The 57,671-nt window shown below is 32.3% G+C and carries 53 protein-coding genes (1 of these 53 running past the window's edge); 24 read left to right on the top strand and 29 right to left on the bottom strand.

Features of this window, described 5'->3' with window-relative positions; all coding sequences use genetic code 11:
• From AC2D8I_RS07665 to AC2D8I_RS07620, 10 genes are all read left to right on the top strand, one after another.
• Positions 1-566, top strand: the 3' portion of a protein-coding gene (locus AC2D8I_RS07665; RefSeq protein WP_484705409.1) for a TIGR04282 family arsenosugar biosynthesis glycosyltransferase. 46 nt of this gene lie to the left of the window's left edge; only the last 566 of its 612 coding nucleotides appear in the window; the start codon falls outside the window, past its left edge; the stop codon is at positions 564-566.
• 185 nt (positions 567-751) lie between these two features.
• Entirely contained in the window at positions 752-1,564 is an 813-nt protein-coding gene (locus AC2D8I_RS07660) for a purine-nucleoside phosphorylase (protein ID WP_484705408.1), read from the top strand.
• 179 nt (positions 1,565-1,743) lie between these two features.
• Complete coding sequence (gene arsM, locus AC2D8I_RS07655; protein ID WP_484705407.1) at positions 1,744-2,712, top strand: arsenosugar biosynthesis arsenite methyltransferase ArsM; 969 nt, start codon at positions 1,744-1,746, stop codon at positions 2,710-2,712.
• A gap of 81 nt (positions 2,713-2,793) precedes the next feature.
• Positions 2,794-3,627, top strand: a complete 834-nt coding sequence (locus AC2D8I_RS07650; RefSeq protein ID WP_484705406.1) for a phosphate ABC transporter substrate-binding protein — start codon at positions 2,794-2,796, stop codon at positions 3,625-3,627.
• Complete coding sequence (gene pstC / locus AC2D8I_RS07645; RefSeq protein WP_484705405.1) at positions 3,608-4,471, top strand: phosphate ABC transporter permease subunit PstC; 864 nt, start codon at positions 3,608-3,610, stop codon at positions 4,469-4,471. The genes AC2D8I_RS07650 and pstC overlap by 20 nt, the downstream gene beginning before the upstream one ends.
• A 1-nt stretch (position 4,472) precedes the next feature.
• The gene (gene pstA / locus AC2D8I_RS07640) at positions 4,473-5,318 is read left to right on the top strand and encodes a phosphate ABC transporter permease PstA (protein WP_484705404.1); all 846 of its coding nucleotides are present in this window, start codon (positions 4,473-4,475) and stop codon (positions 5,316-5,318) included.
• The gene (locus tag AC2D8I_RS07635; RefSeq protein WP_484705403.1) at positions 5,318-6,127 is read left to right on the top strand and encodes a phosphate ABC transporter ATP-binding protein; all 810 of its coding nucleotides are present in this window, start codon (positions 5,318-5,320) and stop codon (positions 6,125-6,127) included. Before pstA ends, AC2D8I_RS07635 begins: the two co-directional genes overlap by 1 nt.
• Positions 6,128-6,144: 17 nt before the next feature.
• Positions 6,145-7,026 (top strand): sterol desaturase family protein, encoded by an 882-nt coding sequence (locus tag AC2D8I_RS07630; protein WP_484705402.1) that lies wholly within the window; start codon positions 6,145-6,147, stop codon positions 7,024-7,026.
• Positions 7,027-7,029: 3 nt separating this feature from the next.
• A complete protein-coding gene (locus AC2D8I_RS07625) occupies positions 7,030-7,881 on the top strand; it encodes a DUF547 domain-containing protein (protein ID WP_484705401.1) in 852 nt (283 codons plus the stop codon).
• Between the two features lie 40 nt (positions 7,882-7,921).
• Positions 7,922-8,620, top strand: coding sequence for a TIGR04283 family arsenosugar biosynthesis glycosyltransferase (locus AC2D8I_RS07620; RefSeq protein ID WP_484705400.1), 699 nt, complete (start codon positions 7,922-7,924; stop codon positions 8,618-8,620).
• A gap of 97 nt (positions 8,621-8,717) precedes the next feature.
• Here the strand turns inward: AC2D8I_RS07620 and AC2D8I_RS07615 are convergent, their stop codons facing one another.
• The 15 genes from AC2D8I_RS07615 to AC2D8I_RS07545 all read right to left on the bottom strand — a co-directional run bounded on the left by AC2D8I_RS07615 (position 8,718) and on the right by AC2D8I_RS07545 (position 22,109).
• Entirely contained in the window at positions 8,718-10,169 is a 1,452-nt protein-coding gene (locus AC2D8I_RS07615) for a nicotinate phosphoribosyltransferase (protein ID WP_484705399.1), read from the bottom strand.
• Between the two features lie 189 nt (positions 10,170-10,358).
• The gene (locus AC2D8I_RS07610) at positions 10,359-10,907 is read right to left on the bottom strand and encodes a prolyl hydroxylase family protein (protein ID WP_484705398.1); all 549 of its coding nucleotides are present in this window, start codon (positions 10,905-10,907) and stop codon (positions 10,359-10,361) included.
• A 92-nt stretch (positions 10,908-10,999) separates the two neighbouring features.
• Positions 11,000-11,551, bottom strand: a complete 552-nt coding sequence (locus tag AC2D8I_RS07605; protein WP_484705397.1) for an RNA 2'-phosphotransferase — start codon at positions 11,549-11,551, stop codon at positions 11,000-11,002.
• A gap of 1 nt (position 11,552) precedes the next feature.
• Positions 11,553-12,419, bottom strand: coding sequence for an MBL fold metallo-hydrolase (locus AC2D8I_RS07600; RefSeq protein WP_484705396.1), 867 nt, complete (start codon positions 12,417-12,419; stop codon positions 11,553-11,555).
• A 117-nt stretch (positions 12,420-12,536) separates the two neighbouring features.
• Entirely contained in the window at positions 12,537-13,070 is a 534-nt protein-coding gene (locus AC2D8I_RS07595) for an O-acetyl-ADP-ribose deacetylase (protein WP_484705395.1), read from the bottom strand.
• Positions 13,067-14,035, bottom strand: a complete 969-nt coding sequence (locus AC2D8I_RS07590; RefSeq protein ID WP_484705394.1) for an ADP-ribosylglycohydrolase family protein — start codon at positions 14,033-14,035, stop codon at positions 13,067-13,069. The genes AC2D8I_RS07595 and AC2D8I_RS07590 overlap by 4 nt, the downstream gene beginning before the upstream one ends.
• Positions 14,032-14,667 carry a DUF4291 domain-containing protein gene (locus tag AC2D8I_RS07585; protein ID WP_484705393.1) on the bottom strand — a complete coding sequence of 212 codons (636 nt, stop codon included), beginning with the start codon at positions 14,665-14,667 and terminating at the stop codon, positions 14,032-14,034. Before AC2D8I_RS07585 ends, AC2D8I_RS07590 begins: the two co-directional genes overlap by 4 nt.
• A 467-nt stretch (positions 14,668-15,134) precedes the next feature.
• Positions 15,135-15,683, bottom strand: coding sequence for a riboflavin biosynthesis intermediates N-glycosidase (gene ybiA, locus AC2D8I_RS07580; RefSeq protein WP_484705392.1), 549 nt, complete (start codon positions 15,681-15,683; stop codon positions 15,135-15,137).
• Positions 15,670-16,521 carry a ribose-phosphate diphosphokinase gene (gene prs / locus AC2D8I_RS07575; protein ID WP_484705391.1) on the bottom strand — a complete coding sequence of 284 codons (852 nt, stop codon included), beginning with the start codon at positions 16,519-16,521 and terminating at the stop codon, positions 15,670-15,672. Before prs ends, ybiA begins: the two co-directional genes overlap by 14 nt.
• 63 nt (positions 16,522-16,584) lie before the next feature.
• Entirely contained in the window at positions 16,585-17,277 is a 693-nt protein-coding gene (locus tag AC2D8I_RS07570; protein ID WP_484705390.1) for an NUDIX hydrolase, read from the bottom strand.
• A gap of 57 nt (positions 17,278-17,334) precedes the next feature.
• The gene (locus AC2D8I_RS07565) at positions 17,335-18,567 is read right to left on the bottom strand and encodes a POTRA domain-containing protein (protein WP_484705389.1); all 1,233 of its coding nucleotides are present in this window, start codon (positions 18,565-18,567) and stop codon (positions 17,335-17,337) included.
• Positions 18,568-18,596: 29 nt separating this feature from the next.
• Complete coding sequence (locus AC2D8I_RS07560) at positions 18,597-19,334, bottom strand: hypothetical protein (protein WP_484705388.1); 738 nt, start codon at positions 19,332-19,334, stop codon at positions 18,597-18,599.
• Positions 19,335-20,333, bottom strand: a complete 999-nt coding sequence (locus tag AC2D8I_RS07555) for a glycoside hydrolase family 113 (protein WP_484705387.1) — start codon at positions 20,331-20,333, stop codon at positions 19,335-19,337.
• Positions 20,334-20,373: 40 nt separating this feature from the next.
• Positions 20,374-21,282, bottom strand: coding sequence for a hypothetical protein (locus AC2D8I_RS07550; protein ID WP_484705386.1), 909 nt, complete (start codon positions 21,280-21,282; stop codon positions 20,374-20,376).
• A 110-nt stretch (positions 21,283-21,392) separates the two neighbouring features.
• Positions 21,393-22,109, bottom strand: coding sequence for a DUF547 domain-containing protein (locus AC2D8I_RS07545; protein WP_484705385.1), 717 nt, complete (start codon positions 22,107-22,109; stop codon positions 21,393-21,395).
• A 209-nt stretch (positions 22,110-22,318) separates the two neighbouring features.
• On the opposite strand from AC2D8I_RS07545, the gene AC2D8I_RS07540 reads away from it, so the two are divergent.
• The 6 genes from AC2D8I_RS07540 (at position 22,319) to AC2D8I_RS07515 (ending at position 29,756) form a co-directional block, all read left to right on the top strand.
• Positions 22,319-23,617, top strand: coding sequence for an NAD(P)/FAD-dependent oxidoreductase (locus AC2D8I_RS07540; RefSeq protein WP_484705384.1), 1,299 nt, complete (start codon positions 22,319-22,321; stop codon positions 23,615-23,617).
• 14 nt (positions 23,618-23,631) lie between these two features.
• Positions 23,632-25,221, top strand: a complete 1,590-nt coding sequence (locus AC2D8I_RS07535) for a 4Fe-4S binding protein (RefSeq protein ID WP_484705383.1) — start codon at positions 23,632-23,634, stop codon at positions 25,219-25,221.
• Positions 25,222-25,364: 143 nt separating this feature from the next.
• Entirely contained in the window at positions 25,365-26,129 is a 765-nt protein-coding gene (locus AC2D8I_RS07530) for a toxin-antitoxin system YwqK family antitoxin (RefSeq protein ID WP_484705382.1), read from the top strand.
• Positions 26,126-26,818 carry a glycosyltransferase family 2 protein gene (locus tag AC2D8I_RS07525; RefSeq protein WP_484705381.1) on the top strand — a complete coding sequence of 231 codons (693 nt, stop codon included), beginning with the start codon at positions 26,126-26,128 and terminating at the stop codon, positions 26,816-26,818. Before AC2D8I_RS07530 ends, AC2D8I_RS07525 begins: the two co-directional genes overlap by 4 nt.
• A 53-nt stretch (positions 26,819-26,871) precedes the next feature.
• Complete coding sequence (locus AC2D8I_RS07520) at positions 26,872-28,305, top strand: cellulose synthase family protein (protein WP_484705380.1); 1,434 nt, start codon at positions 26,872-26,874, stop codon at positions 28,303-28,305.
• Between the two features lie 74 nt (positions 28,306-28,379).
• A complete protein-coding gene (locus tag AC2D8I_RS07515) occupies positions 28,380-29,756 on the top strand; it encodes an MptA/MptB family glycosyltransferase (RefSeq protein WP_484705379.1) in 1,377 nt (458 codons plus the stop codon).
• Here the strand turns inward: AC2D8I_RS07515 and AC2D8I_RS07510 are convergent.
• From AC2D8I_RS07510 to AC2D8I_RS07485, 6 genes are all read right to left on the bottom strand, one after another.
• Entirely contained in the window at positions 29,724-30,077 is a 354-nt protein-coding gene (locus tag AC2D8I_RS07510) for a hypothetical protein (RefSeq protein WP_484705378.1), read from the bottom strand. The genes AC2D8I_RS07515 and AC2D8I_RS07510 overlap by 33 nt on opposite strands.
• A gap of 249 nt (positions 30,078-30,326) precedes the next feature.
• Complete coding sequence (locus tag AC2D8I_RS07505) at positions 30,327-31,160, bottom strand: pseudouridine synthase (RefSeq protein ID WP_484705377.1); 834 nt, start codon at positions 31,158-31,160, stop codon at positions 30,327-30,329.
• Positions 31,161-31,279: 119 nt separating this feature from the next.
• Complete coding sequence (locus AC2D8I_RS07500; protein WP_484705376.1) at positions 31,280-32,230, bottom strand: carbon-nitrogen hydrolase family protein; 951 nt, start codon at positions 32,228-32,230, stop codon at positions 31,280-31,282.
• A complete protein-coding gene (locus AC2D8I_RS07495; protein WP_484705375.1) occupies positions 32,231-33,136 on the bottom strand; it encodes a geranylgeranylglycerol-phosphate geranylgeranyltransferase in 906 nt (301 codons plus the stop codon).
• Between the two features lie 7 nt (positions 33,137-33,143).
• Complete coding sequence (locus AC2D8I_RS07490; protein ID WP_484705374.1) at positions 33,144-34,073, bottom strand: mevalonate kinase family protein; 930 nt, start codon at positions 34,071-34,073, stop codon at positions 33,144-33,146.
• A gap of 54 nt (positions 34,074-34,127) precedes the next feature.
• Positions 34,128-35,240, bottom strand: coding sequence for a diphosphomevalonate decarboxylase (locus AC2D8I_RS07485; protein ID WP_484705373.1), 1,113 nt, complete (start codon positions 35,238-35,240; stop codon positions 34,128-34,130).
• A gap of 238 nt (positions 35,241-35,478) precedes the next feature.
• Here AC2D8I_RS07485 and AC2D8I_RS07480 point away from each other — a divergent pair, with 238 nt between their 5' ends.
• Positions 35,479-36,042, top strand: coding sequence for a TetR/AcrR family transcriptional regulator (locus AC2D8I_RS07480; protein WP_484705372.1), 564 nt, complete (start codon positions 35,479-35,481; stop codon positions 36,040-36,042).
• Here AC2D8I_RS07480 and AC2D8I_RS07475 read toward each other — a convergent pair.
• The 3 genes from AC2D8I_RS07475 to AC2D8I_RS07465 are packed head-to-tail and all read right to left on the bottom strand — an operon-like array spanning position 36,039 to position 38,469.
• A complete protein-coding gene (locus tag AC2D8I_RS07475; RefSeq protein ID WP_484705371.1) occupies positions 36,039-36,572 on the bottom strand; it encodes a DUF1697 domain-containing protein in 534 nt (177 codons plus the stop codon). The genes AC2D8I_RS07480 and AC2D8I_RS07475 overlap by 4 nt on opposite strands.
• Entirely contained in the window at positions 36,569-37,783 is a 1,215-nt protein-coding gene (locus AC2D8I_RS07470) for a BaiN/RdsA family NAD(P)/FAD-dependent oxidoreductase (RefSeq protein WP_484705370.1), read from the bottom strand. The genes AC2D8I_RS07475 and AC2D8I_RS07470 overlap by 4 nt, the downstream gene beginning before the upstream one ends.
• Positions 37,780-38,469 (bottom strand): glycerophosphodiester phosphodiesterase, encoded by a 690-nt coding sequence (locus AC2D8I_RS07465; RefSeq protein ID WP_484705369.1) that lies wholly within the window; start codon positions 38,467-38,469, stop codon positions 37,780-37,782. The genes AC2D8I_RS07470 and AC2D8I_RS07465 overlap by 4 nt, the downstream gene beginning before the upstream one ends.
• 102 nt (positions 38,470-38,571) lie before the next feature.
• Here AC2D8I_RS07465 and AC2D8I_RS07460 point away from each other — a divergent pair, with 102 nt between their 5' ends.
• The gene (locus AC2D8I_RS07460) at positions 38,572-39,342 is read left to right on the top strand and encodes a hypothetical protein (protein WP_484705368.1); all 771 of its coding nucleotides are present in this window, start codon (positions 38,572-38,574) and stop codon (positions 39,340-39,342) included.
• A 99-nt stretch (positions 39,343-39,441) separates the two neighbouring features.
• On the opposite strand, the gene AC2D8I_RS07455 is transcribed toward AC2D8I_RS07460, so the two are convergent.
• From AC2D8I_RS07455 to AC2D8I_RS07440, 4 genes are all read right to left on the bottom strand, one after another.
• Positions 39,442-43,113, bottom strand: a complete 3,672-nt coding sequence (locus tag AC2D8I_RS07455) for a metallophosphoesterase (RefSeq protein WP_484705367.1) — start codon at positions 43,111-43,113, stop codon at positions 39,442-39,444.
• A 104-nt stretch (positions 43,114-43,217) separates the two neighbouring features.
• Positions 43,218-43,709, bottom strand: a complete 492-nt coding sequence (locus tag AC2D8I_RS07450; RefSeq protein WP_484705366.1) for a peptide-methionine (S)-S-oxide reductase — start codon at positions 43,707-43,709, stop codon at positions 43,218-43,220.
• 5 nt (positions 43,710-43,714) lie between these two features.
• Positions 43,715-44,287, bottom strand: coding sequence for a uracil-DNA glycosylase family protein (locus AC2D8I_RS07445; protein ID WP_484705365.1), 573 nt, complete (start codon positions 44,285-44,287; stop codon positions 43,715-43,717).
• A 142-nt stretch (positions 44,288-44,429) separates the two neighbouring features.
• Entirely contained in the window at positions 44,430-44,921 is a 492-nt protein-coding gene (locus tag AC2D8I_RS07440) for a peroxiredoxin family protein (protein ID WP_484705364.1), read from the bottom strand.
• A gap of 212 nt (positions 44,922-45,133) precedes the next feature.
• Here AC2D8I_RS07440 and AC2D8I_RS07435 point away from each other — a divergent pair, with 212 nt between their 5' ends.
• Entirely contained in the window at positions 45,134-46,342 is a 1,209-nt protein-coding gene (locus AC2D8I_RS07435; protein WP_484705363.1) for a Pycsar system effector family protein, read from the top strand.
• Here the strand turns inward: AC2D8I_RS07435 and AC2D8I_RS07430 are convergent.
• The gene (locus tag AC2D8I_RS07430) at positions 46,332-48,716 is read right to left on the bottom strand and encodes a GAF domain-containing protein (RefSeq protein ID WP_484705362.1); all 2,385 of its coding nucleotides are present in this window, start codon (positions 48,714-48,716) and stop codon (positions 46,332-46,334) included. The genes AC2D8I_RS07435 and AC2D8I_RS07430 overlap by 11 nt on opposite strands.
• 278 nt (positions 48,717-48,994) lie before the next feature.
• On the opposite strand from AC2D8I_RS07430, the gene AC2D8I_RS07425 reads away from it, so the two are divergent.
• The 5 genes from AC2D8I_RS07425 to AC2D8I_RS07405 all read left to right on the top strand — a co-directional run bounded on the left by AC2D8I_RS07425 (position 48,995) and on the right by AC2D8I_RS07405 (position 57,217).
• A complete protein-coding gene (locus AC2D8I_RS07425; RefSeq protein WP_484705361.1) occupies positions 48,995-50,269 on the top strand; it encodes a hypothetical protein in 1,275 nt (424 codons plus the stop codon).
• 6 nt (positions 50,270-50,275) lie between these two features.
• Positions 50,276-51,595, top strand: coding sequence for a hypothetical protein (locus AC2D8I_RS07420; RefSeq protein ID WP_484705360.1), 1,320 nt, complete (start codon positions 50,276-50,278; stop codon positions 51,593-51,595).
• Positions 51,596-52,118: 523 nt separating this feature from the next.
• Complete coding sequence (locus AC2D8I_RS07415) at positions 52,119-54,533, top strand: DUF5916 domain-containing protein (RefSeq protein ID WP_484705359.1); 2,415 nt, start codon at positions 52,119-52,121, stop codon at positions 54,531-54,533.
• A complete protein-coding gene (locus tag AC2D8I_RS07410) occupies positions 54,526-56,721 on the top strand; it encodes a peptidase domain-containing ABC transporter (RefSeq protein ID WP_484705358.1) in 2,196 nt (731 codons plus the stop codon). The genes AC2D8I_RS07415 and AC2D8I_RS07410 overlap by 8 nt, the downstream gene beginning before the upstream one ends.
• Positions 56,722-56,800: 79 nt before the next feature.
• Positions 56,801-57,217, top strand: a complete 417-nt coding sequence (locus AC2D8I_RS07405; RefSeq protein WP_484705357.1) for a hypothetical protein — start codon at positions 56,801-56,803, stop codon at positions 57,215-57,217.
• Positions 57,218-57,671 lie beyond the last annotated feature (454 nt).

Here is a 57,671-nt window from a genome sequence, read left to right as displayed (position 1 = left end):
TAGGCAAAGTAAAATCGCGACTAGCAAAAGGCATAGGAACTGTTGGCGCCTTAGAGGTTTATATAAAATTACTAGAACACACAGAAAGCGTTCTTAAACAAATAAATGCTGACAAAGCCGTTTACTACTCTGTTAAAATTAGAGAAAATGACATCTGGGATACAACTCTTTTTCAAAAACATCAACAATTTGGGACCGACCTTGGTAAGCGTATGCTAAATGCGTTTCAAAAAGGTTTTGATGAACACTACGAAAAAATAATTATTGTAGGTAGCGATTTATATGACTTACAGCCTAAACATATTAACCAAGCTATAGAAGCACTAGAAAAAAACGATGTCGTTATTGGTCCTGCGGAAGATGGGGGCTATTATCTTTTAGGAATGAAAACGCTATACACTTCCGTTTTTGAAAACAAAAATTGGGGTACAGAAACAGTTTATAAAGAAACGATCAACAATTTATCTGGAAAAAAAATTTCCGTTTTAGAAACACTTAATGACATAGATCATGTCGAAGATTTAGAACCGTATTCCATTTTTAAACAATACCTAAAAAACAAATAAAATAACAACTAAACTCTGGTGTTTTATACCCGAATTTATATTCAAAATACAGAAATAAAATCCCCTTAAAAAAAGAAATATTTTCTTTATTTAAATTTAATTTCTGATGTATATTTAATCGAAATTAAACGCAACCATCCAAGCGTAGCAAAAAACAATTATAAAGACAAATAATCCGAATCCATATGTTAAAAAATATAACTGAATCTGCCCATTTTTTAAAGACTAAAGGCTTTGAAAGTCCTGAAATTGGAATTATTTTAGGAACAGGTTTAGGGCAACTAACCAATGAAGTAGAAATTATAACAGAAGTTAGTTATAATGACATTCCTCACTTTCCTACCGCAACTGTAGAGTTTCATAAAGGGCGTTTAATTTATGGTGTTCTTGCAGGTAAAAAAGTAATTGTAATGCAAGGACGCTTTCATATGTATGAAGGCTATTCTCTACAAGAAGTAACCTACCCTGTTAGAGTTATGGAAAAGTTAGGCATTAACACTTTACTTGTCTCCAATGCCGCGGGAGCTATAAATCTTAACTTTAAAAAAGGTGAATTAATGCTTATTGAAGACCATATAAATCTTCAAGGAAGCTCTCCTTTAGCTTTTAAAGGTGTTGAAGCTTTAGGTGAACGCTTTATAGACATGAGTGCACCTTATGATCTAGAAATTAATTCTAAATTCGAAAACATTGCTAAAGCAAAGCATATTAAATTACACAAAGGAGTATATGCCAGTGTAGTTGGCCCTCAGTTAGAAACTAGAGCAGAATATAGAATGCTTAAAATAATGGGAGCAGATGCTGTAGGAATGAGTACCGTTCCAGAAATAATTGTTGCCAAACATTTAAATTTAAAAGCTAGTGCCGTATCTGTTTTAACCGATGAGTGTGATCCTGATCATTTAAAACCAGTAGATATCGACGAAATTATAGCAATGGCCTCAAAAGCAGAACCCAATATGATTGCTCTATTTAAGGAATTAATAACACAATTGTAAACTTCTCAAGCACAATATCTTCTAAAAAAACCATTTAACTCGCTATTTTTCAACCAAATAAAACACTGTTGTAAAATAAAATCAAAACAATTGAAAGGTTTTACAACTAAAGAACACTAAGTAAAATGAAATTCCTTTGCAACAAGATACCGTAAAGGGAAAATGATAAAATTTAAATTATGAGTTATCTAGACGCCACACACGACGTATATAAAGAAGCAGCTTTAACACCAGATGTAGGCTTATGCTGCACAACAAATCCTATATGGGAATTACCTGGTTTAAAGATTCCTAGAATCATGCAAGAAATGAATTATGGCTGCGGAAGTACTGTACATGCTCGCGATTTAACCAACAACCCAAAAATGCTTTATGTAGGCGTTGGTGGCGGTATGGAATTATTACAATTCTCGTATTTTAATCGTGTAAAAAATGGCGTTGTAGGGATAGATGTTGTCGATGAAATGTTAGAAGCTTCTCGTAAAAACTTTATTGAAGCAGAAGCATTAAACCCTTGGTTTAAAAGTGAATTTGTAGACTTAAAAAAAGGAGATGCTATGAATCTCCCTGTTGAAGATAATAGTATTGATGTTGCAGCGCAAAACTGTTTATTTAATATTTTTAAAGCTGAAGATTTAAAGAAAGCTATCGCAGAAATGTATCGTGTTTTAAAACCACATGGACGCTTAGTAATGAGTGACCCAACTTGTGAGCAGCCTTTAAATGACGACTTAAGAAACGACGATAGATTAAGGGCATTATGTTTAAGTGGAAGTTTACCAATCGCCGAATACGTAAAAGCATTAACAGATGCTGGCTTTGGAACTATTGAGATTAGAGCTCGTAAACCTTATCGTATTTTAGATCCTAAAAACTATCCTACCGATGAGCTAATTTATATAGAATCTATTGAAGTAGCCGCAATTAAAGATCCTATGCCTGAAGATGGCCCCTGTATTTTCACAGGAAAAGCAGCTATTTATTATGGTGATGAAGATTATTTTGATGATAAGAAAGGACATGTTCTACTTAAAAATCAACCCCTTGCCATTTGCGATAAAACAGCAAAAGATTTAGCCGATCTAAGTAGAGATGATATTTACTTTTCAGAATCTACATACCATTATGATGGTGGTGGTTGTTGCTAATTCAAAGACATTATAAACACACAAAATAGAGCCTAAAAAAGCTCTATTTTGTGTTATACCTATATTTTTTTCAAGAAAACAATGAGAAATTTCATTTTTTTAAGCCTTCTTATAAGCCTTTATAGTTGCTCTAAACCAAAGGATTCAACTATTAACATTTCAGGTTCTACGACTGTTTTACCAATTATATCAACAGCATCTGAAATATACAAACAACAACATCCAACAGCTAAAATAATTGTTAATGCTGGTGGATCTGGTGTTGGAGTGAATCAAGTAGGAAGTAAAAGAATAGAAATCGGAATGATTTCCAGAGCTATAACTCCTAAAGAAATAGAACTATATCCAAATACTACATTTAAAACACATGCCATTGGAAAAGACGCTGTTGTTCCTGTAGTTTCATCTGAAATATACGATGCAGGAATCACTTCACTTACTTTAGAACAAATTGCAAAAATTTACAAAGGAGACATTAAAAACTGGAAAGATTTAAACGGTCCTGATATAGATATTCTTGTTATTGACAAGGAAAAATCTAGAGGAACACGTCATATTTTTATGGCCGTTGTAATGGGAAATAAAGAAAGTGATGCCCCAGGAGCAGATCTCGTTTTAGGATCCAATAATGAAGAACAAACAGCCTTAGCACAAAGTAATGCTGCTATTGGGATGTTATCTAACGCATGGCTAAATGATGACGTTAAAGGCATCTCTATAATTATGCCAAATGGCGCGGTCATTGCACCAACCAATAAAAACATTATTAATGGTAGTTTTCCTATAACACGTGATTTGTTATTAGTAACCAGCGGGGAACCTAAAGGAGAAGTAAAACAATTTATGGATTTTATACTTTCGAAAGAAGGACAAGAAATCGTGATTAAAAATGGCTATGTCAGCATTTTACAATAACATAGGGAAAGGGTATGTTTTTTTTAGCACGTATGTAAGTATTAGCATTACGTTTCTTATTTTTATTGTATTATTTTTAAGTAGTTATGACGCTTTTAACCAAATAGGTTGGCATTTATTTTCACTCCAATGGAATCCATCAAATAACGAGTTTGGAATTCTCTCTATGCTATATGGAACAGCAATTGTTACTCTAATAGCCTTAACTATTGCAATTCCTACTGGTGTTTTAACAGCCATTTTCACATCAGAAATACTATCTTCTACACAGCGCGTTTATGTAAAATCAGCAATAGAACTATTGGCTGGAATCCCGTCTATAATCTACGGCCTTATAGGCGTTGCTTTTTTTAGCACATGGGTTGCATCTGTTTTCAATATTTCATCGGGAAGAACGCTTTTAACTGCTGGTATTCTTTTATCTATAATGATATTACCCACGATAATAACCTTAAGTGATGATGCCATTAATAACGTACCAAATAAGTATAGAGAAGCTTCTAAAGGTTTAGGGTTTTATTCTTACGAAATTATCCTAAAAACCATTTTACCCATTGCTAAAAAAGATATTATTGGAGCAATACTCCTAGCCCTAGGTAGAGCGCTAGGAGAAACAATGGCAGTAATGTTACTTATAGGTAGCATAGATAGAATACCTACTCCTTTTCATAATGTTTTATCTCCTGGTCAAACCATTACCTCAAAGCTAGGCAGAGAAATTGGAGAGAGTGCCTTTGGCTCTCTTCATTTTAGCGCTCTAAATGCCTTAGGTTTCACCTTATTACTCGTTGTTATTAGCATAACAGTTATTACACAAATCTATTTTAAAAGGGATACTACATAAAATGAATAGAGCACTAAAAAATAACCTTTTTAAAATTTTAATATGGTTTGCTAGTATCCTGAGTATTGGTACACTGCTATTTTTAATTAGTGTGCTTGTATGGAAAGGAATTTCGGCCCTAAGTATTGATTTTTTTACAACTCCTTCTCAAAATTTTGGTGCTTCTGGCGGTATACTTTATCAAATTACAGGAAGCATTTTATTAATTGTGTCCACCGCAATTATTAGTGTTCCTTTAGCTTTAGGTACTGCTATTTATAAAAGTGAATACATTAAAAGTAAATGGTTTCAAAGCACAACTGAAACTATTATTTTTAGCTTAAATGGTATTCCCTCCATTATTTTCGGCATTTTCGGACTCATTTTCTTTGTAAATATTTTAAATTTTGGAGTATCATGGTTTGTTGGTAGTATTATCCTTTCTATAATGATTTTACCAACTATTATCATTGCTACCTACCAATCTATTAGAAGCATTCCATTTTCTTTTAGAGAAAATGCATTAGCGCTAGGTCTAACAAAGTGGCAAGTAATTATTTCTGTTATTTTACCAAGAGCCATAAACGGTGCTTTTACAGGTTTATTAATTGGATTAGCTAGAGCTATAGGAGAAACAGCTCCTATTATGTTTATTGCTACTGCTTTTTCGGGAGTTACATTTCCTTCAAGTTTTTTCGAACCCGTTAGTAGTTTACCAACCCATATTTTAGCATTAGCGCAACAAGCCACAAATCCAGTGGCCTTACAAAATGCTTGGGGAACCAGTTTAGTTTTGTTATTATTGGTTATATTACTGAGCTTTTTTGCTCTAATTAGAAGGATTAAATCTCATAAAGTCATCTATTAATGAAAACACAAGAGCTAACAAATACGATCGCTAAAGCAGAGTATGAACAAGAAAAGGTGTTAACTATTTCTAATTTTAATGTCTCTTTTCATAAATATGAAGTATTAAAAAATATCTCTGTTGATTTTTTAAAAAATAAGATTAACTGTATCATTGGGCCTTCTGGCAGTGGGAAATCGACCCTTTTAAGAAGTATAAATAGAATAAATAAAGACACCAAGTCTATGTCTGTTTCTGGGGATATTATTTTTGAAGCAGAAAGCATTTTTCATAAGCAAAAAAACCTTACATTATTGCGAAAAGATATTGGTATGGTTTTTCAAAGCCCTTGCGTATTTCCTAAATCTATATTAGAAAACGTCGTTTTTGGTATTCAACAACATGAAAAACTTTCAAAAAATGAAAAACTAAAAATTGCAGAAACTCATTTAAAGGCTGTTTCCTTATGGGATGAAGTGGCTTCTCGGTTAAATGATTCTGCAAAGGCATTATCTATTGGACAACAACAACGTCTTTGTATTGCTAGAACTTTAGCAGTAGAGCCAAAGGTCATTTTATTAGATGAACCGACATCGTCTTTAGACCCTATATCTTCAAGAGCCATAGAAAAACTAATGATAGAACTAAAAAAGCAATATTCTATTATTTTAGTAACACATAACATAGCACAAGCACAACGTATTTCTGACCAATTAATATTTATGTGTGATGGCCAACTTATTGAAGCTGGTTCTAAAACACAACTCTTTTGCAGCCCTAAAAAAAACCAGACGAAAACCTATTTACAAGATGAGTATTGCGAGTGTTAATTAACGACAAATAACAGATGGAAAAATACATAAACACAATACAAAACGCGTACGTAGGCTATTGGAATTACCTTAAAAATCAGATTATAGAGGTTAACCACTGGGATAATTATTTCTATGGTTTGATTTTAATATCTTTATTGGTATGGTGTCTAGAGATTCTATTCCCGTGGCGAAAAGAACAATCTATCTTTAGAAAAGACTTTTGGTTAGATGCTTTTTATATGTTTTTCAATTTTTTTATTCTAAATTTAATTGTACTCATTGCGCTCTCTGAAACCACAGCTTCTGCGTTAAACGACCTCTTAAAGGCTCTAGGTTTATCCATTTCCAGTTTTCAATTATTCGACATAGGTAATCTCCCAATAGGTTTAGGCTTATTAATCTTTTTTTTAGTTAGTGATTTTATACAATGGAATACACATCGATTACTCCATCGCTTTCCCTTTTTATGGAACTTTCACAAAGTACATCATAGTGTAAAAGAAATGGGCTTTGCTGCGCATTTACGCTACCACTGGATGGAGCCTATAGTTTATAAAACGTTACTTTACATTCCCATAGCAATTATTGGAGGGTTCGATGCAGAACAAGTCGCTATTGTTCATTTTTTAAGTATTACTATAGGACACTTAAACCATGCTAACTTAGGATGGAATTATGGGCTATTAAAATACATTCTTAACAATCCCAAAATGCACATCTGGCACCATGCGAAAGAATTGCCTAAACACACAAAATATGGTGTAAATTTCGGGATTACGCTTAGCCTTTGGGATTACCTTTTTAAAACCAATTACATTCCGCATAATGGAAGAGATATAGCACTTGGTTTTGAAGGAGATGAAACATTTCCTAAACACTTTTTAACACAAGAATTATACCCTTTAAAAAAATAAACCATGAGACCTTTTTCATTTATAATATGGATCCCCTTACTATTTGCTACTGGTAGAGCTATGGCTGTTAGCCCAACAACATCCCAAACACCACAAAACACTATTAATAAAACTATCAAGCTTGCGTCATCAAAAAAACAAAAAACTGCAAATGTTATAGTTAAAGACGCTAAACACGCGCACTCTAAACCAACTATTGTAGCTCTGGTTGAAAAATTTGATCATAAGCTATGGAATGATTTATTAAAAAAATATGTTTCTAATCAAGGAAATGTAAACTACACCGGTTTTAAAAACGACAGAAGAATACTTACAAAATATATCACTGCATTAGGAAAAAATATGCCTAACGACACTTGGTTAAAAACCGATAAAATCGCCTATTGGATAAACGCCTATAATGCAATGACTGTAGATCTTATATTAAGAAATTATCCTTTAAAAAGCATTAAAGATATTAATAAACCTTGGGAACAACGTCTTTGGAAATTAGGTAACAAATGGTATAATCTAGATGAAATAGAACATCATATTTTACGTAAAATGGGAGAGCCTAGAATTCATTTTGGTATTGTTTGCGCATCATACTCTTGCCCTAAATTACTTAATAAGGCCTTTACTGCAAACAACTTAAACACATTACTCTTAAACGCGACAAAAGACTTTATAAACGACCCAGAACGAAATACCATTTCTTCAGAAAACATAAAGCTATCTAAAATATTTAAATGGTTTGCTAAAGACTTTAAAACAAAGGGGACTCTCATTGATTTTCTAAACAAATATTCAGATATTAAAATCTCTAAAAAAGCAAAAAAAAGCTTTAAAGATTATAATTGGAATTTAAATGACTAAAAAAGTAATGTTCTTCTTAAAAATCAGGTATTATTAATTAATGAAAACAAAGATATCTATTATAATTCCTGTTTTAAACGAAGCAGAACAGATCGAAACTTTAATCAACCATTTAATTGATAATGCATCATTACAAACCCTTTCTGAAATTATTGTCGTAGATGGTGGTAGTACAGATGGCACCATCGGTATTGTAAAAAAACTAGGGTTAAATATTACTGTACTTAAAACTAAAAAGGGGCGTGCGAAGCAAATGAATGCAGGCGCAAAAATTGCAAAAGGGGATATTCTCTATTTTTTACATGCCGATTCGTTTCCCCCAAACCGTTATGATAAATCTATTCTAAATGAAATACAAAAAGGTAATCTTGCAGGGTGTTTTAGATTACAGTTTGATAATTCTCATTGGTGGTTACGTTTAGCCAGTTGGCTTACTCAATTTTCTTGGAGGGCTTGTCGTGGCGGAGACCAAAGCCAGTTTATTACTAAAACGTTATTTAATGATATTGGCGGCTTTGATGAGTCTTATACCATTTACGAAGACAACATCTTAATAAATGAACTCTATAAGCGTAAAGCATTTGTTGTGATTAATAAAAAAATTAAAACGTCCGCACGCTTATATGAAAAACATGGTATTTGGAAACTTCAATACCATTTTTGGGCCATTTATATAAAAAAATGGTTTGGTGCATCTGCCGAAGATTTATACAACTACTATCTGAAACATATAGCTTAATACAATAAAGGAACGGTCACTTGAATTATTTTTAATACTTTTTTAGCATTAAAAGGACATCTCAATTGACCGTCTCCTAATTTAACTTAGAGTAAAATTATTGCCTTATTCGTTTTCTAATAGTCTCTAAAGACCAATCTTTTAGTAATTCTCCATTTTTATAGACTAGTTTTAATTCTCCCAGTGCTTCTTCTTCCCAAGATACTTGATCTATTAATTTATAAGTCTTATTTTCTTTTACAATTTTAATTAAGCCTTTAGCAGATTTCTTAGTACCATCATCTGTAATTGGATCTTTATATATTTCTCTCCCTTCGCTTCTAACCTCCCCATAAGTTGCTTTCATAGCAAAACCAAACGTATCTCTAGTATTATATTGGTAAGTAAATGAGCCTATTCCTAAAACAATATTAGTAGAAGCAAACCCATTTTGTTTTAAGCGTTCACATATTTGTGTAGCACGTTCAAGCGTTATACTGTCTCCATAAATGGCGCCTATATGCGCATCTAATTCTTTATATCCTTTGGTATTTGTTGTCCCTCCAAAAGTTTCCCATAATAACTGGATAACGCCTTTTTGTTCTGCTTCGGTTTTCCCCATAAGGTTTCCGCAGATAATATCTACGGGATCACCACTATCTGGCCTAATAACTACTTTTCCATCTCTTGCCAACACTTCGCTTTTAAGGTTTGGCAGATACTCTGTAAGTACTTTCCATAAATCCCAAGTATCGGAAACTATAGATACTATTCCATTAGGATAGACTTCAGTTATTAAGCGCTTAAAAGTGTCTTGTTCTCCTATATTGGTACCCATACACATTACAGAATGTTCTGTTGCAGCAACAGAGCCTCCTACCAATTCAGTGTCGGAATTTGCATTATAATAGTGTTCTAAAAAATCTATAGAAGGTATGGTATCAGTTCCTGTAAAACTTAACAGGTGTCCTGCAGCAGATAATATTGCCGATTCTAATCCACCCATACCACGCATTGAGAAATCATGTCCTTGCCAATCTACAAATTCTGGAATAGACGAAGTTTCTGCCGCATATAAGTCTAGTATCCCTCTGTATTGTTTTGCTATGGTAGCCGAATTACAAGGTAACCATAATGTGGTTGATAATATCGTTTCGAAATAATTAGTTAACCAAAAGAAATCGGCTTTAGTATTATACATAGTTAACATAGGTACACGAATGGGAACAGCCACACCTTCTGGCAAGGCTTTTATTACCATTGGTAAATAACCTAAATCGTGCAAATCCTCTATATACTTGATTCCAACCTGATTAGCTCCTAAATAATTATTAATACGTCTTGAATAGCGTTTACAAACTTCAGCTTTCGGTTTTCCAAAAAAGTTAGTGTTAAAATCCGTTATAATATACTTTTTTATAAAATATTGTAACCCAAAAAACACAACTTCATTTACACCTGCTATTCTACTTTTTCTTGGTGTCCAATTAGAATACACTAAAGTGGTTTGGTCTGGGTATTGTCTTCTGTGGTCTACTTTGTAGCCGTCTGTAAATAATAATGGGTTCATATATGTAGGGTATTAATTTTTATTGTGTATTTCATTTATTGATATTTAAATTCCTTCGCTTAAATATTTAGCAAGACTAACTACTACATTCTATTTTAATAATATCCTTTTTATAATTTCAATATTACTCATTTCAGAAAATACTTTTCTCTAAGCCTGCTTTCTATCTATATTAACTCAAGTAATTATCTAATTTATTTTATACATTATATCTGTTCGCAATACATATTTTATACCTTCTAATAATTCTTTACCTTCATGTCTGTGTGGATGATGAAATATTAATGCTGTCCCTTTTTTGGGTTGTACTGTAAATAGTTTTCTAAATTCTGTTTCCCCTCCTTCAAAATCATCATTTAAATAAATAATTAGCGAGAAAAAGCTACAGTCTTTATCATTACGATGGTAGCTTCCATCTCTATGCATTTTAAAACGTTGCCCCTTGGTATAGCGATATATTCTAAACATTTCATTTAGTCCGTATCCTGTAAACAAGCCCATGCCTTCTGGCACATATTGTTGTACGCGTTGCCAAAGATTCTCTGCTAATTCGTTATTAAAAAACAGGATTCTATCGTTATTACGCACACCTTTATTCATTACTTGCTGTCCGCCACTGTTTATTTTAGCTTCTTCAAACTCTTTAGTATCACTAAACGCAATATACTTATCACATTCTTCTTGCGATAAAAAATCTTCTACTAGGAATATGGTTGGGTGTAGTTCTATTCTTTTCATTGAAGGTATTCTTTTCATTTCCATAAAAAAAGGAAATCACTTTAATAAAAAAGCGCTCTTTTTTAACGCAAAACATATTGTGTTTATATTTTTTAAGCTTTAAATTCTATAAATTCTACTGGCACAGTATCTGTTAACCAAACACCATTTTCCGACTGGTAAAACGGATTGCCTTTTTCGTGCATTTCTTTAGCTCTTATGGTTAAAATAATGGCTTGTCCTCTCCGACTCCCCACTTTTATTGCGGTTTCTAATTCGCTAGTTAAGTGCACGTACTGTCTACTCATTTTTTGTAAACCTTCTTTTTTTATGACTGGTATAAACTTACTTACTGTTCCGTGATATAGATATTCTGGTGGTTCTATTGGCACTAATTTTAAATCGATTGTTGTAATTGAGTGTCCTTGGTTTGCTCTTATTTTTGTTTTATCGTTGTTAAATGCATAGCGTTTCTTATCATTGGTTTCTACAATATTTTCTAATGTTTCTATTGAGAACTTCACATTGCGTTTGTTTGCTTTTTCAATTAGTTCTTTGACGTTTGCCCAACCATTATCGTCTAATTTCAACCCTATTTTACCTGGATTATGCCTCAATATTAAACTTAGGAATTTACTTATACGCTTTTTATTTTTATCGTTCATTTTAATTTATAGGTTTTCCATTTAGTATATCGTTCTGCATTCTTCCTATTGGCATTCTATATACTGGTATTTTAATATTATAGTGTTTTATCCCTTCTTTTATTTTTGCGTCTATTTCGTTTATATCGTATCTAGATGAAAAGTGCCCTAATATTATTTTTTCTATTGAGATATTTGCAGCCATTTCTAGTACTTCTTCTAAAGAACTATGTTTGTTTTTATTGTTTTTTGTTTGTGCTTCTTCTTTGGTTAAAAATGTAGCTTCATGAACTAAGGTTTTACAGTTATCGTATTTTGAATAATCGAATACTGGTGTATCACCAGAATAGATTAAGATATTTGTTTGTTCTTTTGCTTTTATATAATTACCGCCTTTTTCTTGTTTAAGTTTTATTATTTCTTTTGAACTTAAATTTGAAAATTCTGCTTTTAACTTATGCTTAGTTTCTATAACTTTGTAGGATAAACTTTTTAACTGACCCGACACCGCTATATGGTTATTCTCAAACCCTTGAACAGAGTACCCGTTTTTAATTGTAATCGTTTCTCCATCTTGTAACGGTTTCCAGTTCGCTTTATTTATGTGTGGATCAAATCGCTCTAAAAACGTACTTAAATATCTAAACGAGTTTGCATCTTTTGGATAATGCATATTTAAATTTGGTTTTGAAAACAATTGATTATACTGAAACAATCCAGTTAAGTGATCTCTATCGGCATGCGATATAAATACGTTTCTTATTTTCCCAGCCTTTCCTAAAAGGTTAGATACTAAGCCATCTCCTGCATCAAAGAGAAGTCCTAATTCTTCTATAAAATACCATGTTGCAAATAATGCTGTTGAGTAACCGTGTAATGTTAGTTTCATTTTATTTCTTCGAAAACAAAAGTTTTATTCTGCTCTATTTTTAATGTTGTTATTACTTCTATTTTTTTAGCCTTTACTTTATATGTGATGTTGAAATAGATTCTTTATGACTAATATCTATTTTACTTCTCTACAACTGTCATTTAAAATATTCTTATAATAGTTAAAATTGTCATCATCAAAACATACAAATACAACTCTTGTAATACTTTTACTTTTGTATTGCATAACGGTATTTATTGCTATTTCTGCGGCTAATGTTTTTGGAAAACGGTAAACACCTGTACTTATATTAGGGAATGCTATTGAGCTTAAATTATTCATTTCTAATAATTTTAAACTATTTATATAACAGTTAGCAAGTAATTCTTTTTTTCTTTCAAGCCTGCTTCCTTTATTATAAACTGGTCCTACCGTATGGATTACTTTTTTTGCTGGCAATTCCCCTGCAGTTGTTATTACTGCTTCTCCTGTTTTACACTTGCCTTGCTTATTTCTAATAACTTTACAAGCTTCTAAAATGTCTTTTCCGCCTGCGCGATGTATAGCGCCATCGACACCGCCACCTCCTAATAGCGAAGAGTTAGCAGCATTTACGATAGCGTCTACTTCTAGTTTTGTTATATCTACTTTTATTAGTTCTATTTTCATAATTTTAACGTGCTTGAGAGCTTTTTACTTAAATTAAGAATGTCTTCTTTTTTTACTAATGACTCTATCCAATCGTTTGGGATATTAGCCTTGCCGTAGTATAATCCTGCTAATGCCCCAGCCACGCATGCTGTTGTATCTGTATCTCCCCCTAGATTTACTGCTTTTAAAACAATTTCTTTGTAGTTATCATTATTTAAAAAACACCACAAACTAGCTTCTAAAGTATTTAATACATAACCTGAGCTACTAATTTGATTTTCCTTTAGAGAATGTACTGGTTCTGTCGCAGAATCATTTATAGGGTTTTCTAAAATGCGACAAAACTTATTCATCTCATTTTGAGAACATATTGAATTAGTGTTTAGAAAATGATTTACTCGTTTTTGCATGTTATGATAAGCATCTAACTTGTCTTTGCTTTCTATCAATTCTAACAGATACTCAACATATATAAAACAACTTATTATAGATCGTATATGACCATGCGTTATTGAGGATACAGCTTTAATAATATCATAGCGTTTTTCTATTGGCATATCTTTTACATAAAACGCTATTGGACTGATACGCATAAGTGAACCATTACCATTATCGAACTCTCCTGTTCCTCCAGACATAGTCGCTGGGCGACCTTCTAAAAAGCAATTAATGGCTTGATTAGTTGCTATACCAATATCGAACACTTTACCATGAGGCGTCCAAAGCTCCTCTTTATACCATTTGGCGAATTTTACTGCAATATCATTTAAATTATAACTTTTACATAAACTCTCTGCTAAACAAAAGGTTAAAGAACTATCATCACTCCAAGTTCCTTTGGGCTGATGATGTGTTCCATATTCCATCATACCTGATACAGGAAATTGTTTTAAATAGGCTCTGCTTTTAAACTCTACTGGCACACCTAAAGCATCTCCAACTGCCAATCCTAAAAATGTTGCTTCTATTATATTTGTTTTCATTTTAACCGTAATCGTTTATTCACCTCATCATTATTGCTAAAAAAAGGTTTCTCTTCTGGCACCACCAACTTGTCTAATTCATTATTTAAAACGTGTTGATGTTGTGTTCTTACAAACTCGGAGATATCTTCTATTTTTATAATATCTTCTGTTGCATATTTTATTATCTCCTCATCTCTAACCCCTATTTGAATAGCTCTTCGTTCTAATTTTACACCATAAGGATCATGATCTGGATCCCATTGTAATCGAACAGACGAGTTTTTCACTTCGGCTTTCCATTCGGCTACATTAGTATATATATCTTCTTGAAAATTAGAGTAGACCGCTTTGCTTAAATAACGCTCAAAAGCGTCTCGTTTTAAATGTACTGCTAATATCACTTCTTGACCTTCTTTTGTTCCCCAACCATTTCTGTACATCATCCAAAGGAAATTAGGTTTAATCCATGTCATTCTACTATACCTAAAATCACCTCCAAAATATTGATTTTGTACTGCAAAACGCCCTATTGAAGGTCTATATGACTGATATACTATAATTTCGTCATCATTGTATTGTGCCATGATATGATGGTTTTTCTCTGGCCACTTTTTTAATTGCTCTTTATATAATTTTATATTTAGTTTCATATTATGCTAAATAAAATTTCATTCTATTATTTATTTGTTCCGTTTATCAATTTCTAACTGTACTAATGGATGGGACACTTTTTTAAATTGACTTCCAATACACACCTTAACAATTTTAATATCTCCAACAATACCATTATTAAAGCCTTCTAACTCTTCTACTGGCCTCCATAATTCATTATGAATTTTACCTCCTACATTTTCAACCTTATATTTTAAATATTCTTCTTCTGTTATTTTAAACTCTGTAACAAACCCTAAATAATTACCAAAAGCATCTTTTGTATTCCATTGTGACGCTATTTCTGTTGCATATTCTTCATTTAAAACAGGATAAAATATGGGTTACTGTTTTAATCTTGGAGGAAAATATTTAAAACCACTTTCAGCTATTAAAATCAGTTCTTTTTCTCCAATCGGCCTATATAATCTTACTGTTTTCATATTTACTCTCCGTTAAAACGACTCTATTTATTTAATACATCTCTTACTTCCATTAAAGCGAATCCTAAAAGATTTTCACCTCGCCATAATAATGGGTTCTCTGCTTTCTCATTAGAAGCCCCTAATCCAATTCCCCATATCCGATCCCTGGGACTTGCTTCTACTAACACTCTATTTTTTGTATTTACTAAAAATGTTTTTAATTCTGGGTGTTGTGAAAATTTATGTTTATTGCCTTCTACCACTATTCTGTATTTATGCTTATCCCATTCTTCAGAAATAAAATCCATCACTTTTCGCCCCCATTGTTTTGCTTCAGCAGGAGTATTAGCATTAATAATTTGCTCTAAACAATTAGCATCTTTAAATAGCCTTGCTTTTTCTGCCATCATCCAATGTTCAGCTGTTTTATATACCATATTATTCACACTAAATGGTACTTGCCACCATTGACTAAAACAACTTTTATCAATACTTCCGTATTTATTAGGCGTATGCCCCCAAAAGAAAAGATATTTAACTCGCTTCTTTTTTTGAAATTCTGAGATTAACTTTTCTCTATTGTATTTCATTATTCTTTAATTCTTGTAATTTAATTTGCTCAACTTGATTTGTATCAACCGTTTTAAAACTATCTGTTGTAAATACCCTGTTAAATTTTTCATTTAAAGCTTCTAATCCTTTATTAAAAATTCCATGACTTACAGCTAGATATAAATCGCCAGCATTCTTTTCTTTTAATGTTTCTGCTAACCCTAAAAAGGTACCACCGCCATCGCAAATATCATCGACTATTAAACATGTTTTTCCTTTTAAATCGTCTTCGTATACTTTAAACCCTTCTAGTTTTCCATTCTTCACATTTCTTTTTTTAGAGCATTCTATTACAGGCACTCCTCCTAGATATTCTGAGACTTTATAAATTTTCTTTAACGCCCCTCCGTCTGGAGAAATCAATACAACTTCTTCATTAATACTATCGACTACGTGTTTTATAAAACTATGATTAGTTATTACTTCACAATTGTTTAATACTGCAGAAGTAACTTCGGAATGCGTATCGAAAACAGTTACTTTGCTTAAGTTTAGATTATTTAAAAGAGTTGCATAAACTTTTAAAGACAATGGCTCTCCCACAACCATAACACGATCTTGTCTTGCTGCTGGGAAATAAGGGATAAAAACGTTTATCTTTTCTAAATAAAAACGCTTTAAAGCATCAATAGTCAATAGCAACAAACCAAAATCGTTAAAAGACCTTACTCGTGTAGTAACCGTTACTTCTTTTATCGCAGATAAATCTTTGTTTATTTTTATATGGGGTTCTCCTCCAGAAAAAGTAAACGATTGAAATGAAATATTATTTTCTAAACCAAAAGGCGTAAACTGAGGATCTAAGTTTAAATACATTTGCGTTGTTTTTACACAAATGTAGATTATAATTATAAAGCGACAAAATATTTTGCGTAAATATTACACAAACTTTATTTCAAAATGAAAGCCTTCTTTTGCTAAAGCATTGTATTTACTAATATTAAAACGGAATAATTTTGCTGGTCGACCACTTAATGCTTGACTCATTTCTCCAGTTTCTTCGATAATCCCAAAGCTCATTAGTTTTTTACGAAAGTTTCTTCGATCGATATCCTTTTCTAAAATAGTAGTATATAGGTGTTCTAAATCTGAAAAAGGGAAGGATTTATTTAATAGATCGAAACCTATAGGTTGATAATGCAGTTTAGATTTTAATCTAGATTTTGCTAAATCTAAAATGACTTGATGATCGAAGGCTAATTCAGGTATGTCATTTACAGGAAACCATTGTGCATCTGCTGCATCTGTAGCCGCTTCTATTTTAAAGTGATTGGGTTTAACTAACCCAAAATAACTTATAGACACCACTCGATTTCTAGGATCTCGTTTGGGATTACCAAAAGAATATAGCTGTTCTAAATAATCAATTTTAACACCGGTTTCTTCTTGTAATTCTCGTTCTACAGCCTCTTCAAGAGATTCATTCTCTAATACTAATCCACCAGGTAAAGCCCACTTGCTTTTAAAGGGAGCTACTCCTCTACGTATTAAGAGTATTGATAGATTTTTTTTAGATTCATAACCAAAAACAACAGCATCTACTGCTACTTTTATATTTTGAAGGACTCCCATTATTTGTGTATTTATAACACAAATTTATAGCTTTATAAATAAAGTAAAAAGTTGTTTTTAAAAATATTGACCGATTCCAAAGACTAAACCATGCGTAGCATCTGGTGTGATTCCAACACCGTAATCTATTCTAAAAATAGCACTAAAAATTTGCTTATGTATAAATCGAAGTCCAACACCTGGATACACACGTACGTTTTGCGATTGGCTAAAATCCCCAAAATCGCCACCAGGATTACGCCATGTTCCAGCATCAATAAAGGCATTGCCTTGTAATGCAAACCAGCCTTTATCATAAAGCGTGTATCTATATTCTGTATTTAATATAATTACTCCTGTACCGCGATCTATAATATTTCCTACCCCTCTAATATTTAGATTATTATCTACTGAAAAAGGAGCAAATGGTGTGTCATCATTTTTAGAGATCCCTAAACGCAATCGATTAGCCCAATTCCCTCTTAATCCGACTCTTGCATAGTAATTTAAATCATTCCAACCAATGGCAAACTCAGGTAAATCTTCACTCGTAGAAGTAACATATTGAAAATTAAAAGTACTCTTAAACCCAGAAACGTATTGATAATCGTAATTTAAGTTATTGTACTCATAAATAAACTTATATAATAATTTTTTCACATCTAAATCTAAAGGGACATCTGCGCTAGTTGCGCCAGACTTATACTCATAAACCTCGGAAAAGGAGTTAATTCCAGCTTCTAATCTATGTTTAAAGTTAATCTCATAGAGTCCTAAAACTTCATATGATTTATTTCGATATTTATAATCGGCAGTAGTATTATTAAAAAAAACAGGTTCTTGAGTCGTTAAGTCTTGAAAAGTCATAGCTAAACCCAATTTCCTAGTAAATAAATAAGGTGCTCTTAAGCTAATTCCATAACTACTATAAATATCATTTTGATAAAAACCACCAAAGCTGATACCTCTCCCCAGTAAGTTAAAATCATAGAGCCCTAATCTATACGCAAACTCATCGTCGTTAGAGGTATAAATGTTTGCAGAAGGAATAATTGTAAAATTCTCTTCAATATTATAAAACACATTATATGCATTATCATGAGAATGAAATACTTGATAATAAGCATGAGCTACCGAAGGCAATCGCTTTAAACGCTTAATATCATTTTCAATAGCCACAGAGTCTAATACATCGTTAGGTTTTATTCTCGCTATTTTCTTTAAGAATGCTGTTTTTATCTTTTTATTCCCTTGAAATTTTAAATCATCGATAACATTATTCTGACTAAAACCAATGAAGGTTAAACTCATGAAAAAAAATGAAAACAAGACTGACTTTATCATTGTGCTATAAACTGTTTTTGAACAACCAAATTAACCCAGTTATCTGCGCTAACGTCCATTAGTGTAAAATTATATGGCAAGTTACTAACCAAATTAGGAGGCGTTCCTTGAGTTATGTTTAATACCACATTTGTTGTATCATAATATTGAAATTTATTTTCATAAGTATAAGTTCCTGAAATCAAGTCGTTTTGTGAATTTGAAATTACCTGAAAATAAATAGCATTGTCTCCAAAAGCATTGGCTTCCCAGCTAAATTCAGGCATTAAAGAAACCGTTTGGTCTATAGCTACCACATCATTCCAAATTGTAGACTTATCATTTTGTTTGGTTCGAATGGGATTAGATATTTTTACCAGCCCATCATGTTCATAAGTAATAATAATCCATTTTTCAATGGATATGTTATTTTTAAAACATCTTAAATAACCATTAAAAAAGGGCGCACTCTTCAAATTAACTGCAGTATAAGCGTTTAAGTTGTCCTTTTCAGTAGTCAGATCCTCTGTTTCAAAATATTGAATATTTGTAGCACCTTCTTCGGGATAGAAAAAAGTTAAAAGCGTTTTTGTATTTTGTTCACTTGCTGCACACGCGATCACAGCCCCAGTTTCTATCGCACGACCACTTACATATTCGCCTAAAGTCAATGAAGTAACGACTGCCTCATCATCACTCGAATTTGAGCATGCTGCTGTAAACAGTAAAAGAATTATAAGCTTTACAGATTTCATTTAATACAATGCATAATGTGCTTTTATTACAGTCTCTACAGGTTTATTCTGCGGTGTAAATCTAGTATTTTCTTTACCTCCAGATTTATTGTGATTATGATACCATTTCCATAAAAATCCACCAGCAAACCAATCCTCTTTCCAAAAAGTATCGAACAAAGCCTTTGTGGTATTGGTTTGTGCTTCCAAGTTTACGTTTGTCATATCTCGGTCTGATTTCCAAGGTTCTTTTCCTGAAAAATCTACGCTTCTATATCCAAACTCTGTAAACAAAACAGGTTTATTATACTGTAATGAGAGCCCTTTTATAACATCCTTGTGCGTTTTCCACCCTATTAAGCATTCTGCAACAGTAGGTGTTTTACTCATACTAACAGGAAAATATGCATCTATACCAATAAAGTCCATACGATTCCAAAATGGAGTACGTTTAAATTCGTCCCAATTGGCAGCATAAGTCAATTTACCTTTATAACGCTTCTTTATTTCAACGATCAATCTCTTCCAATACCCTGGACGATTGGCTATAAATTGTTCTAGTTCTGTACCAATACAAAAAATTTCCGCTTTTATAGCTTCTGCTAAAGTTGCATATTCTAATATAAATTTAGAATACGAGTGTTCTAATGTTTTCCAATCGGCTTCATTTTCCATTTTAATATAACCAGTAAACTCACCTCTCCAAACCCAAATTTGTGGCTTCAGCATTATTTTTATGTCTTTAGCCTTAAGCGCTTCTGCATACTGTTTTACTCCTGCCTTAGTTTCTCCAAACCATTGCCGTTCTGTATTAAAAACAATACTTGGATGTTTTAAATTTTCAATAAAACCAAAAGGCATCACTGCTGCATAATTAGCATTGATTTCAACTACTGGATTAACATGTTCATCATTAACTGGATCCTTTGATGCGACAAAGCTTACTCCATTTATTTTTGGCGCTTGCCCAGTACATGATTGAATCAAAATAAGAAATAATAGGAGTTTAATTTTTTTCATCGTGTTGATTATTTATTAAACTCCTAATTTACTATTTATACTATAATAAAGCTCTTAACCCAATACTAAAAGTACTTCCTAAACCTTGAAAATTGTTTCCTCTTACGATTTTACCATAAGAAGCTTCCAAGTTTAAAGCCTCTGTTAATTGATACTTACCACCAAATCCTAACTGTGTATAATTTTGTTCGAAATTATTTCCTAGATCTATTAAAAAAGCTTGCTGAGCATTAACAAAAATGGTTGATTCAGACGACGGGAAGTAGCTTAAAAAAGCGCTCACAGGCAAAAACAAACTATTGTTTGCAAAACGCTCTCCCACATTAACATTTGTAGGATCGGCATCTTCTCCTTTTTCTCCAAAATTAAAACCTAAATCAGCTTCTGTAAAGATTTGCCAATCGCCACCTCCAAAAGTTTTGTCATAGAAAAATTTAGTTTCCCAAAAAGTACTACGCTTATCTAAATATGCGAAATTGGGCTCATCTTTAAATATTGGAAGATAAATAGAACTCGTAATAGAGAAATTAGCGATACTAGCAAATGGTTGTACTCTAATAGATGGTGCAATAGTCGTTAAACCGCTACGAGAATCTCTCCCATTATTTTCAAAGCTAAAAACACTAAAAGCATCTTGACCGCCATAAGTATTTGATCGAACTTGAAAAACTAAACCAACATTAATTCTCGAATTTTCACTTACACCTGTATAAATTTCTGTAGTATTTGTAAAGAAATTCTCTCTGTCAATGTCAATAGACTTACCTGTACCTTCACCTGTAACTTTCGTTTGTGTATATAAACTATTAAAGAATTTAATATCCCACTGCCCCTTTTTTAATAATTTTGAAGGGGTGTACTCCTGCACGTTACTCTTTGCATCTTCGTCTTGTGAAAACCCCATAAAACCGACAGTCAATGCTATGGCCAATACTGCTACTTTTTTCATAATTGTTAATTTTAGCCTCCTTTTAAAATTATTGGAAACTTCGTTTTGTTTTTGATTTAATTTTTAAAATTGCTTAATACATAAACTCCTTTTACATTCAAAAAGGGTGTTTATTGTTTATTCACATTCCAATTGTAAGCAAAATACCCTAGTTTATATTTTGCAGGAATTTTATTTGTTCTGTATTTATTAATAAATGCGATCTCTGTATGCCCATTCATTGTAAAATCTTTCTTATACCATTCTAAAATTTTAGAACCTAAAACTTTCTTTTTCTTAGCATTTACTTTAATAAAGTAATCGCCATTAAGTGCCAATGAGGTTTGTTTTTCTAGCTGAGCATTTAAAGTATCTGGCATATAAGCGCTATTAATTAAAGGCGGACATCCTATCGCTCCACACACCAATACAAAATGAAAACGAGCATCTTTAAACTGAGCTCTTAATAATTTATGTTCAATATCGTTTAAGGTTATCTTCTTTCCGCCCAAACTATATTTCACCTTATCAAAGAACCCCTTATTATCTAAAGGAGACTTTGTTGGGTAATTATCTACAATCCCTTTTATTACAGACAAATTGTAAGCATTAATCCAAAATGCCTGATATTTTTCTGCTTGATTTTTAGAAACAGAAATGCCTTCCGCAATTTCCAACACCTCTTTTAATGCTCCTTCATTCTTTTTTATAGCAGAATAAGCTACTCTTCCATTAGAAACATTTGCCTTGAAAAACGCATCTGCCTTAGTAAAAAAGGCATTTAAATCTTGTGCGTCTACAGGAATACTCCCTATAAATATTGCTAGTATGATGATTATTTTTTTCATGCTTTTAAATTTTAAATGTACTTCACAAGCATATAAGTCCCTGTTATCCCTTTAAACTTTCAAAAAACTTAAAAAAACTTAATATAGACCTACATATTAGTTAACCCAATTGCTCTTATCCATACGCTATTTATATCTATTCTAAATACGATAACAGATTTAAGTTATTATATTTAATTACGACAAACCGCTACATAACCACGAATATTATGGAACACATTGTTATTATAGGAAATGGAATTTCTGGAGTAACTGCCGCAAGGCACATTAGAAAACTATCTGATAAAAAAATTACTATCGTTTCTACTGAAACGGATTACTTCTTCTCAAGAACGGCACTTATGTACATATATATGGGACATATGAAATTTGAACATACACAGCCTTATGAAAATTGGTTCTGGGAAAAGAATAGAATTAATCTTAAAAAAGGATATGTAACCTCTATCGAAACCAATTCTAAGACGCTTCACTTTGCTGAAGGAGACACTTTAACGTATGATAAACTTATTATCGCTACAGGAAGCAAACCAAATAAGTTTGGATGGCCTGGTCAAGATTTAGAAGGCGCTCAAGGTTTATATAGTAAACAAGATCTCGATACCTTAGAACGTAACGCTCCCAATAATAAAGTATGTAAACGCGCTGTAATTGTTGGTGGTGGCTTAATTGGTATCGAGTTAGCAGAAATGTTAAACTCACGAAATATTCCAGTAACCTTTTTAGTGCGAGAAGAGAGCTTTTGGAATGGTGTCCTACCTGAAGGAGAAAGCGCAATGATTAACAGACATATTAAAAATCATCATATAGACTTGAGGCTTGGTGTTAACCTAAAAGAAATAAAATCTGATGGTAATGGCAAAGTAAAATCTATAGTAGTGGCTGAAACGGGGGAAGAAATAGACTGTAACCTCGTAGGTTTAACCGCTGGTGTATCTCCAAATATAAGTTTTTTAAAAGACTCTGGAATCGAAACAAATCGTGGTGTTTTAGTGAACAGACATTTAGAAACTAATATTAAAAATATTTTTGCGATTGGAGATTGCGCAGAACAACGCGAGGCTATTGGACAACGCAGACCAATAGAAGCGGTCTGGTATACAGGAAGGATGATGGGTGAAGCCTTAGCTCAGACCATTTGCGACAACCCGACACAATACAAGCCTGGACATTGGTTCAACTCTGCGAAATTTTTAGACATAGAATATCAAACCTATGGTTGGGTATTTGCTAAACCTAGAGCACATGAAACGCATTTCCATTGGATACATAAAGATGATACTAAATGTATTACAGTGTGCTACAACACAACAGACCATACCTTTTTAGGCATAAATACTTTTGGTATACGCATGCGTCATGAAATATTTGATCGCTGGTTAACTGAAAAACGAAATGTTGATTATGTGATACAAAACTTGAATGAAGCTAACTTTGATCCAGAATTCTACATTCATTTTGAAAAGGACATCTTATCGGCCTTTAACAAAACTTTACAAACGGTTTAATCCAAAACAATAACATGAGTAATAAATTAAATAATAGTATGTCTTTGGCAAAACCTGACCCGCAAGACATTTCGAAAAAACAAAAAATTGCATTAGCAGCAGGTATTATTGGATTATTTATACTAATATTAGCACTTTTTAACACCAATTTCCCTAATAAAGCACTTTTCTTAACCTTATCATTAGGCCTAATCACTATAGGTACAGTCGTTTATTCTAGAGAGGCATATCTTACAAAATTAGAAGGCATTAAAAATGATGGTGTATGGTTTAAGTCCATATCATCGCGAGGTGCTTGGGGCTGGATAACCGGCGTTGTTTTAACCACCTTTTATGTTGTACTTTACTTTTTTCCTGAATTATTAGGACTTGGAGCAAATGGCGAAGCAAATACAGGTTTAATTGCGCTTTTCGATCCTTTAAGCAACCTACTAAGCGGTAGACCTGCTAGTCAATGGTTTGTCTATGGCACGCTATATACTGTAGCTATTTTTGCCTTTGGTTATAAATTCATTTTAAAATACCGTCACAATCGCTATGAACAAATACGTACCATATCGGTTATGTTTTTTCAATTAGCTTTTGCATTCTTAATTCCAGAATTCATGTATAGAATGAATTCAAACCTCCCTTATTATGACTTAAAAAGTGTATGGCCACTTAACTATTATATTTTTGATGAATGGTCTGTAAAAGGATTTTTATCTAATGGAAATATAGGATTAGCTTTGATTGTCTTCGGAATTCTTTCCGTTTTTGTTATCACTCCTATTCTTACATACAAATATGGTAAACGTTGGTATTGCTCATGGGTTTGTGGTTGTGGAGGCCTAGCCGAAACAGCAGGAGACGCTTTCAGACAATTATCTTCTAAAAAAATGTCTGCTTGGAAATTAGAACGCTGGTTAATACATACTGTTCTTGTCTTTTCGGTTGTGATGACAGTAGCGATGGTTTATACTTATTTAGGTTACGACAGTAATAATTTCTGGTTAACCAAAGGTTTATTTATCGGACTAGTCATTGGTTTTTTAACGCTAGTTTTCCTTATAATTATGTATTTTAAGCGTAATGAACTTGGTAAAGACGCAAAATATGGAGCTATTGGTTATTTTGTTGTTATTGCATTACTTTTAATAATGCATTTTACGGGATCTACAGAAAACGTTTTCTTTATTAAAGCAGCTAATCTTAGATCTGCTTATGGTCTTTATATAGGTTCTATATTTTCAGGTGTTATAGGTACAGGTTTTTATCCTATATTAGGAAGTAGATCTTGGTGTCGTTTTGGTTGCCCAATGGCTGCTATTTTAGGATTCCAACAACGCATGTTCTCAAAATTTAGAATCACAACAAACGGTGGACAATGTATTTCTTGTGGTAATTGTTCCAATAGTTGTGAAATGGGAATAGATGTTCGTGCTTATGCGCAAAAAGGAGAAAATATTGTGCGCTCTAGTTGTGTTGGTTGTGGTGTTTGTAGTGCTGTTTGTCCACGTGGTGTTCTTAAATTAGAAAACGATAGTATGGAAGGCAGAATTAATCCGACTGAAGTATTATTAGGTAATGATGTAGACCTAATGGCATTAGTAAATAAAAAATAATTTTTTATGAAATAAAAAATAATTTTTTATGAAATAAAAAACAAATATTACATATCGCTTTAAATCGTTTCTATTATCAATAACAATTGGGGCTTGTTATTGGTATATAATTTAATTGACTTCCTCATTTATAGAAAGCAACTATGAAACATTTTATAATTATAATAATATCGTTTATAAGTTTTATTACACCTTCGGAAAAAATATATAAGAAAATTTATTATGACAACGGAACTCTTAAAGCTGAAGGCTGGTTGGAAAACAACCTAAAAACTGATTTTTGGATCTTTTACTTTCCTAGTGGGGAAATAGAAAAAAAAGGGTGGTTCCTTGATGGAAAAAAAACCAACTACTGGTCATTTTATCACGAAAACGGAAACTCTAAAGCTTTTGGTCATTACAATAATGCTCAAAAAGTGGGTTTTTGGAAGTACTTTTACAGTAATAAAAAATTAAAAAAAGAAGGCGCATTTGTAAATGGAGTTCCATCGAAATATTGGAAATCCTATTATGATAACGGAAAACTCTCGCAAGAAGGTCCTTTTAAAAACGGCAAAGCGGATGGTTACTGGAAATTTTACTATAAAAATGGTAAAATTCAAAAAAAGGGAGCCTATAAAGATGGGAAAACCACAAATTATTGGCAATTTTACCGTGTCAATGGAAACAAAGAAAGTGAAGGGCACTTTGTAGAGGGTAAAAAATCTAATTGGTGGCTATTCTATGATACCATGGAAAAAATAAATCACAAATGCCAATTAAAAGACAATCAAAAAAATGGGTATTGTTTAATGTATGAAAATGAAAAGTTGGTTGCAGCAACAAAATTTACCAAAGGAAAAAAAATAAAAAAATGGACAGACCTGTCTTCCTTCAAAAAAGAAAATAAACTTAGCGATCTCAAATGACAAAAATAAAAGTCATCATTCCTGCTTATAATGAGCAAGATTCTATAGCAAACGTAATTAACGATATCCCTAAGCTTGTTGAAGAAGTTATTGTAGTTAATAACAACTCTACAGATAATACTGTAAAAAATGCAAAACAAGCAGGCGCTACAGTTTTAACAGAAACTAACAAAGGTTATGGTTATGCCTGCCTAAAAGGGATGTCTTATATAAAGCAACAAGATCAAAAACCAGATATTATTGTATTTTTAGATGGTGATTACAGTGATTATCCTGAAGAACTCACAAAGCTAGTTGCTCCAATAATTAATGACAATATGGATTTCGTTATTGGTAGCCGTATAAAGCGGCTTAGAGAAGGAGGATCTATGACCCCACAACAGGTTTTTGGTAATTGGCTTGCGACCTTTTTAATGTCTCTGTTTTTTAATGCTAAATTCACAGACTTAGGCCCCTTTAGAGCTATAAAATATGATAAGCTTCTTGCCTTGAATATGCAAGACAAAACCTACGGATGGACAGTAGAGATGCAACTTAAAGCATTAAAACAGAAACTAAATTATATTGAAATTCCTGTAAGATATAAACAAAGAATAGGCGTTTCAAAAGTGTCTGGTACAGTTAAAGGTACTATATTTGCAGGATTTAAAATTTTAGGTTGGATATTTAAATACAGTTTTAAAAAGTGATTTTAGAAACCATTATAATCGTTATTTACTCAGTTGCATTAATACTTATTTTTATGTATTCATTAGCGCAACTAAACTTGCTGTTCAACTATCTTTCAGCACAGAAAAAACAAAATAAAGCACCTAAATTTGATTTAGAAAACACAAAAGAAATACCTTATGTGACAATACAACTCCCTGTATTTAACGAGATGTACGTTATGGATCGCTTATTAAAAAACATTGCTTTAATAGACTATCCAAAAGATAAATTGGAGATTCAAGTACTGGATGATTCTACTGATGAAACTGTAAAAACCACAGCATCTCAAGTACTTAAACTAAAAGAAACAGGTTTAGACATCGTACACATATGCCGTACTAATAGGCAAGGCTTTAAAGCTGGCGCATTAAAAGAAGGATTGGTTGTTGCTAAAGGGGAGTTTATAGCCATTTTTGATGCAGATTTCCTTCCTAAACCAGATTGGTTAAAGCGTACCATTCCTTTTTTTAAAGATAAAAAAATTGGGGTTGTACAAACACGGTGGGGCCATATTAATAGGAACTACTCCATTTTAACAAAAATTCAAGCCTTTGCACTAGACGCTCACTTTACCTTAGAACAGGTTGGCAGAAATAGTAAAGGCCATTTTATTAATTTTAATGGCACTGCTGGTATTTGGCGTAAAGCATGTATTATAGATGCAGGAAACTGGGAAGGAGATACCCTAACTGAAGATTTAGATCTTAGTTACCGAGCACAATTAAAAAATTGGAAATTTAAATACTTAGAAGATGTACATACGCCAGCAGAATTACCTGTGGTTATTAGTGCTGCGCGTTCTCAACAATTTAGATGGAATAAGGGTGGAGCCGAAAACTTTAGAAAAATGATGTGGCGTGTCCTTGGCAATAAAAACATTTCTAACAAAACGAAACTACATGGTATACTTCATTTATTAAATAGTACAATGTTTCTAAATGTACTTATTGTTGGTATTTTAAGCATCCCAATGCTATACATTAAAAATGAATACACACACTTAAAGCCATACTTTTATGTTATGAGTTTCTTTGTTGTGAGTACTATTATATTCTTTATTTGTTATTGGCATATGTACAAGCGTTCTTATGGAGGTGGACTCAAAAATTTTGTACAATATATCATAATGTTTTTCACATTCTTCTCTATAGCTATGGGCTTTTCATTACATAACTCCATTGCCGTTTTAGAGGGACATCTGGGGAAACGTAGTGAGTTTGTTCGCACCCCTAAATTTAACATCAGTACTTTAAAGGATAGTTGGAAAGGCAATAAGTACTTAAAGAAGAATATTTCATTAAATGTTATTTTTGAAGGTATACTAATGCTCTATTTTGCTTTTGGTATGTATAGCGCATTCGTTGTTGGTAATCAAGGAGGTGATTTTGGATTATTCCCATTTCATTTGATGTTGTTTTTAGGCTTTGGTTATGTGTTTTTTAAATCATTAACCTCAAAAGCTTAGTTTTTTCTTAAAAATTCCCTTAACTAAAAGTTATTTTAATAGCATTTAGGAACCTATAAATACCCGATATGTAAATGCAAAACATTTCGTTACTAAAATTCAATAGAGCACAAATGCTACTATGCACGTTAGGGCTAATATTCTATTTTATTTTCGCTTATGATTTGCATAGAACCGATTATGTAAAACTAATTAGTCTTTATGCTATAGCCTTCTTTTTATTTTATAAACTCTTACAAATTGGTAAAGACTATTTTAAATTCCTAGCCATTAGCGCCCTCTTGTTTAGGCTCGTTTTTATTTTGGCTATTCCCAACTTATCACAAGATTTCTATCGTTTCCTCTGGGATGGCCGCATGATTCTACAAGGCTTAAATCCTTATCTATACACCCCAGAATCTTTTATAGCTATGGGACAGGCTCCAGTAGCCCAGGCACAACTACTTTATGAAGGTATGCAACGTTTAAATGCTAGTCATTTCACAAATTATCCTCCAATAAATCAACTCTGTTTTAGTATAGCTGCTTTATTTGCAGGCAAAAGTATTATAGGCTCTACAATACTATTGCGTTTACTTATTATTACCGCAGATATTGGCACACTCTATTTTGGAAAAAAACTTTTAGAACATTTTAAGCTCCCTATATCTAATATTTTCTGGTATATTTTAAACCCTTTTATAATCATTGAATTGACTGGAAACTTACATTTTGAAGGAGTCATGATTTTCTTTCTTGTTTGGAGCTTATATTTACTACACTCTGGAAAATGGAAATGGGCTGGAGTTGTATTTGCCCTTTCCATTGCTACAAAATTAGTGCCTCTTATATTTTTACCGTTATTCTTTTGGTGGTTTATGTCCAAACAACCAGGCTTTAAAGGTCTTTTTAACTTAATTTTATTTTATGCAATTATAGGATTAACCACTGTATCATTATTTATGCCTTTTTTCTCTTACGAATTCATAAACAATTATTCTAAAACAGTTGCTCTTTGGTTTGGAAACTTTGAATTCAATGCAAGCATCTATTATCTTGCCAGATATATTGGTTATGGATTTAGAGGCTGGAATGAAATTGCCATCATTGGTAAGATCACACCTGCCTTGGTTTTTATATTCGTTATATCTGTCGCATTTTTTAGAAAAAATGATTCAACCAAACGCCTCATTACTGCAATGTTATTTGCTTTTACCTTTTACCTATTTATGAGTACAACTGTACACCCTTGGTATATTGCTACAATACTTGTTTTAAGCGTATTTACCAGATATAAATTCGCTTTAGTCTGGAGTGCTATAGTCATTATTAGTTATTTAGCTTATGCAAATACAGAGCATACAGAGAACCTTTGGATCATAGCTCTAGAATATGTAATCGTTTATACCGTTTTTATCTGGGAAGTTATTTTAAAAAAATCAACCACGGCATTTACAGTGTCTCATCCCTAGTTTCTTTGCCTTCCACTTCAATAATTTGGTTACTTCAGATTTACAATTTTTAAAGGAACCATGTTTTAGTGTTGGATGGTATATTTTACTCTTTCCACAGCGAAACACTGTATCATTATCATTTACTTTTGGATTTAAAACATTGTCTAATACTTCCTTTTTGGAATTCCAAAAATAAGATTCTTCTGAACCTTTCCAGTGATTAGATTTTATCGCATCGTAGCGATTCAAATCCTCAGAAGCACTTCCTAAAAAGAAGGATAAAGTGATGGATAAAAGCAACAATGGCATTGTTACTCTTTTTAGTTTTTTTAGTTTCATCTTGTATTTTTTTAGCTATCACTTCTTTTTAGAAAACACTCTTTTTCATCACTTTTTATAATATACAAAATAATTTTTCTATTGTTAACAAGCCTCTTTTATTAATCACACAAAAGGCAATTCTTTTCTTATATTCCAATTTAGAGTCTATATAACATTTAAAATAAAATCGCGTTGTTATTTTTATAAGATAAAAACAAAAAAAACCACAATGCATAATTGTGGTTTTTCTACTTTTTATAAAAATAATTACATCATTTTTAAAGTATTTATTTCTTGTATTGTTAAATGTTTCCAATGCCCTCTAGGCAAATCCTTTTTAGTTAAATGTGCTATAGCAACACAATCTATTCTAACCAACTCATACTTTAGGTAATTAAAAATAGTATGTAAAATTGTATTTCCTGTATTTTTAACCTTAATTCCTATTTCATTTTTTCTGTTATCAACATAGTCAATCTCCTCGACATTTACCATACTCCCTTCAATCCTAATGCCTTCTCTAATACGCTTTAAATCTTCTAACTTAAGATTTCTATCCAATTCTAAATGAAACAAACGTTCTACACCTTTTTTAGAGTTTGTAAAACGATTAACGACTTTATCATCGTTTGTAAATAATAATAAGCCTGTAGAGTTTCTTCCTAGACGACCTATTGGTTTTATCCTAACAGATGTTGCATTGGCTACCAAATCCATAACTGTCTTTCCTTTATGTTCACTAGTAGTACTTGCAAACCCTTTTGGTTTGTTTAATAACACATACGTTTTAGGCTCTGGATTTATACGCCCACCATCGTAACGCACCTCATCTTCTAACTTTACTTTATACCCCATTTCAGTTACTACTTTTCCATTTACAGTAACTAAGCCTGTCGCTATATGTACATCTGCATCACGACGTGAACACACCCCTGAATTGGCAATATATTTATTCAAACGTATTTCGTCTGAATCTACAGCCTTTTTAGCTGTCGTTTTCTTTTTTATTGGAGCATTTCCTTTTGTGTATTTTTTCTTGTAGTCTTTCTTCCCACCTTTAGGTGCAGATTTTCCGTTTCGTTGTCCGCTTTCTTTACTCATCGTTTCATTCTTTTTACAGCTCCACTACAGCTAAGCCGTTTTGAGAGTGCAAAGATAGTTTATAATTTAAGATTTTTCGTTTTTGTTTAGCCTTTTGTTTTCAGACCAGTAAAACGCTATTAATCATCATATTCGACTGTAGATTGCCTCTCTCTATTTACTATTAATTTAGTAATATCTGGACGCGAATAATGTCCAACGGGATCAAAATTTTGACGCTCCTCAAATACTCTATTAAAATCTATAGTTTCTATAATCAATCCTTCTTTATGTAACACAGGTTCTATAATCCATTCGCCATCGGGCCCTGCGATACAACTACCTCCATTAGCTAATACCGCTGGAGCTTTACTAAGAATTTGTTCCAAATGTGGCATTGTTTTTGGGAAATCACTTTTCGTCATTAAACTAGAGACAGACACTACAAATGAACGTGATTCTCTAGCTATAAAACGTGTTATATCCTTAGTGTTATGGTCACTCCCTGGCCATACTGCAATATGTAAGTTCTCCCCCAAACCATACAAAGCTGTTCTAGGTAATGGCATCCAATTCTCCCAACAATTTAAGCCCCCAACCGTAAATTCTTTTAAAGAATGTACTTTTAAACCGTTACCATCACCAGGAGACCATGTTAACCTTTCATCATAAGTAGGTTGCAATTTACGGTGAACAGATTTTATATTTCCTTCTTCGTTAACATACACTAACGAGGCATAAATACTATGTCCTCCTCTATTTTTTGCGCGTTCTATTATCCCTAAATAAACGGCTATTTTATATTTTTTAGCGAGTTTACAAACACCATCTAACTCTCCTGCTTCTATCTGTATAGAGTTTCTTACATATTCAGCATGCAATTCTTTATTTACTTTAGTATTCCATTCTGCACCTCCTGTTAAAGCTAACCAAAAGGGATAACCAGGAACTAATGCTTCTCCAAAAATAATAAGCTCACAATTCTGCTGCCCTGCTGCTACAATAGAAGCCGCTACTTTTTTAAGTGTTTCAACTTTATTTAGTAACACTGGCGTTATTTGCGCCATTGCTATTTTAAGTAAATGTTTCATTTATAAAATACGTTTTAATACCAAGTTTATATCTATTAGTAAAACGCTAAAAACGCCCACCACTATTATGAATTTTAAAATATTATGAAGAATAAGGTATTGCTTTTTCGTTTTGGCGCGCCATATTAAAATTAAAAACACAATAAGTAAGCTAATACAGATATAAAAATAAAAATACATATGCCCAACTTCAAACTTGGTTATCAATAAATATGCTGACACAAAACTTAAAAGAGTAAAAATACTTATCATTAACTTTGAAGTACTTTCCCCGTAGCGTATAGGTATTGTCTGATAATTTAATGCCAGATCCCCTTTAATATTCTCTAAATCTTTGGTTAGCTCACGAATTGCTATGATTAAAAATAAGAATGTGGCGTGTACGAAAATAACAGTATCAAAATTTTTATAATATATAAATACAGCAAAGAAAGGTGTTATAGTCAAAATTGCTGATGTTAAATTGCCTATGATTGGCATTTTCTTTAACTTATGTGAATAGAACCAAATTGCAAAAATATAAACTGAAAAAAAAACAACCGCATTAAAAGACACATAACTCCCCATTATTACAGCCGCAAAATTTAAAACAAAGTAAAAAGATAACTTTGTATTTTGACTAACCAATTTATCTAACATAGACTTATTAGGCCTGTTTATTAAATCTTTTTCTGAATCGTAAAAGTTATTGATGATATATCCGGCAGCTACAACAGCCCCAGACGCTAAAACCAACATTAATAAATTTAAATCAAAAAGAACTTGACGTAATGGCCTATTATGTGCAAAAATGTAAACCGATGTTAAATATTGCGCAATAACTATAATAAGAATATTATAACCTCGTACAACAGAAAACATACTAAAAAACTTAAGTAAAATATGCTTTTGTCTTCGAGATAACATAATGCTTTTAAAAATTATAAACGACTTCCAATTTATAATCTTTTAAAGCCTCTTGAGCTTGTTTTATATCTTGTGTAAATCCTAAGATGTAACCGCCACCACCAGATCCACAGAGTTTAAGGTAATAAGCATTTGTCTCAATCCCTTTTTGCCATAGTGCGTGAAATTGTTTAGGAATCATAGGTTTAAAGTGGCTCAACACGACTTTAGACAACTGCTTTGTATTACTAAAAAGTGATTTTATATCCCCTTTTAAAAAATCATCAACACAAGCGTCTGTATGTTTTATAAATTGATCTTTCAACATTTTACGAAACCCTTCTTGCTTCATATTCTCCATAAATATACTAACCATTGGTGCTGTTTCCCCAATGATACCACTATCTAATAAAAACACAGCGCCTTTCCCAGATATGCTTTGCGTTGGTATTCCTGTCGCTTCTATATTATCCTTAGAGTTGATTAATATTGGCAAGCTCAAATAACTATTTAGAGGGTCTAATCCTGATGATTTTCCATGAAAAAAAGATTCCATTTCAGAAAAAATTGCTTTAAGCTTTAACAACTTATCTCTGGTTAAGTTCTCTAATACCGTAATTTTATTTTCTGCATATTGATCGTAAATAGCAGCCACTAAAGCCCCACTACTTCCAACCCCATAACCTTGAGGAATGGATGAATCAAAATACATTCCTGCATTCACATCTGCTTTTAATTTTTCAATTTCAAAAACAACAAGTTCTGGATCTATATTCTTTAAATAATCAACAAACCCAAAAAGACTCGTACGCGATGCTTTTGCTTCATCTGAAGTATTTTCATCCATTTTCAAAGCACCTTTAAAAAAGTTATAAGGTATGGATAATCCTTTGGAATCTTTAATAATTCCATACTCTCCAAAGAGTAGAATTTTTGAGTAAAAAAGTGGGCCTTTCATAAAATCAATATTCGCTTATTGGTCGGTAATTTGTTATTCTTTTTTTTACAACTATTATTGTTTGCAAGCTCCAAAACCAATTCTATCACAAATATAGTGACCGTTTTGACAATATGCAACTAACTCTTTACTAATGAACTTATAAATCCTTTCTGCTTCATGCTCTGGATATAAAATATGTACATTTGCTCCAGCATCTAATGTAAAACCGATATGCAATCCTGTTTGTGCTCTAAAAGTCCATATTTTATTAATAACCTCGAGTGTATTTGGTTTCATTAAAATAAAATACGGCATGCTTGTCATCATCATAGCATGTAGTGTTAACGCTTCACTTTCTATTAATGCTATAAACGCCTTTAAATCCCCAGATTTAAAAATGGTTTTTATTTTACTAATGTTCTTCTCTGCTTGTTTAAAACGCTCTTTTGCAAAAGGGTGATTATACATTAAATTATGTCCTACAGTACTACTTACTTGCTTCTCCCCTTTATCTACCAAGAGAATAGTATCGTGATAGTTTCTAAAATTGGGGTGGATCTCATCTGTATATTTTACACCATACAGATCTGAACTCCCACTAATTTCTTTATGTGCTCCCCACACTATAATATCACCTTCAATACTTCTGCAAGCACTTCCAGACCCTAATCTGGCTAAAAAAGAGGCCTTTTTATTAAAGTCTTTTTCATCGATACACTTTTCTTCTAGGCTTAAGGTTTTATCTGATGCCATGAGCTGCTTTTCCACACTCATAAGACAGAGTGCCAAGGCGCTCATCCCAGAAGCAGAAGAGGCAATCCCTGAACTATGCGGAAAGGTATTTGAAGTTTCAATTGTAAAGTGGTAGGTTTTTAAAAAAGGCAAATACGCTTCTATTCTTTTAAAAAAAGCTTCTATTTTGGGTTTAAACTCCTCTTTTTTTTGACCTTCAAAAATAACATCAAAAGAGAATTCATCTGTTTTTTCTTTACGCTTTACAAACCGTAATTTGGTTTTTGTTTTACAAGCGTCTAATGTAAAACTAACAGATTGATTTTCGGGGATTTGATTTTTTTTCTTTCCCCAATACTTAACCAAAGCGATATTACTTGGTGAAGCCCAAGTTACGACTCCTTCTTCTATATTATATGTGTAATTTCTAAACAGAAATTGTGCTTCCTTCATTTAAAACAAATTTTTACAAATATAGTTTTTAATTCTAAAAAATTATTTACTAAATTAGCGACGAATTGAAAATCATTCAACTTAGTGATGTTTGCTGAATATTAGATAATTAACACTTCTAAAGGTTTTCTATTTAATGATTGTTATGTAAATGTATTACAAAGAGAAAGCATTGCTTGAATGAGGGTCTCCTAAAATCTCCATCCTCTGCATATGCTTATGCCCTAAGACTAATAAAATGGATAAAAAACAGAAGATTATACTAACTATGCTTGAGCTGGTAGTAGAACAAGGTGTACACGCCACACCAATGTCTCAAGTAGCCAAGGAAGCAAATGTAGCAGTTGGTACAATTTACCACTATTTTGACAATAAACATCAAATTATAGAAGAAATTTACTCGATGATCTGTCAAGATTTTGGAGTTGTCTTAATCGCTAACATCCCAGATGATAGCTATAAGAAGCAATGTGAGGCCATGTGGTTAAACTTATACAATTATTTTGTTGGCAATCCACTGGCATTTAAATTCATGGAGTTTGTAGGAGTCCCTCCAATCATTACTCCTGAAATTCGCTTGAAAAACATTGTACACTTTACAAACATTAGAGATTTTGTATTGTCTGGCATCCTAAAAAAAGAACTAAGAAATGTAGAATTAAGGCTCATTATGCAAATGGCTTTTGGTTCTGTAATATCTGCTGCAAGGTTAAAGTTCAAGGACGAACTTCCGATGAATGAACAGCAAATTAAAAGTGCTTTAAGAATGACTTGGGATAGTGTAAAATATGTAGAACACTAATTTTCAATCATTGTCATTACTTTTTTCATAGTCTTATAATTGCGTGTAGTAGCCACTGTTTTTAGTTTTTTTTCAAAATAGCCATTATTACACTTAGCTTTTCCATAACCCATACTGGAATAAAAATAAACACATTTCCCCTTTATTACAAATGTCTCGTTAGCATACCGCTCTACAGCTGTCATTTTAGCCAATTCTTCATTTGGTAAACTATGCAATAAGGTAAAATAACTGTTTGGTTTTTCTTCTTCTGAAAAAGGACATTCATTAATAATACGCTCTAATTCCTCGGGTGTTTTCACCAACAGAGAAACCTCAAATTCAAAGGTTCTAAAAAGCGCTTCTTTTATTTGCTCTTCTAATAGAACTACTTTTTCTAGGCTTGATTTAAAAACAATATTACCTGTTTGAATATAGGTCTGCACCTCTAGCAACCCCTCTTTTTCTAATAAAGCTCTTAAGGTTAGCATAGGCACCTTTTTTTTGCCACCAACATTTATTCCTTTTAAAAACGCAATATATGTTTTCATGTTTTCATTATATTTTGAGAGACTATATAAGCTCCCGTCCATGCATTTTGAAAATTAAAGCCTCCTGTTATAGCATCTACATTTATAACTTCTCCTGCAAAATATAAGCTTTTATGCTGCTTACTTTCAAAGGTCTTAAAATTAACGTCTCTTAAATTAACACCGCCAGCGGTTACAAACTCTTCTTTAAAAATACTTTTTCCTTTAACATTAAAAGTAGCTGTTGTTAGCTGACCAGCGAGGACTTCTATTTGGTTTTTACTAACATCTGCCCAACGCATCTCCGCATTAATACTTGACGCTATTACTAACTGTCTCCATAATCGTTTGGGAAGGTTAAATTGCGAATAGTTTATAATTGTTTTTTTAGAAAGTGTCTGTTTTAATTCCTTTAACTGAAAAACAACGTCTTCAAAAGATTGTTTTATAAAATTAATTTTTATTTGAAACTTATAATTAAGATTAGCCAAAGCCAAAGCCCCAAAAGCTGATAATTTTAATATTGATGGAGCACTCATCCCCCAATGCGTAATTAACAGAGGCCCTTCAGAAAACAGATTAGTCCCAAGTACTTCAATTGCCACATCTTGCACAACGACCCCTGGAATATCCTTAATCCTAGCATCATCAATATTAAAAGTAAACAACGAAGGTAAAGGCTTTTCTATACGATGCCCCATAACCTCTAATAGTTTCCATATTTTCGGGTTACTTCCTGTTGCGATTACTAGACTTTGACAAACGAATTTTTTATCTTTCGTTTCTAAATTCCAAAGCGCATCATTTTTTTTAATTGCTGTTACTGACTGATTTTTAAGAATTTCAACATTGTGTTTTTTGGCTTCATACAGAAAACAATCTATGATGGTTTGTGATGAGTTTGACACCGGAAACATCCTTCCATCATCTTCTATCTTTAATTCAACACCTCTTTCTTCAAACCATGCTATGGTATCACCAGTCATAAACGTATGAAATGGCCCTAATAATTCTTTGGCTCCTCTAGGGTAATTTTTTATTAATTCTTGAGGCATAAACTCTGCATGGGTTACATTACATCGTCCACCTCCTGAAACCTTCACTTTTGTAAGTACTTCTTTCCCTCGCTCAAGTATAGCAACTGTCAACCCTGGATTATTTTCAGCTATATTAATGGCCGCAAAAAAACCTGCGGCACCTCCTCCTACTATTATAATATCTTTTTCTATCATATTCTATCTGGAAAATCCGAAATTATACCATCCACTTTATATTGCTTCATACGTTCAATCGTATTAAAATCATTTACTGTCCACACAAAGACCTTATAGCCTAATTCCTTTGCTTTTTTAACATTATCATGGCTCAATAGTGCATGATTAGGATGAATCGCTTCGGCTGCAATAGTTTTTGCAAAAGCAATGGCCTCATCTAAATTTGCCTTTGTAAGTACAGCCAATGGAATCTGCGCATCTTCTTTATACATAATTTCCAACTCACGCTGCTGAAAACTAGAGACTATAAAGTCGGTATACTTCCATGAATTTGTATTTACATGATCCTTAATAATGGTTACAACTTCCTTAGCGGTATGTTTTCCTTTTAATTCAATATTTAAAAGACAACGTCCATCAATACATTCTATAACTTCTCTTAAAGTTGGTATTTGTTCCCCATTTACAACCCTAAGTTGTTTCAATTCTTTAAGTGTTTTTGTAGACACCTCTCCACTGCCATTGGTCATTCTATCTAAAGTTGCATCATGAAACACAACAAGCTCTCCGCTTTTACATTTATGCACATCGACCTCAATACCATCTACGCTATAAATTAATGCTTTTTTTATTGACAGCAATGTGTTTTCAGGGCTGTGTCCTGCTGCACCACGATGCCCTATAACCAACACCTGTTCTTTCATTGTTCTATTTATATTTTCATACTAAAGAATATCTCCGTAAATTTAATATTAATTTCATTGATTATGCGTTACTATGCTCCTTCTTTATTCCTTTTATGCTTTATGCTCTTTTCTTGCCAAACAGGGCTATTAAAAGTTATCGTCGATATTCCTAAAGCCCTAAAAGAAACTTCTGCCATAGAAATCATACCTCATTCAGACCTGATTTGGGTTATTGAAGACTCCGGAAACAAAAATAACCTATACGGCTTAAATACCAAGGGAACCATTATCAAAGACATAAATATTAATAATTCGAAAAACGTAGACTGGGAAGATTTAACAAGCGATAGCCAGGGCAACATATACATTGGTGATTTTGGCAATAATTCTAAAAAACGAGAAGCATATACAATTTATAAGGTTGAAAATGTAACTGCTCTTGATAAAAAAATAAAAACAAGCCCTATTAGTTTTAAACTCCCTAAATCTATTAAGAATCAAGATTTTGAAGCCTTCTTCTTACTCAATGAGTATTTTTACATTTTTAGCAAAAACAACAAAAAAACCATTGTTATAGCTGTTCCAAATAAAACTGGAATACACACCGCTAAATTTGTTACCGAATTCAATTTTAAGGGCAAAAAAAACCGGGTTACTAGCGCTGCTATTAGTCCAGACAAAAAAACAATCGTATTATTAAACCACGACAAGCTATGGAAAGTCACAGATTTTGATGGGGATAATTTCTTTGAAGGTGCCGTTGAAACGCTTCCTTTTAATCATACTTCCCAAAAAGAAGGTATTTGCTTTAAAAACAATCAAACTGTACTTATTACAGATGAATATAGCAAAGGCAGCGGTGGTAATGTCTATGAATTTATATTACATTGAAATAAGCACTACTCTGTAAGAAAACATGCACCAACAAAGCTATTTTCGTTAGTTGAATAGACAACTTACATTTAATAATATATTCTAAGCTTCTGCTTATTAAAATCCAAATCCTAATTTAAAATCCAAACGTAACCCATCACTACCGTTAAAAGCTGACAAGTTCCCAACTAACATTCCTGCCCCATTAAAAAACACTCCACCTCCGTAAGCATTATTCCACGTTTTAGAATTATCATTCTCTAACCAAACACGGCCATAATCTGCTCCGCCATAAACCCCTATATTTATTGGCAACAATCCTGTTTTTACTTTATATACATTGAGACGTAAATCGGTACTTTGCACATATGCATTTTTTCCTGTAAACCTTTGATTCCTGTACCCTCTCAACCCATTACTTGCGCCTAAATTTGCCCCTTGATAGAACTCAAAATCATCTCCTATATTAAAATGCGCACTTGCTTTTGTTGCTAACACCAGTTTTCCACTATTTATCATTTTATAATAGAATCCTAATGATGGCATAACATAAGCAAATCCGTTGGAATTATCTATATTAGTCTTGTAACCTAGTTTTAAATCGGTTTCCATCCCCAAAGTTGGAAAGGCATTATCATCCTTGTTTTTAAACATATAACTCACCTCTATTCCTGCAAAAGTATTTTTATTATCTTCTCCACTTACAGCATAAAATTCATCTATAAATCGCCCTTCAGTTTCTTCCACTTCAATATTTTCATAAGACAGCCCTAGCTTTACTTCAGAACCAAGTTTACCTTTTAGAACTAAGGACGGTGCAAACCCTAGAGTTTGTATTTTTACTCTGTTATAATCTAAATCAAAATTATCCTCATCCTCACTATTCAAATTTGGTGTTTCGTTTCCATAGCCAAAGAAATTGATGCTATAATTGGGACTTGTAAAAGTTGCATCCAATCTTAAGTTCCATTTCCCGATAACATTAGCAAACTCTCCTTTGTAATTAAAATCAAATCCACTTGTTGCAAAATAATACCCCGCTGAAACAGTATGTTGTTGTGTAAACGGATCACGTTCGAAACCAAAAACGGAAAACGTATTGATAAGATTAACCTTAAAACCGTCATCTGGATTAGCACCTACAGAAGGAATCAATTGATTAGAGTTATACTTTGGTTTCTTATGATCATAAGCATTTGTATCGTAATCATCGGAAAGGTTTTTGTCTCCTTTATTTGTAGTGAAATAATTCTCTTTGGACTTATAATCGTACATATGAACTTTTTTACCACTCTCAATAGTATAAGTATCTTTATTTTGACCTCCTATTAACCTCAAAGGAATTAATTTATCTCCAGTACCTGAAACTTTAAAAGTATCATCATCATTCAACCCGTAAATCCATATCTCTTTGGTTTCCTTATTTGTATATGTCCTAGAGTGGAGCACATCTGCTTTTTCTCCTTTTTTAATACGGTAAGCTTCAACCTTTGTTTCTCCATTAGCTAATCTTGTAACTTCAAACCAATCATCTTTATCTGTTCCTACAACTACCGCATATTTACTAATCTCTTTATAATAGGCATCTGATATTTTTTGAAGGTTTGCTCTCCTTCCTTTTAATTTTTGCTTGATTCCTTGAATAACATCTGCATCAACTTCCTTTGGAAACGATTTAAAGGCTTCATCTATAACTGCATCTGTTAAATGACGCGTTATATAGTTAACTTGTGCGTCCCAGACAGCTCTATTTGCTTCATGTATTAAAGCCATATCCAAAGGATAAGGTGACAGATTAAACCATTTTGGACTTTTCAATTCCTCATCGTAGCTTTTCATTGCACGTAATGCAGGAATTATAGTGGTTGCAAAATTTAACAATGCGCCATCTGACATAATTGAAAATGCTTGATCACGATCCCTTGGAACAGGTCTATAAACTGTCTTTTCATCTTCTATAAACGTGGCCCAACGCCATTGATCCTCATGCCTATCCCAATCTCCTATCAGCATATCGAACAAACGCGCACGAATGTATGCTGCTTCGTCTACGACATAGCTTTCATCCTTCTTTAAGTGCTTTAAAAGATCGCTTGTACTTATAAGCTCATTAGAAAAACCAAAACTTTTCTTATCTCCATGACCAGAAGAAGCATGTTCTTCGATCATGTATAGCGCATCTCCAAACTCATCGTTATATTGCTTTAAAGCTTCTTGTTTGGGTATGTAATACAATATTGGGTTTGAGTGAAAAACCCCAACGGCATCAGACAAAGTCCCTATTGTAAATGGAGCATAAGGATGAGATCCCGTAAAAACATCTAGTAACAACCCTTCTGTATAAGTATCATCGAACTGACCTTCTATATATTGTTCTTTAAATGCCACAGCTTGCAAATACTGTACAGCACTTTTACGTAATGCACGCATTACATATTCGCTCCCATTCTTATCTCTTAACCGTAGTGATTTAGATTGATTACCGCCACCCTTTCTAACAGGTGTTAATCCACCAAAAAGTGTATCCAAACGAACTGTAGGCACTGTTACTGGCCTACTAAAATCTTCTCGGTAACGCTTTCCCCATAGTGATTTATACAATCCGCCTTTCTCGGTTTCAGCATTCGTATAAATGGATGCTGTTTTCTCCTTTGGAAACGTTGCTTCATAAATAATGTTTTCTTTTTTATCTTTAGGAAACACTTCTGTTTCGAATACTACTTTATTATCATTTGCTGTGTAAAATCGCACATTTGAAGAGCCATCTTTATATATATCTAACCTTGCATACCCTTCAGCCCCATATGAAAATTGACCACCACCAACATTTCGTGTAGGGTTTATTTTTGATCCAGATCCACTTACGATTTGTACTAAATTATCTTGAACAAGGTATTGTAAACTATGCTCATGCCCAGACAGAAAAACAACCTTATCATTTTCTTGAGACAACGTTACTATTCGCTTTTTAAATGCATTATAGCGCTTGTTATTAAGATCTGTATCTGTAATACCACTTGTTCTTCTCAATACATTTTTAATTGTTCCCAAAACAGGGAGCGGATCCATATGCTGTTTTACAGAATATTGGCCGCCATGTGGTCCATTTGTATACATTGGATGATGTAATGCCACTAGAGTTGTTTTTCCTCTGTTTTTTTTTATTAAACTTTCATATTCTTCAAAAAATGCGGCTCTAGTTCTAATCTCACAATCGGCATTTATTGTTGGGTACTTGTCCCAATTCGTTATATACCATTGAGAATCTATAATAATCAATATAATATCATCATTAATTTTCACTTTATCTATGGGACAACCATTTTCCGGCAAAAACGTATTCTTCCCTAATGCAGCTTCTATATATTCTTCTTGCCGTTTTAAACCTTTTAAACCAGAATACCAATCATGATTTCCAGGAATAAATATCATGCTACCAGCAAAATTTTTAGCAGCTTCTGTTTGCACTTTCATTTGATGCTCTGAGAATGCTCGATTTTTATCGTCTTTACTTACAAACCCTTTTGGATATATATTATCCCCTAAAAAAAGAGCTGTACTATTTTTTTTAGCTCTTTCCAATTCTTTTTTAAAGGCTTTTAGAGCAACGGATTCTGAACCTATTGGAGAATTCCCTGCGTCTCCAATTAAATATAACGAATGTTCTATTTCTTTTCCTTCTTGGGGAGCTTTATGCGTTTCTGCATTTTTATATTGTGGCTTGTAGTTTGCACAAGCATTCACTAAAAATATCACCGCACTTAAAATAACACAGTTCTTAAGTTTCATATTAAACGTTTTTGACTAGTAATAGTAAAAATAATTTTTTTTAAGGGGAAAGTCACTCATTTTGAAAGAAAATATACCAAATCAAATTCTTTTACTGGCTAATTTTATTGACTAAAATCTTTTAAATGATCTGAGTATCGTTCCATAAGCATTTTTAATTTAGGAGTTATAAATGCTTTACAGAATGGTTTTTCTGGATTTGAATAATAGTAATTTTGAAATTGTTCCTCTGAAGGTTTAAACTTATTAAACTTCAAAACTTTAGTAATAAGGTTTCCTTCAAACTCTTTTTTGAAACGATCTAATATCATTCCTACCTCAACGTCTTGTCTTGCATTAAACACATAAATAGCAGATCTGTATTTTTTTCGCATAGAATGATTAGAACTACTTTTGTGAGTATGTAAATGAATCTCGATTAGCGTGTCTAATATTATATGCTTTGCATTAAAAGAAACAATTACTGCTTCTGAGAAAGCATTATTCTCATCTATAGAAGATACAAACCCTTGTTCAACCATAGTTACGCCTTTTAAAGATTGAAACACAGCTTCTGTACACCAATGACAACCTCCTCCAAATGCTATTTTAGTCATTTTTTCTATTTTAAAGCGTTCTGTATTCTTTTTTTAAGTTCAGGCAACACATGTTTTTTAAACCACTCATTTTTTGACTGCCAAATATTATTTCTTGGTGAAGGATGTGGCAATACAAAATAATTAGGGAGGTATTCTTTAAAATTACGAACGGTATCTGTAAGAGTCTGTTTTGCTCGTTCCTCTAAGTAATAATCTTGCGCATACTTTCCCACGAGTAGTATAAGTTTTGCTTTATTCATTTTCCGTAATAATTGATTATGCCATAATGGAGCACATTCTTTCCTTGGTGGTAAATCTCCTGTTTTTCCTTTTCCAGGGTAACAAAACCCCATTGGCAACAAGCTTACTTTATTAAAATCATAAAAGGCTTTACTTTTTAGCCCCATCCACGCTCTTAAATTCTCACCACTTTTATCGTCCCATGGTATTCCTGTTTTATGTACTATAGCTCCTGGGGCTTGCCCTATTATTATGATGTTAGCACATTCGCTGGCAGAGACTATTGGCCTAGCACCTAACGCTAAGTGAATAGCACACACTTGGCATTTAGAAATTTCTAATAGTAATGATTTCATCTTTTCAATTTCTAACTTATAAACTAACCATAACTATTTTATAATTTACAAAAACGATGCTATTGCAATCACGCAAAGCAACACATAACAACTCTAAGATACTAATTTACAATTTTAAAAAACACCTTATCTAAGCATTTCATTATTTCAATGTTTTTAAAAAAGTTATTGCCGCATCTACATTTAAATGAAAATCACTAAAAACAACACGATCATATTTATCTATAAATAAAAACCATGGTGTTCCTCCTGTTTTATAACTGGTCATTATATTAGATCTTGATTCACCATCGTAGCCAGCATCATGACCAAACGGAATCTCTAAAGCATATTGTTTTTGGGTTTCCAACATCTTTTCATAAGTATTCTTCTCATAACCTTCAAATACCGTTTGGATAGCTAAAAAGGCAATTTTATCATTTTTTTTATGAGCTTCAACCATTTTTTTTAAATCTGGCAACCCTTTACTATGGCATCCAGGGCACCAACTTTGAAAACAATAGACAATTTTAAATCGCCCTTTCAAATCTAGAAGTGTTATTGGAGCAATCTTATCTCCTTTGGCATTGACCCAATGGCTTACATTAAATTCGGGTGCCTGAAACACCGCTGTTTGTTTTGTTTCGTTTGACATACTTTAGGGTAGAATAATAATTTTATTTAGCGCTCTATCATAGCAGTAGCAGCTCTTAAACACATAATACAGTCGGAATTTATTCTAAAACATTACACTAGATATTAATGAAAACACGATGCTATTTTAGCTATTATGTTTATAGATCCTTTTAAAATAAAGTTTTACTAAATTAAAGTTTAGTATTTTTACTAAATAAACAACCACTGCATATGAATACTGTTATTTTAGAAGTCGAAAAATATGTTACGTCTTTATTCAGAAGTAAACTCTCTCACAATTTCTTATATCACAATCTAAATCATACACAACGTGTTGTTAAATTTACTAAAGAACTTATTGAAGCTGAAAAACTAGCTAAAAAAGAAGCTAATAATTTAATTATAGCTGCTTGGTTTCATGATGTTGGGTGTGTAGAAGGTTATACTAATCATGAAGAGAAAGGCGTAAAATTAGCTATTGATTTTCTAAAAGAACATAAGGTTAGTGATTCAAATATTACCGAAATCACTAAATTAATTATGGTCACTAAAATGACCCTTGAACCTACATCTACAAGCGAAAAAATAATTCGCGATGCAGATTCTGCGCATTTTAAAAGTAAAAATTATATAGAAATAAGCGATTTACTGCGTGCTGAATGGGAACTTAATGAAAAAAAGGTGTACACAGATAGTGAATGGACACAGGAAAACATCTCATTTTTCACTAAACATCATCGTTTTTATACAGATTTTGCTAACAATAACTGGCAAAAAGGCAAATACAGGAACTTATCGAGTCTATTAAAAACGCTTAAAAAACAGAAAGCTGAAGAAAAAAAAGAAAAAACTAAAGTAGAAGAATTTGCCTTGAAAAAAAACAAGGCCTTTTTACCCGAACGCGGTATCGAAACGATGTTTCGTGTAACGTTACGTAATCATATTACATTAAGTGATATTGCAGATACAAAGGCAAACATACTCCTGTCTGTTAACGCCATTATTGTATCGTTAGTACTTTCTAACTTAGTCTCTAAATTAGACAATGCATCTAACAAATATTTAATCTGGCCTACGCTAATTTTCGTCCTCTTTACTGTAGCCTCTATGATTCTTTCTGTTCTTGCTACCCGCCCTAATGTTACTAGTGGAAAATTTACTAAAGAAGATGTTGCTAATAAAAAAGTTAATTTACTATTCTTTGGTAATTTCCATAAAATGAGTCTCCCTGATTTTGAATGGGCGATGGGAGAAATGATGAAAGATAGAGATTACCTCTACTCTTCAATGAAAAAAGACTTATATTTTCTAGGTATCGTATTAGATAAAAAATATAAGATATTACGTATAACTTATACTGTTTTTATGATTGGCATAATCATTAGTGTTATTGCATTTGGCATCGCTTTTAAATCGGCCGAAAACACTCTTATTCTTTAATCGTTTTCATTAAATCGTCGTAAGTATAAAATTCTTTTTCACCTTTAGTTCTATTATAGAGTACACTTACAAGAATGGCTTTCAAACCTGTTACTGCTTGTAAGTCTTCTAACTCTACAATTTCAACATCGGTTCCTAAATATTTTTTAGACTGCAAGAACTCAATATACCCTAAATATTCTCGCTCGTCTTTTTTCTGGGAGTAAACAATCGCAATCTTTCCTTTTTGGGTAACCCGCTTCTTTGTTCCTTTTATATAAGCCTTATCTACTCTTTTTTTAACAATTTCGTAACGCGCATTATAAGTACCATCGACATCAAATTGCTTTTCATCCATTCTAAAACTTATAGATAATGACTGACTAAACACCAACACCATTGAAGCAACATCCAGCGCCACAGGAAACTCGGACTGCATTTGATAATAAGCATTCTCCATCTCGCACATAACTTGTAACTGCCACAATCTTAAATTATATAAATAAATAAGATTAAAGCTTTTCTCTTTAGTTATAGACTCTCCTATGTACATATTATGCTCTACTCCATCTGTTTTAAAACGTTCAAAAAAGTGAGGGTACATATTTTGTGCTTCTACTTGCTTTTCATCTAGTAGGCTTGCCATTTTCTTATTCACGAGACTTACAGTATCGTCATAATCCTTCCGGTGTTTATAAATAATACCAGATCTCCCATCAAGACTATTAAAATACTCTCTAATCCCTAACACTTCTTTTTTAGAAGCGGCAACATACTTAAACAATGCATTTATATCTTCTTCAAAGAAAACATTTATATGCTGTTCACTATCTACCTGAAAATTGGAATTTAATTTATCTAACAATACTTTTATTTGATAGATGTATTGCTCATAAATAGGTAGCGTTTCTAATCGCAATGCTTTTTCTAAAATAACTCTTGCTTTATTTAATTGTAGCGATAAATCTTTCTTTGTAGCCCAATTTCTTGCTTCAGAAGAACCTTTTATGTCAATTTGCCCAAATAACGGATAGACATCTTCGAATACAATTTTATTAAAAGCAGCCTGATTTCCGCTAAACTGCTTTTTTATAAAATGTTTAACTTCATTTTTAAACTTCCAATGTACACTAGGGTGAATGGCCGTACATTCTTTTTGAATAACAGCTTCTATAAGATTTTCTTCTTCCTCTTTAGAACGCTCTACCGCCGCTACAATAAACGGCATAACGTCATTCAATTTAATCGCATTTATACTGTTTAGTACTTTAGGCTGAGTAGACACCAATTCCAAAATCCCCATTAAACCTGCCTCATTTGCAATTGGAGCCAAAATAGCACTTTTAATCCCTTGTGAATGTAATGCTTTTATTTGCGGAGGTTGTTCGCCTCCTAAAGTTTGTTTGTACATTCTATCGACATCTGAAATGGAAATGGTTTTATTCTCTTCAAGCAATTCCCTGTAAGACCAACTACATAAAGCTTCTTTACATTTACTAACTTCTATCCCATTTAACAAAAAGCTCTTAACACCTTGTTCTTTATAAATTTGTTCAAAAGTATCGTCTTCTTTATTATATATTGAAAACCCTACACGCAATCCCTTCAGGTTTAAAAGAGACTCAAATACGCCATGAAAGTCCTCCATTAAACTATTATCTTTATGTCGCTCTTTGCCTATTAAGCTAGATTTTATATTAGAAATAGATTGGTCGTCTGTAACATCAAAAATATTAGAAATAACAAAGCCTTTAAAAAGATAGCTCCCTGGTGGAAACTTCTCTTTCCAAAGCGCTATATTCTCAACATTATCCAATAGAATATCTATATCGTCTTGAGTAATTTCTATGGCTTTCTCTGTAGGAATGATCTCCATAAAATCTGCGTTGTACAAAATCTTATAATAATGTAACACTTTATTTTCATCTGGAATTTCATATAAAAAAGGCCTTTTTATATTAAGATCATAACCATAACAAAAAGCAAGTATAATAGTACAAGCTATAATATACTTATCGTCTGTAGGCATATTCGTAATGGTTAACTCAAAATCTTTTCCCGCTTTTTCTATAATAGATTTAAATCGCTGAGAGGAATTAAATATGATATTATGAAACGGCACCGATGCTGTCTTCACTTCATTATTAGTTAACACCTCGCTAAAAGCGTCTTGTAGTATAAAACTAATTTCTTTCTTATAGGTTTCTAATAAAGCTATTTCACTAAACCCTTCTTTTAGCACAGGATGAGATTCTTGTATTTTTAGAATTCTTCGAGATTTTGCTGCTATAAATTCATCATTACTATTGACTAATGTTTCATAATACTGCAAAAGTTTATTAAAACTTACTTTTAGTATTAATGGAGAATCTATATTATCGTTTAAGTCTTTCATTAAAGCCTTTTATTTTTCTACAAATTTACAAATTATTGAACTTATACAGACTTAATTAACATTACAACAGCTCCCCCAATACACACTCTAGCACAAAATAACACAACTCACTAAAAGTCAATTAATTAACCAACAAAACTCTATAACTCTCACTGACACACTTTAAAAAATATAATCAACACTAAAAGAGTAAGGATTATCCTTATATTATGTAAGGTTTAGTCTTACTAATCTTATGTTTTTTTCTTGTAATTTTGATAAAATTTTAATTTACCCTTATGCAACCAAACTTCAAAACAGACTCATTTTCAACAGATTGGTGGGATAAATTCAAAAAAACCACCGGTAACATGTCCTTTCCCGTTACTAGAAAAAACATGTTTAATAATGACGTAGCTGAGTTACGGAATTCTATATTTGAAATGTTTCAAAACTTAAAGTATGAAAAAGAACTATTAGCATGGCGAGTATGGTCTGGTGGAGAAATGAGTACAGATTTAGAAAAAGAAATTCTAAAGGACCCAATGAAAAATGAAGCAGACTTTCTTCCTTGGTGTAAGCGGATTTTTGGAGACAACAAGTTTGGAGTCATTTTAAATGACGGACAACGTTACAGTAAAAAAACAAGAGATTTAGTTTCAAAATATTTTGCGCCTATTTTAAAAAACAACCCTCCCGTAGGAGGTATCAACTTTTCCATATTTGTAGGTAATTACGGATGGACTCCTATTGGAATTCATCAAGATCACACAGGCTCATTTGTAATGCATTTACACTTAGGGTCTGGCGATAAGGAAATGTTTATGTGGGAAGAAAGCAATTATAAAAACCGTTTGGATGGGAGAGAAAATGAAATGGATCCTACACCCTACTTACCATACACCGATTATGAATATAAATTTAGCAGTGGAGACATCTTTTTTATGCCTTGGGATTATTATCACATAGGAAAATCTGAAGACATCTCAATAGGATTGACCGTTTGGTTTAATTACACAACAATTGACGGCCTTTTTAATGGGGTTTTTAGCAATGGGGTTAAAGAAGTTATTGATGATATTGAAGAGGTTAACCTTGATGAATTAGTCGCATTGAAAAATTTAAAAGACTGTGAGAAAGATTTACAAATTGAAAGCTTATTTCAAACTATAGACACCGAGGTATTAAACAGTAGTTTCTTAGAATTTATGGAGGATCAAATCCAAGATTACACAAATGCCTTAATTAGTAATGACTGGTATGACAGAGGTACTATAAAAAATAAATTTGAATTAGAGTACGAGATCTCTGAAGAACAGAAAGTAACATTAATTGTTTCTCCAATACGCTATGTACAACACAAAGAAGTATTAAAAATATTCCATAGAGCAGATAAAATAGACCTTGCTTACCATAACGACATTATAACATTAATAAAACGAATTAACGACAGAAAAACAGATACAATTACAAACCTTATTGCTGGTCTATTTCTTGATTGGCCAGAAGGAATAGGCAAACGTATTGTTGAGATTTTTATAGAGAATTGTGTTATACAGATTGAAAATAATTAGAAAAAAATGAGAGACCAAGTGCAAAATATATTATTAGAAGATGTAGAGCATGACTTTTGGGGTCGTGTTATGAAAACCTCTAATAATTTTACAACCCCAACTGTTTTTCAATGCGCTGATAACGATTTAACTTATAAAAAACTTAAACGTGTTTCTTTAGAAGCATTAAGCAAGCTCATAAACACCCCTGTAGGCGTTATTAGAATATATATTGATGGAAACGTTATTTCCGATCCGTTTCGGTTTTTAAGAGACCATCCAAAATTTGACAACGAAACTATTGAAAGCTGGAAAAAAAGAATTTCTCCAAATAAAACATTAGTTCTTAAAACAGATAAAGGCATACTTGAATCGGATAAGATTCGATATGCTTTATCTGATTTTCTAGAGCCTTTCCTTAAAACACAAGGAATTCCCTTAGGTGGCATTAATATCTCCTTTGAATTTGGAGACCATCAATGGTCTCCAGATGGCTTAGAAGAAGATTTAACCCCAAAAAGAAAAACATATATAAATCTTGGCAACACAAAACAAAATATTTACGAATGGACCCCTAAAAAGAAAAAAGAGATTGGTGGCTTGATTAAGAAAAAAGGAAAAGTAAGGAATTTCGATGCGTATATAGATAATTTTTCGATAAAAAATAAAATTGCTCCAGATCAATTAGCAACCCTAAACAAAACAGGAATATTTATTATTGAACACCAAGGGTTTTATATTAATATGAAAATCTTATTTAACGACCTTACAAAAAAACAGTTACTGCAACAAACCTTATTTGGCATTTCTGGGGTTGCCATTTCAAATAAAATTAGAGGAGAAGGCGCACGAATATTACCAGTATACGATAAGGAAAAGCATAGTGAATACACCTTAGAAATACTCAAAAAATTACAATATGCAGACAATGAGTTAAATCTTTCTATGGCAGAATTATTGCGAAAAAGTTTTAAGAATATTTGCTACGCTCAAAGAAGTAATTTGGGAATATTAACCCATACCTTTCCTAAAAAAGATAAAACGGTAGATGATACCTTTAGAAAACTAAAAGAAAGCACAGAATTCTCATTAAAACATCCGTCTTTTAAAATTGAAAACTATGTAGAGCATGACAAGATTCATCTCTTTATGAGAGGCCAGCGAATAAGCATAAAATATTCGCCTTTTATTTCCGAAATAATAAGGACACTAAATAAAGGAAACACGATATCGTGGGGAGAGATTATAGCTAAAAAAAGACCTGAATTATGGCATGAAAAAGCAATTCAAAAATGGCTACAATTAACATATAAGTACGGCAGTGTAACTGTTGTGAATTACAATTAGCACCATTTATTTTAACTTATTAAAATAACCATAGGCTTTTTCGCTTTTAAAAAAACAATTGCCTTTTTTATGCACAGGCAGTAGTAGCTTAACAAAGATAGATGTGCATTCTACGATTACCATGTTATTCTCACTATAATGAGCTAACACTGTAAGCAATTAGATAGTTTATAGCCAAGCTATTTATTATAAATAATTATTAACCATTTAAATCACAAGATTATGAGCAAAAAAAGTTTCGACAAGTTCTTAGGAAAGAAAACAAAATCACCTCTGAACACAGACATTATCTACGGTGGTAGCGCTGCTAGAGTAGATGTAACACATTCCGTTGTACACTCGGTTGTGCACTCTGTTGTGCACTCGGTTAAGGTCAAATGCGGCTGTAACTAATATATTTATTAAAACAAATATATTTATTGTATATTCTCTTTTATTCTAAATAGAAGAGAATATTTTTATTAAATAATTCGTATTTTAATAGCCATTTATCATAGTCGTTTGAAAATAAATTATAAATTTTATGAGCCCCCATTATCGCCATTATTTCTTTTTTGTTATAATTACTTTACTCCATTTCTCCTACTCTCAAAGTCAAACAAATACATTTACAACAACAAAATTAAAAGGCAAAATTAAAATTGATGGAAAGCTTGATGAAAAAGCTTGGGATTTAAAAAAATTCTACCTCACGCAAACAACACCAGACAATGGAAAATCTAGTAAAAGCCCCATAGAACTTGCCATAACATATGATGAATCCTTCCTTTATTTGGGAGCAAAAATACAGGTAAACGACATCGCTGAAATTAATAATACAATGACGTTTAGAGACGCTTTAAATAATACAGATTATTTTGGATTAACCTTGGACCCTTTTGGATTGGCAAGCGAAGGATACAGTTTTATACTAACCCCTAGCGGAGTACAATACGATAGTAAATATGGCGGTGATGGCTCTGAATATACTGAATGGAACGCCGTTTGGGATAGTAAAACCATAATTACAAAAACAGGATGGTATGTAGAAATGAAAATTCCGTTTAATTTTTTACGCTTTGATAAAGCTAATTTAGATCATTTTAAGTTCAATATTGTAACCTTTAAAAGCCATCTAAACGAGCAAGCATGGTGGTCTCCAATAGACGCAACAAAACCTGGTTTTTTAAATCAATTTGGAAGCTTAAAAGGGATTAAAAATGTATCTCCACCAATAAACTTAACTTTTTTACCATTTGCCAACCTATTAATTGATAAAAATAATATTGAAGACAAAACAGAAGTCGATTTTGCCGGAGGGTTAGATCTAAAATACGTTTACAAAAATGCTTTTACTATAGATGCATCTATCATTCCTGATTTTAGCCAAACGACTTTTGATAATACCGTTTTAAATCTTTCTGCCTTTGAAATTCGTTTTGATGAAAACAGACAATTTTTCACAGAAGGCACAGAGCTCTTTAACAAGAGTAATTTTTTCTACTCTAGAAGAATAGGAGAACGTCCTTATTTTCAAGCTCCAGATAGAGAAGGAGACGCACTTATTGAAAACCCTGGTTCTGCCCAAATTTTAAATTTAATAAAACTAACAGCAAAGACAAAAAAAGGATTTGGAATTAGTTTACTTAACGGCTTTGTAAATAGGGAATTTGCAAAATACGCTTCAGGAAACAAAGAACAAGTAAACCCTTATACCAATTACAATTCCATTGTTTTCGAACAAGTAATGAAAAATAATTCCTTTTTATATTTTGCAAATAGCTCAGTTATACGTGAAGGAGATGTACAAGATTTCAATTTATCTGAAGTACGCTACAGACTCTTTACAAAAGAACAAAAATTCACATTCGACACCGACTTCTCTTTATCGCAAAATTATGCTTCAGACGACACTACATTAGGAGCTTTTTATAAAGTTTCCGCAAGCAAATCCAGTGGCTCTTTTAGAGCAAGAGTATCGCATGAAGCTTATGACGAAAAATTTAACCCTAATGATTTTGGTTTTCTAACTAGAAACAATTTAAGCACTTATGGTTCCTCCATAAGTTATACAAAATTCAACCCATTTTGGATCCTTAATCGTTTTTCAGCATCATTATCTTTCGACCAAGATTACTATAAATCTTTAGAGGTTCGTGAATCCACTCGCTTCCAGTTAAACTTACAGCCTATTACTAAAAACAATCATACTTTTAATATAGGATCAAACTTTAGACTAGAGGGTAAAGATTTTTTTGAGCCAAGAGTTGTCGATCGCTTTTCTATAATATCCCCCTTCATTGAGCCTTATTTAGAACTTATCACCAACACCAATAAAGATTTTTATACCCAAGTCTATAGTTTTTACAAGCACTATTTTGACAAACCTTATAATCATGAATTTAGAATTGGGTATCAATTAAACAAAGTTTTTGGAACACGATTAACAGTAAATTTAAATCAGGATTTAAGTTTTCTAGACGGTAACATGGGGGTTATTTTTTTAAACGGTAGTCCTATAAATGACGATAACACTATCAATTATACCCAAAGAGACATTTACAACCTCACTACAAACCTTAACACAAACTACCTCATAACCAACAAAATGGGACTCGCTTTAAAATTAAGACACTTTTGGGCTTATGTGGAAAACAAAAATTTATTTTTAGTAGATGAAACTGGTCATTACCGACCAAACCCTGAACAAACAGACTTAACAGATAACCAAATAAACTTAAATTTATTTAATTTAGATTTTCTTTTTCGCTGGCAATTCACTCCAGGAAGTGAGCTTTCTATTAATTGGCAAAAAGCAATAACAAAAGACGATAACATTCTTGAAACCAATTTTTTTAAAAATTTAGACCATACATTTGATAACAGTGGAATAGATACCTTTTCTTTTAAAATTGTGTATTTCTTAGATTATAATGCCATAAAAAAGCTTTATGATTAATAGCTTCCCAACATACATACAATCCGAAGCTAAAGATTGCGGACCTTCTTGCATCAAGATTATATCACAGTTTTACAAAAAAAAAGTAAGCATAGAGTTATTACGTTCTTTAGGAGAAACGACCCGCTCAGGAACATCATTAACGGGACTTATTTTGGGGGCTGAAAAAATAGGATTACGAGCTGTTCCCGCCCAAGAAAACTTCAAGATGTTGCAAGAATCAATTCCTTTACCTTGTATTGTACATTGGAATCAAGAACATTTTGTAGTAGTCTATAAAATCACAAAAAAACGCGTGCATGTCTCCGATCCTGAATTAGGAAAAATATCGTATCCCTTTGAAAATTTCTTAAAAGGCTGGCTTGATAACGATAAAGCCATTATCGAAGACAAAGGCATTATTCTAGTATTAGAACCCAAACCCGATTTTAAAGACATTATTTTTGAAGAAAAAAAAACGAATAAAATTATTGCGTTTTTAAAAAGTCATTTGCTAAGCTATAAATTAGCGTTTTTAAAAATTATCTTCTTATTTGTTTTTACAAGCGCTCTTGAGCTAGTATTTCCATATATTACACAACAAATCATTGACTCCGGAGTAAAGAATAGCGATATTAATTTTGTATACATGGCGTGTGGCGCGTATGCAACCTTATTTCTTGGCTTTAAATTAGCTGAGATCATTAGAAACTGGGTCATTTTAAAATTAAGTATGAAATTCAATATCAAATTAATTTCAAACTTTATAAAAAAACTAATCGCTTTACCCATTTCATATTTTGATTCTCGTCTTACAGGGGATTTATTCCAAAGGGTTGGAGACCATGACTTACTAGAACGCTTTCTTACCTCTGGATCTATAAGCGCTTTATTTTCGTTCTTTAATGTTATTATTTTTAGTGGACTATTCTTGTGGTACAACCAACAGTTATTCTTTATTTTTCTTATAGGAACTATAATTCATTTTTCTTGGACAATGCTCTTTTTTGATAAAAGAAAGGTTTTAGACTTTAAATATTTTTCGCTTAAAAGTAAAGAAAACAGTAAACTCATTGAGCTAATAAATGGCATGCAAGACATTAAGCTAAATGGCTACACTGCTAATAAAATTGAAGAATGGGAAACTATAAAAACAAAACTCTACGAAAGAGACATCAGCAGTTTAAAAGTAGAGCAAATGCAACTTGATGGTGCATCAATTATCAGTCAACTAAAAAACTTATTATTAATTCTATCGGCTTCTATTATGGTAATCAATGGGAGTATCACATTCGGAACGTTACTAGCCATCTCATACGTTATAGGGCATTTAAACGCTCCTATTGAACGCATAGTAAGTTTTTTAAACAATATTCAAGACGTAAAATTAGCCTTAAGAAGAATCTCTGAAATCCATCAAAAAGATGATGAATCTGAAAATATAGCCTCCAACACTAAAAATATAACGGGAGCTATTATTTTTGACAATGTTTCTTTTAAATATAGTGGAACTTCAAAAAATGTTTTATCAAATCTTTCTTTTAAAATACCTCACAATAAAATAACAGCTTTAGTTGGCCCTAGTGGTTGCGGAAAAACAACCATTCTTAAAACCATTTTAAAATTTTATAATGTTACAGATGGCTCTATTGCTGTTGGAAATACTGATTTTAGCGAAATTAAACATCATGATTGGCGAAAAAAATGCGGCGTTGTTTTACAAGAGGGATTCATCTTTAATGATAGTATTGAAAAAAACATTGTGCTCTCAGAAAAATTTGATGAAAGCAAATTAGAAGCGGCAGCAAAAATGGCAATGATTTATGATTTTATTGCTGGGTGCCCCATGAGATTCCAAACAAAAATAGGAAATGAAGGCATTCAAATCAGTACTGGTCAAAAACAACGGATTCTATTAGCTAGAGCAATCTATAGGAACCCTGAATATATTTTCTTTGATGAAGCAACCTCCGCTTTAGATGCCAAAAATGAAAAGGCCATTTCTAATAATTTAAAAGCTTTTTTTTCCAAAAGAACAGTATTACTTATTGCACACCGCTTAAGTACGGTTCGCAATGCCGATCAGATAATCGTATTATCTAAAACAGGCGAAATAAAAGAAATAGGTACCCATAAAGAATTAATTGAATTTAAGGGGAGTTATTTTGAACTCATTAAAAACCAATTAGAATTAGACAACATAAACTAACTTGCTGATTTTTAATCACTAAACCATAACAAATTATTACTTAAATATATTAACTTTACCTAAATCAAATTTATTAATTATGAAAAATCTACTGCTAGCATTAGTTATATCGTTAAATTTCTACACTATGGAAGCTCAAGAAAACACACAATCTACAACATTTTCAGAAACACAAACATCCACATCAACAACAAAAAACGATAAGATTACAACCAAACACTCCAATAGTTTAACCGCTAAATATGAAAGTAATTTATCTTTAAAAGACTTCAAAGAAGTGCTATCCATTGTGAAACAAGATTTAGGGAAGCCATCAAAAAATAAAAAAGGGATAATGATATGGGAAAACGCTAAAGAAGCTAAAGATCATTACGTGATTTTTTTACAAGAAAATGCTATTTTAATAGATTATACTGGCACCAAAGAACATTCGAAAAACAGAGAAATCATTGTAGAATTAATAAATAGAATAGAAAAAACAAAAGCATCCAAATAACCCGATTACTTATTGTCTCAAAACATTAACAATAAACCCGCTATTTAAATTACAGAAAAGTATTCTCACAATAGCACTATTTTGTAATAATAACAGAAGTAAAACAATCTATTTAATAGATAACACCAAACTACTTATGTTAACTTATCCTTGTTTTTCAAGAGTTTACATTCTAAGTAATAAAAAAAAGCCCCCCAAACAAACAATTAAAAGGAATTCCTTATTTTATTAAATCCGTATTAAACACTATCCAAAAAGAACCCAACAAACTACATTCCAATTAGTTATAAAAAAAAGCACTTTTAAGCCTAAAAAAAATAGGTTATTTAAATTAAAACTACTAATTTTAACAGCAGAAACGACAATTTAGAATCTTTTTTTTCTTTATAAAATAAACTGTCAAACAGCCATCCAGATATATGCCTTCCTGGTAATATCAAGAGACCTTCAACCA

This window comes from Lacinutrix sp. YIN62 (genome assembly GCF_057219185.1).
The sequence above is the reverse complement of the archived record's forward strand: the minus strand, read 5'-3'. Positions and strand labels throughout refer to the sequence as shown.

What these genes read in the sequence shown, in the direction of transcription:
- arsM (WP_484705407.1), top strand. Translation starts at nt 1,744, where the DNA reads ATGAGTTATCTAGACGCCACACACGACGTATATAAAGAAGCAGCTTTA.
- AC2D8I_RS07590 (WP_484705394.1), bottom strand. Translation starts at nt 14,035, where the DNA reads ATGAAAACAAATATAATAGAAGCAACATTTTTAGGATTGGCAGTTGGA.
- AC2D8I_RS07510 (WP_484705378.1), bottom strand. Translation starts at nt 30,077, where the DNA reads ATGAAACTAAAAAAACTAAAAAGAGTAACAATGCCATTGTTGCTTTTA.
- AC2D8I_RS07455 (WP_484705367.1), bottom strand. Translation starts at nt 43,113, where the DNA reads ATGAAACTTAAGAACTGTGTTATTTTAAGTGCGGTGATATTTTTAGTG.
- AC2D8I_RS07525 (WP_484705381.1), top strand. Translation starts at nt 26,126, where the DNA reads ATGACAAAAATAAAAGTCATCATTCCTGCTTATAATGAGCAAGATTCT.
- AC2D8I_RS07445 (WP_484705365.1), bottom strand. Translation starts at nt 44,287, where the DNA reads ATGAAATCATTACTATTAGAAATTTCTAAATGCCAAGTGTGTGCTATT.
- AC2D8I_RS07415 (WP_484705359.1), top strand. Translation starts at nt 52,119, where the DNA reads ATGAGCCCCCATTATCGCCATTATTTCTTTTTTGTTATAATTACTTTA.
- AC2D8I_RS07565 (WP_484705389.1), bottom strand. Translation starts at nt 18,567, where the DNA reads ATGAGTTTAACCTTCATTGGTTTTAGTCAGAATAATGTTATCGATGAT.
- prs (WP_484705391.1), bottom strand. Translation starts at nt 16,521, where the DNA reads ATGTATTTAAACTTAGATCCTCAGTTTACGCCTTTTGGTTTAGAAAAT.
- AC2D8I_RS07500 (WP_484705376.1), bottom strand. Translation starts at nt 32,230, where the DNA reads ATGAAACATTTACTTAAAATAGCAATGGCGCAAATAACGCCAGTGTTA.
- AC2D8I_RS07515 (WP_484705379.1), top strand. Translation starts at nt 28,380, where the DNA reads ATGCAAAACATTTCGTTACTAAAATTCAATAGAGCACAAATGCTACTA.
- AC2D8I_RS07610 (WP_484705398.1), bottom strand. Translation starts at nt 10,907, where the DNA reads ATGAAAAGAATAGAACTACACCCAACCATATTCCTAGTAGAAGATTTT.
- AC2D8I_RS07535 (WP_484705383.1), top strand. Translation starts at nt 23,632, where the DNA reads ATGAGTAATAAATTAAATAATAGTATGTCTTTGGCAAAACCTGACCCG.
- AC2D8I_RS07490 (WP_484705374.1), bottom strand. Translation starts at nt 34,073, where the DNA reads ATGAAAGGCCCACTTTTTTACTCAAAAATTCTACTCTTTGGAGAGTAT.
- pstC (WP_484705405.1), top strand. Translation starts at nt 3,608, where the DNA reads ATGTCAGCATTTTACAATAACATAGGGAAAGGGTATGTTTTTTTTAGC.
- AC2D8I_RS07430 (WP_484705362.1), bottom strand. Translation starts at nt 48,716, where the DNA reads ATGAAAGACTTAAACGATAATATAGATTCTCCATTAATACTAAAAGTA.
- AC2D8I_RS07540 (WP_484705384.1), top strand. Translation starts at nt 22,319, where the DNA reads ATGGAACACATTGTTATTATAGGAAATGGAATTTCTGGAGTAACTGCC.
- AC2D8I_RS07420 (WP_484705360.1), top strand. Translation starts at nt 50,276, where the DNA reads ATGAGAGACCAAGTGCAAAATATATTATTAGAAGATGTAGAGCATGAC.
- AC2D8I_RS07495 (WP_484705375.1), bottom strand. Translation starts at nt 33,136, where the DNA reads ATGTTATCTCGAAGACAAAAGCATATTTTACTTAAGTTTTTTAGTATG.
- AC2D8I_RS07595 (WP_484705395.1), bottom strand. Translation starts at nt 13,070, where the DNA reads ATGAAAATAGAACTAATAAAAGTAGATATAACAAAACTAGAAGTAGAC.
- AC2D8I_RS07435 (WP_484705363.1), top strand. Translation starts at nt 45,134, where the DNA reads ATGAATACTGTTATTTTAGAAGTCGAAAAATATGTTACGTCTTTATTC.
- AC2D8I_RS07630 (WP_484705402.1), top strand. Translation starts at nt 6,145, where the DNA reads ATGGAAAAATACATAAACACAATACAAAACGCGTACGTAGGCTATTGG.
- AC2D8I_RS07545 (WP_484705385.1), bottom strand. Translation starts at nt 22,109, where the DNA reads ATGAAAAAAATAATCATCATACTAGCAATATTTATAGGGAGTATTCCT.
- AC2D8I_RS07405 (WP_484705357.1), top strand. Translation starts at nt 56,801, where the DNA reads ATGAAAAATCTACTGCTAGCATTAGTTATATCGTTAAATTTCTACACT.
- AC2D8I_RS07620 (WP_484705400.1), top strand. Translation starts at nt 7,922, where the DNA reads ATGAAAACAAAGATATCTATTATAATTCCTGTTTTAAACGAAGCAGAA.
- AC2D8I_RS07650 (WP_484705406.1), top strand. Translation starts at nt 2,794, where the DNA reads ATGAGAAATTTCATTTTTTTAAGCCTTCTTATAAGCCTTTATAGTTGC.
- AC2D8I_RS07520 (WP_484705380.1), top strand. Translation starts at nt 26,872, where the DNA reads ATGTATTCATTAGCGCAACTAAACTTGCTGTTCAACTATCTTTCAGCA.
- AC2D8I_RS07605 (WP_484705397.1), bottom strand. Translation starts at nt 11,551, where the DNA reads ATGAACGATAAAAATAAAAAGCGTATAAGTAAATTCCTAAGTTTAATA.
- AC2D8I_RS07480 (WP_484705372.1), top strand. Translation starts at nt 35,479, where the DNA reads ATGGATAAAAAACAGAAGATTATACTAACTATGCTTGAGCTGGTAGTA.
- AC2D8I_RS07505 (WP_484705377.1), bottom strand. Translation starts at nt 31,160, where the DNA reads ATGAGTAAAGAAAGCGGACAACGAAACGGAAAATCTGCACCTAAAGGT.
- AC2D8I_RS07585 (WP_484705393.1), bottom strand. Translation starts at nt 14,667, where the DNA reads ATGAAACTAAATATAAAATTATATAAAGAGCAATTAAAAAAGTGGCCA.
- AC2D8I_RS07625 (WP_484705401.1), top strand. Translation starts at nt 7,030, where the DNA reads ATGAGACCTTTTTCATTTATAATATGGATCCCCTTACTATTTGCTACT.
- AC2D8I_RS07530 (WP_484705382.1), top strand. Translation starts at nt 25,365, where the DNA reads ATGAAACATTTTATAATTATAATAATATCGTTTATAAGTTTTATTACA.
- AC2D8I_RS07450 (WP_484705366.1), bottom strand. Translation starts at nt 43,709, where the DNA reads ATGACTAAAATAGCATTTGGAGGAGGTTGTCATTGGTGTACAGAAGCT.
- AC2D8I_RS07465 (WP_484705369.1), bottom strand. Translation starts at nt 38,469, where the DNA reads ATGAAAGAACAGGTGTTGGTTATAGGGCATCGTGGTGCAGCAGGACAC.
- AC2D8I_RS07555 (WP_484705387.1), bottom strand. Translation starts at nt 20,333, where the DNA reads ATGAAAAAAATTAAACTCCTATTATTTCTTATTTTGATTCAATCATGT.
- AC2D8I_RS07660 (WP_484705408.1), top strand. Translation starts at nt 752, where the DNA reads ATGTTAAAAAATATAACTGAATCTGCCCATTTTTTAAAGACTAAAGGC.
- AC2D8I_RS07440 (WP_484705364.1), bottom strand. Translation starts at nt 44,921, where the DNA reads ATGTCAAACGAAACAAAACAAACAGCGGTGTTTCAGGCACCCGAATTT.
- ybiA (WP_484705392.1), bottom strand. Translation starts at nt 15,683, where the DNA reads ATGAAATACAATAGAGAAAAGTTAATCTCAGAATTTCAAAAAAAGAAG.
- AC2D8I_RS07410 (WP_484705358.1), top strand. Translation starts at nt 54,526, where the DNA reads ATGATTAATAGCTTCCCAACATACATACAATCCGAAGCTAAAGATTGC.
- AC2D8I_RS07600 (WP_484705396.1), bottom strand. Translation starts at nt 12,419, where the DNA reads ATGAAACTAACATTACACGGTTACTCAACAGCATTATTTGCAACATGG.
- pstA (WP_484705404.1), top strand. Translation starts at nt 4,473, where the DNA reads ATGAATAGAGCACTAAAAAATAACCTTTTTAAAATTTTAATATGGTTT.
- AC2D8I_RS07550 (WP_484705386.1), bottom strand. Translation starts at nt 21,282, where the DNA reads ATGAAAAAAGTAGCAGTATTGGCCATAGCATTGACTGTCGGTTTTATG.
- AC2D8I_RS07560 (WP_484705388.1), bottom strand. Translation starts at nt 19,334, where the DNA reads ATGAAATCTGTAAAGCTTATAATTCTTTTACTGTTTACAGCAGCATGC.
- AC2D8I_RS07615 (WP_484705399.1), bottom strand. Translation starts at nt 10,169, where the DNA reads ATGAACCCATTATTATTTACAGACGGCTACAAAGTAGACCACAGAAGA.
- AC2D8I_RS07570 (WP_484705390.1), bottom strand. Translation starts at nt 17,277, where the DNA reads ATGGGAGTCCTTCAAAATATAAAAGTAGCAGTAGATGCTGTTGTTTTT.
- AC2D8I_RS07470 (WP_484705370.1), bottom strand. Translation starts at nt 37,783, where the DNA reads ATGATAGAAAAAGATATTATAATAGTAGGAGGAGGTGCCGCAGGTTTT.
- AC2D8I_RS07425 (WP_484705361.1), top strand. Translation starts at nt 48,995, where the DNA reads ATGCAACCAAACTTCAAAACAGACTCATTTTCAACAGATTGGTGGGAT.
- AC2D8I_RS07635 (WP_484705403.1), top strand. Translation starts at nt 5,318, where the DNA reads ATGAAAACACAAGAGCTAACAAATACGATCGCTAAAGCAGAGTATGAA.
- AC2D8I_RS07485 (WP_484705373.1), bottom strand. Translation starts at nt 35,240, where the DNA reads ATGAAGGAAGCACAATTTCTGTTTAGAAATTACACATATAATATAGAA.
- AC2D8I_RS07475 (WP_484705371.1), bottom strand. Translation starts at nt 36,572, where the DNA reads ATGAAAACATATATTGCGTTTTTAAAAGGAATAAATGTTGGTGGCAAA.
- AC2D8I_RS07460 (WP_484705368.1), top strand. Translation starts at nt 38,572, where the DNA reads ATGCTCTTTTCTTGCCAAACAGGGCTATTAAAAGTTATCGTCGATATT.